Origin of the sequence: Collinsella sp. AM44-11 (assembly GCF_003467145.1) — a bacterium.
Lineage (GTDB): Bacteria > Actinomycetota > Coriobacteriia > Coriobacteriales > Coriobacteriaceae > Collinsella.
This window is the reverse complement of sequence record NZ_QSFE01000005.1, coordinates 114,210-159,286: the sequence shown is the minus strand read 5'-3', so window position 1 is coordinate 159,286 and position 45,077 is coordinate 114,210. Positions and strand designations below refer to the sequence as shown.

At 59.5% G+C, this 45,077-nt stretch carries 38 protein-coding genes and 1 riboswitch (1 of these 39 only partly in view); of the genes, 15 read left to right on the top strand and 23 right to left on the bottom strand.

What is annotated here, in order from left to right:
* Positions 1 to 568 precede the first annotated feature (568 nt).
* The 5 genes from ppk1 to DW943_RS05020 all read left to right on the top strand — a co-directional run bounded on the left by ppk1 (position 569) and on the right by DW943_RS05020 (position 6,733).
* Positions 569 to 2,977, top strand: coding sequence for a polyphosphate kinase 1 (ppk1, locus tag DW943_RS05040; RefSeq protein ID WP_117862342.1), 2,409 nt, complete (start codon positions 569 to 571; stop codon positions 2,975 to 2,977).
* 98 nt (positions 2,978 to 3,075) lie between these two features.
* Positions 3,076 to 4,404 carry a 23S rRNA (uracil(1939)-C(5))-methyltransferase RlmD gene (gene rlmD / locus DW943_RS05035; RefSeq protein WP_117862341.1) on the top strand — a complete coding sequence of 443 codons (1,329 nt, stop codon included), beginning with the start codon at positions 3,076 to 3,078 and terminating at the stop codon, positions 4,402 to 4,404.
* 106 nt (positions 4,405 to 4,510) lie between these two features.
* Complete coding sequence (locus DW943_RS05030) at positions 4,511 to 5,053, top strand: DJ-1 family glyoxalase III (RefSeq protein WP_055287259.1); 543 nt, start codon at positions 4,511 to 4,513, stop codon at positions 5,051 to 5,053.
* Complete coding sequence (locus tag DW943_RS05025; RefSeq protein ID WP_117862340.1) at positions 5,050 to 5,631, top strand: nucleoside triphosphate pyrophosphatase; 582 nt, start codon at positions 5,050 to 5,052, stop codon at positions 5,629 to 5,631. Before DW943_RS05030 ends, DW943_RS05025 begins: the two co-directional genes overlap by 4 nt.
* A gap of 100 nt (positions 5,632 to 5,731) precedes the next feature.
* Positions 5,732 to 6,733, top strand: a complete 1,002-nt coding sequence (locus DW943_RS05020; RefSeq protein ID WP_117862339.1) for a P1 family peptidase — start codon at positions 5,732 to 5,734, stop codon at positions 6,731 to 6,733.
* A 365-nt stretch (positions 6,734 to 7,098) separates the two neighbouring features.
* On the opposite strand, the gene DW943_RS05015 is transcribed toward DW943_RS05020, so the two are convergent.
* The gene (locus DW943_RS05015; RefSeq protein ID WP_117583931.1) at positions 7,099 to 8,130 is read right to left on the bottom strand and encodes a glycosyltransferase family 2 protein; all 1,032 of its coding nucleotides are present in this window, start codon (positions 8,128 to 8,130) and stop codon (positions 7,099 to 7,101) included.
* On the bottom strand, positions 8,123 to 9,325 hold the full coding sequence (gene glf / locus DW943_RS05010) for a UDP-galactopyranose mutase (protein ID WP_117862338.1): 1,203 nt from the start codon (positions 9,323 to 9,325) through the stop codon (positions 8,123 to 8,125). Before glf ends, DW943_RS05015 begins: the two co-directional genes overlap by 8 nt.
* Positions 9,326 to 9,556: 231 nt before the next feature.
* On the opposite strand from glf, the gene pta reads away from it, so the two are divergent.
* Entirely contained in the window at positions 9,557 to 10,537 is a 981-nt protein-coding gene (gene pta / locus DW943_RS05005; protein WP_089573084.1) for a phosphate acetyltransferase, read from the top strand.
* Positions 10,538 to 10,889: 352 nt separating this feature from the next.
* On the opposite strand, the gene DW943_RS05000 is transcribed toward pta, so the two are convergent.
* From DW943_RS05000 to rnd, 9 genes are all read right to left on the bottom strand, one after another.
* Positions 10,890 to 12,068, bottom strand: a complete 1,179-nt coding sequence (locus DW943_RS05000) for an acetate/propionate family kinase (protein ID WP_117862337.1) — start codon at positions 12,066 to 12,068, stop codon at positions 10,890 to 10,892.
* A 164-nt stretch (positions 12,069 to 12,232) separates the two neighbouring features.
* A complete protein-coding gene (locus tag DW943_RS04995) occupies positions 12,233 to 13,411 on the bottom strand; it encodes an acetate/propionate family kinase (protein ID WP_117583927.1) in 1,179 nt (392 codons plus the stop codon).
* A gap of 120 nt (positions 13,412 to 13,531) precedes the next feature.
* Positions 13,532 to 14,692 carry an MFS transporter gene (locus DW943_RS04990; RefSeq protein ID WP_117862336.1) on the bottom strand — a complete coding sequence of 387 codons (1,161 nt, stop codon included), beginning with the start codon at positions 14,690 to 14,692 and terminating at the stop codon, positions 13,532 to 13,534.
* Positions 14,693 to 14,811: 119 nt separating this feature from the next.
* On the bottom strand, positions 14,812 to 15,702 hold the full coding sequence (locus tag DW943_RS04985) for a LysR family transcriptional regulator (protein ID WP_117862335.1): 891 nt from the start codon (positions 15,700 to 15,702) through the stop codon (positions 14,812 to 14,814).
* A 41-nt stretch (positions 15,703 to 15,743) separates the two neighbouring features.
* Entirely contained in the window at positions 15,744 to 16,079 is a 336-nt protein-coding gene (locus DW943_RS04980) for a histidine triad nucleotide-binding protein (protein ID WP_117862334.1), read from the bottom strand.
* A gap of 49 nt (positions 16,080 to 16,128) precedes the next feature.
* A complete protein-coding gene (xseB, locus tag DW943_RS04975) occupies positions 16,129 to 16,395 on the bottom strand; it encodes an exodeoxyribonuclease VII small subunit (protein ID WP_006234311.1) in 267 nt (88 codons plus the stop codon).
* Positions 16,396 to 16,437: 42 nt separating this feature from the next.
* The gene (gene xseA / locus DW943_RS04970; protein WP_370448070.1) at positions 16,438 to 17,889 is read right to left on the bottom strand and encodes an exodeoxyribonuclease VII large subunit; all 1,452 of its coding nucleotides are present in this window, start codon (positions 17,887 to 17,889) and stop codon (positions 16,438 to 16,440) included.
* Positions 17,890 to 18,004: 115 nt separating this feature from the next.
* Positions 18,005 to 18,709, bottom strand: a complete 705-nt coding sequence (locus tag DW943_RS04965; protein ID WP_117862333.1) for a zinc metallopeptidase — start codon at positions 18,707 to 18,709, stop codon at positions 18,005 to 18,007.
* A 64-nt stretch (positions 18,710 to 18,773) separates the two neighbouring features.
* Positions 18,774 to 19,907, bottom strand: coding sequence for a ribonuclease D (rnd, locus tag DW943_RS04960; RefSeq protein ID WP_006234315.1), 1,134 nt, complete (start codon positions 19,905 to 19,907; stop codon positions 18,774 to 18,776).
* A gap of 98 nt (positions 19,908 to 20,005) precedes the next feature.
* On the opposite strand from rnd, the gene DW943_RS04955 reads away from it, so the two are divergent.
* From DW943_RS04955 to DW943_RS04935, 5 genes are all read left to right on the top strand, one after another.
* Positions 20,006 to 20,923: a diacylglycerol kinase family protein gene (locus DW943_RS04955; RefSeq protein WP_117779285.1), complete on the top strand. Its 918-nt coding sequence runs from the start codon at positions 20,006 to 20,008 to the stop codon at positions 20,921 to 20,923.
* Positions 20,924 to 21,333: 410 nt separating this feature from the next.
* Entirely contained in the window at positions 21,334 to 23,136 is a 1,803-nt protein-coding gene (locus DW943_RS04950; RefSeq protein ID WP_158566093.1) for a C69 family dipeptidase, read from the top strand.
* Positions 23,137 to 23,544: 408 nt separating this feature from the next.
* Positions 23,545 to 24,117 (top strand): hypothetical protein, encoded by a 573-nt coding sequence (locus tag DW943_RS04945; RefSeq protein ID WP_117862331.1) that lies wholly within the window; start codon positions 23,545 to 23,547, stop codon positions 24,115 to 24,117.
* 106 nt (positions 24,118 to 24,223) lie between these two features.
* On the top strand, positions 24,224 to 25,975 hold the full coding sequence (locus tag DW943_RS04940) for an ABC transporter ATP-binding protein (protein WP_117862330.1): 1,752 nt from the start codon (positions 24,224 to 24,226) through the stop codon (positions 25,973 to 25,975).
* Complete coding sequence (locus DW943_RS04935; protein ID WP_117862329.1) at positions 25,968 to 26,714, top strand: energy-coupling factor transporter transmembrane protein EcfT; 747 nt, start codon at positions 25,968 to 25,970, stop codon at positions 26,712 to 26,714. The genes DW943_RS04940 and DW943_RS04935 overlap by 8 nt, the downstream gene beginning before the upstream one ends.
* A gap of 125 nt (positions 26,715 to 26,839) precedes the next feature.
* Here the strand turns inward: DW943_RS04935 and DW943_RS04930 are convergent, their stop codons facing one another.
* Both DW943_RS04930 and DW943_RS04925 read right to left on the bottom strand, forming a co-directional pair.
* Positions 26,840 to 27,586 (bottom strand): aspartate/glutamate racemase family protein, encoded by a 747-nt coding sequence (locus tag DW943_RS04930; RefSeq protein WP_055287235.1) that lies wholly within the window; start codon positions 27,584 to 27,586, stop codon positions 26,840 to 26,842.
* An 84-nt stretch (positions 27,587 to 27,670) separates the two neighbouring features.
* On the bottom strand, positions 27,671 to 28,927 hold the full coding sequence (locus tag DW943_RS04925; protein WP_099431498.1) for an ATP-grasp domain-containing protein: 1,257 nt from the start codon (positions 28,925 to 28,927) through the stop codon (positions 27,671 to 27,673).
* A gap of 393 nt (positions 28,928 to 29,320) precedes the next feature.
* On the opposite strand from DW943_RS04925, the gene DW943_RS04920 reads away from it, so the two are divergent.
* Positions 29,321 to 30,454 carry a glucosaminidase domain-containing protein gene (locus DW943_RS04920; RefSeq protein ID WP_117862328.1) on the top strand — a complete coding sequence of 378 codons (1,134 nt, stop codon included), beginning with the start codon at positions 29,321 to 29,323 and terminating at the stop codon, positions 30,452 to 30,454.
* Between the two features lie 37 nt (positions 30,455 to 30,491).
* Here DW943_RS04920 and DW943_RS04915 read toward each other — a convergent pair whose 3' ends face one another.
* The 5 genes from DW943_RS04915 to DW943_RS04895 form a co-directional block, all read right to left on the bottom strand.
* On the bottom strand, positions 30,492 to 31,871 hold the full coding sequence (locus DW943_RS04915; protein ID WP_158566091.1) for a protein kinase: 1,380 nt from the start codon (positions 31,869 to 31,871) through the stop codon (positions 30,492 to 30,494).
* A 98-nt stretch (positions 31,872 to 31,969) separates the two neighbouring features.
* On the bottom strand, positions 31,970 to 32,392 hold the full coding sequence (locus tag DW943_RS04910) for an XRE family transcriptional regulator (RefSeq protein WP_117635411.1): 423 nt from the start codon (positions 32,390 to 32,392) through the stop codon (positions 31,970 to 31,972).
* Positions 32,393 to 32,425: 33 nt separating this feature from the next.
* Positions 32,426 to 32,869, bottom strand: coding sequence for an FxLYD domain-containing protein (locus DW943_RS04905; protein WP_117862326.1), 444 nt, complete (start codon positions 32,867 to 32,869; stop codon positions 32,426 to 32,428).
* 163 nt (positions 32,870 to 33,032) lie between these two features.
* Complete coding sequence (locus DW943_RS04900) at positions 33,033 to 33,356, bottom strand: hypothetical protein (protein ID WP_147348624.1); 324 nt, start codon at positions 33,354 to 33,356, stop codon at positions 33,033 to 33,035.
* Between the two features lie 2 nt (positions 33,357 to 33,358).
* A complete protein-coding gene (locus DW943_RS04895; RefSeq protein ID WP_117862324.1) occupies positions 33,359 to 34,546 on the bottom strand; it encodes an N-acetyldiaminopimelate deacetylase in 1,188 nt (395 codons plus the stop codon).
* A gap of 146 nt (positions 34,547 to 34,692) precedes the next feature.
* Positions 34,693 to 34,861: riboswitch (Lysine riboswitch) on the top strand.
* A 65-nt stretch (positions 34,862 to 34,926) separates the two neighbouring features.
* On the opposite strand from DW943_RS04895, the gene dapA reads away from it, so the two are divergent.
* The 3 genes from dapA to dapD are packed head-to-tail and all read left to right on the top strand — an operon-like array spanning position 34,927 to position 38,728.
* Entirely contained in the window at positions 34,927 to 37,236 is a 2,310-nt protein-coding gene (dapA, locus tag DW943_RS10655; RefSeq protein WP_117862323.1) for a 4-hydroxy-tetrahydrodipicolinate synthase, read from the top strand.
* Positions 37,229 to 37,969, top strand: coding sequence for a 4-hydroxy-tetrahydrodipicolinate reductase (gene dapB, locus DW943_RS04885; protein WP_199408777.1), 741 nt, complete (start codon positions 37,229 to 37,231; stop codon positions 37,967 to 37,969). Before dapA ends, dapB begins: the two co-directional genes overlap by 8 nt.
* Positions 37,970 to 38,008: 39 nt before the next feature.
* The gene (dapD, locus tag DW943_RS04880) at positions 38,009 to 38,728 is read left to right on the top strand and encodes a 2,3,4,5-tetrahydropyridine-2,6-dicarboxylate N-acetyltransferase (RefSeq protein WP_089573046.1); all 720 of its coding nucleotides are present in this window, start codon (positions 38,009 to 38,011) and stop codon (positions 38,726 to 38,728) included.
* A gap of 290 nt (positions 38,729 to 39,018) precedes the next feature.
* Here dapD and DW943_RS04875 read toward each other — a convergent pair whose 3' ends face one another.
* The 5 genes from DW943_RS04875 to DW943_RS04855 all read right to left on the bottom strand — a co-directional run.
* Positions 39,019 to 40,023 carry a nucleoid-associated protein gene (locus DW943_RS04875; protein WP_117862322.1) on the bottom strand — a complete coding sequence of 335 codons (1,005 nt, stop codon included), beginning with the start codon at positions 40,021 to 40,023 and terminating at the stop codon, positions 39,019 to 39,021.
* A gap of 111 nt (positions 40,024 to 40,134) precedes the next feature.
* A complete protein-coding gene (locus DW943_RS04870; RefSeq protein WP_117862321.1) occupies positions 40,135 to 41,295 on the bottom strand; it encodes an Mbeg1-like protein in 1,161 nt (386 codons plus the stop codon).
* 126 nt (positions 41,296 to 41,421) lie between these two features.
* Positions 41,422 to 42,372, bottom strand: a complete 951-nt coding sequence (locus DW943_RS04865; RefSeq protein ID WP_006234343.1) for an L-lactate dehydrogenase — start codon at positions 42,370 to 42,372, stop codon at positions 41,422 to 41,424.
* Between the two features lie 201 nt (positions 42,373 to 42,573).
* Positions 42,574 to 43,737 (bottom strand): pyridoxal phosphate-dependent aminotransferase, encoded by a 1,164-nt coding sequence (locus DW943_RS04860; RefSeq protein WP_117862320.1) that lies wholly within the window; start codon positions 43,735 to 43,737, stop codon positions 42,574 to 42,576.
* A 117-nt stretch (positions 43,738 to 43,854) separates the two neighbouring features.
* Positions 43,855 to 45,077, bottom strand: partial view of an NAD(+) synthase gene (locus DW943_RS04855; RefSeq protein WP_117862319.1) — the 3' portion only. It continues 766 nt past the right edge of the window; 1,223 of the gene's 1,989 nt are visible here — the last part of the coding sequence; the start codon falls outside the window, past its right edge; its stop codon occupies positions 43,855 to 43,857.

Below are 45,077 nucleotides of genomic sequence, written 5' to 3'. Positions count from 1 at the left end.
TGCAGACCTTTCGTCATGGCCTCCTACCTTTCTTTCGGGCCTTTCGGCCGAATCTCTCAGCACCCTTCCGTAACGGGTGCTGCTTGCTGACAGCTCTAGTTATATCCAAATTCCAACCGCAATTCCACCTCGCCCCCGAACGGTCAACAAAGTTCGATGAACGGTATATCGAATATGATTCCCCCATAATGCACTTCGGCGTTCTAAAGTAGCTTTTCTAAGGTAAACGCTCTTTTTTCTCAAAAATCATTCGCAATTACAACTCCAATCTTTCGATTAAGAATTGCATATCTACAACGGTTTTATGTATATAAATGACGCTTGTTCGTGTTTCTGCCTGTATTCGATGATATTCAGCTATCTATCATTCTTATTCACACATACTCAGCAGTTGAGTGAGGATCTAGACCGTTTTTCGCAACGCGACGGGCGTCAGCTCTATGGCTTGACAGCGTAAGAAGTAGGTTAAGATACCGTTCGCACAATACGTCCGTGCCACAAGTCGACTAAATTGAGACAATAGTGAATAGTGTTAGGCAACCGTCCCCTGCGGGGACTGAACGGACAGATGCATATGCCGAGCAAAATCGAAAAAAAGCAAGCCGCCGCAAAGCTGCGCAAACCGCCGCGCGACTTCTCGTACACGCAGAACCGAGAGCTCAGCTGGCTGCGCTTTGATAACCGTGTGCTTGACGAAGCCTTCGACGAGACCGTTCCGCTGTTCGAGCGTCTAAAGTTCGTGTCGATTTTCGAGTCTAACCTCGACGAGTTTCTCATGGTACGCGTGGGCGGCCTGTCCGATCTGGCGGAGCTCAAAAAACAGCCTGTCGACAACAAGAGCAATATGACCGCCTCCGAACAGGTCGATGCTGTCATGACCGAAATGCCCGGGCTCCTTACCCGATGGGAGTCCATCTTTAAGAGCATCGAGGGCAAGCTCGACATCCTAGGCGTTCACCGCGCCTGCATCGATTCGCTTACGCCCGAGGAGCGCACCTTTGTAACCCGTTACTTCCAGGCCTACGTGTCGCCGGTCATCTCGCCGTTGGTCATTGACCCGCGCCATCCCTTCCCCAACCTGCGCAACGGCGCACTCTATCTGGCCTGCGGCCTGGACGGCGTCACCGACGAGGAAAGTCTGCTGGGCCTAATCGAGATTCCCGCCTCGATGAACCGCGTGGTCGAGATCCCCTCGCCCACCGGCACCTACTCCTACATCTTGCTCGAGGACGTCATCCTCGCCTGCCTGGACAGCTGCTTTGGCTCCTACAAGCCACTCGACCGCGCGCTCATCCGCGTCACCCGCAACGCCGACATCGATCCGGACGGCGAGGGCGTCGAAGAGGAAGAGGACTACCGCCAGCACATGAAGCGCATCCTCAAGAAGCGCCTGCGTCTGCAGCCGGTAGTGCTCGCGGTCTCGGGGTCGCTCGAGAAGGCGACGCTCAAGACCATCCGCAAGGCGCTCGAGCTTTCGCGCCGCTCTGTCTTTACCTGCGATATCCCGCTCGACCTGGGCTACGTCTTTGGCATTGAGAGTAAGATTCCCGAGCACCTGCGCAACGAGCTGCTCTTTACGCCGTTTAAGCCGCAGCCCAACCCCACCATCGATATGACCCGCTCCATCCGCGAGCAGGTACTTCAGCACGACAAGCTGCTCTTTTATCCCTATGAGGCCATGAACCCCTTCCTGGATCTGGTGCACGAGGCCGCCTACGACCCCGAGTGCATCTCACTGCGCATCACGCTCTACCGCGTGGCCAAGCAGAGCCGCCTGTGCGAGTCACTGATCGATGCCGCCGAGAACGGCAAAGAGGTCACGGTGCTCATGGAGCTCCGCGCGCGCTTTGACGAGCAGAACAACATCGAGTGGGCCGAGCGCCTGGAAGAGGCCGGCTGCACCGTCATCTACGGCTCCGAGGGCTTTAAGTGCCACTCCAAGATCTGCCAGCTCACCTATCGCGAGGGCATGGCGCTAACGCGCCTGACGCTGCTGGGCACCGGCAACTTTAACGAGAAGACGGCCAAACTCTACAGCGACTTTATGCTCATGACCGCTCACCCCGGCATCGGCGAGGACGCCAACCTGTTCTTCCGCAACCTGTCGCTGGGCAACCTGCGCGGCGATTACCGCTTCCTGGGTGTGGCGCCCGTCGGACTGAAACCGCTCATCATGCGCGGGCTTGACCGCGAGATCCAGCGCGCCCTCGCCGGCGAGCCCGCCCGCGTGTTCTTTAAACTCAACTCGCTCACCGACCGCGAGGTCATCGACAAGATCGCCGAGGCATCGTGCGCAGGAGTCCGCGTGGACATGATCATCCGCGGCATCTCGTGCCTCAAGCCGGGCGTTCCTGGCAAGACCGAGAACGTGCATGTCCGTTCTATCGTCGGACGCTTTTTGGAGCATGCGCGCGTTTACGCCTTTGGCGTGGACTCGGACATGATCTATCTGAGCTCGGCCGACATGATGACGCGCAACACCGAGCACCGCGTGGAGATCGCCTTCCCCGTGCTCGACCCCACCTGCCGCGCCCTGGTGCACGAGTACATGGGCATGCAGCTGCGCGACAACGTGAAGGCCCGCAGCCTCACGAGCGACGGCACCTGGGTCCCCGTGGAGCGCGCAGAGGGTGAGAAACCCTTCAACTCGCAGGAAGCCCTGCTGGAGCGTGCCTACCGCAACGCCGAGGCCGCGCCCGAGCCCGTCATTGAGGCAAAGCCCGCCCCTGCTCCTAAGCCGCAGCCGGCCACACCCGAGGTTCAGAAGGTCCAGGCGACCGTCATTGAGCCCGAGCCCGCACCTGCACCTCAGCCCGAGCCGCAGGCAGCTAAGCCCGCACCCGAGACGAGCACCCGTCGCGATAAGCCCGCCGGCAAGACCAAGGCCATTGAGCGCCATCGCCCCGGTCGTGTGCGCATGGGCCTGGGCCTGATCGGCCTGGGTCTTAAGACGCTCATTACCGGCAAGACGAAATAGTCGTTTGTAGAAGCAGTTTGTAGAAGCGCCCCGCATTTGAGGAAAGCCTCGGATGCGGGGCGCTTTTCCCTGCTACCATGGTGCGAGCAACAACACGAATGACAGGCAGGGATATGAAGCTCACTATAGAATCGATGACCTACGGCGCCGACGGGCTGGCGCACGCCGACAACGGCAAGGCCGTCTTTGTGCAGGGCGCCGTGGCAGGCGACACCGTCGAGGCCGAGGTCGTACAGGACGGCAAGTCGTTCATGCGCGCCCGCACGACCGAGATTCTGGAGCCGAGCCCCGATCGCATTCAGCCCCCCTGCCCCTACGTGGGCATCTGCGGCGGCTGCTCGTGGGGCAATCTCTCACGCACGGCACAGCTCGCCGCCAAGGAGCAAAACCTGCGCTCCACGCTCGAGCGCATCGGCAAGTTCAGCCCTGAGCAAGTCGACGAGCTGGTGCAGCCCATCTGCCACACCAAGGACGACTGGGGCTACCGCAATAAAATCGAGCTCGAACCGACCGTCGTCAACGGTCGCGTGCGCCTTGGCATGCACGGTGTCGACCCCAGCAAAATCGTGACCGTCGATGCGTGCCCGCTGTTCGATAAACGTTTTCCCAAGGCGCTCAAATCGGTCGTCGGCGCACTCAACTATCTAAGCGGCAGCCATGACTTGGGACTCGAACGCGTGGGCATTCGTGCATCGCGCCGTACCAAGGCACTCGAGGTCGCACTCTGGACGCCAACAGGCTCTTTTCCGCGCTCGCAGGTCTCCCGCGTGCTGGCGGACGCCGCTCATCCCACGAGCATAGTGCGCGTTATGAGCAAGGGTGAAAAGAAGGCCCGCCGCGTCTCCAAGGTTGAGATGCTCGCCGGAGAGGGCTCATGGACCGAGAATATCGCCGAGGGTCAGATGCGCTTGTCTGCCCCGTCTTTTTTCCAGGTCAACACCAAGGGTGCCGAGATTTTGATCGAGCTTGTCATGGAAGCGCTCGACCCGCAAGAAGACGAGCTTGCCGTGGACCTGTACTGCGGCGCCGGAACCTTTACCCTGCCGCTCGCCCGCCGCTGCGACTTCGTCGCCGCCGTCGAGGCCTACGGCCCAGCCGTGCGCGACCTGCGCCGTAACCTGGAGATCAACAAGCTTGATAACGTCGACGTCATTGGCGGAGACGCGGTGCGCGAGTTCCCCGACCAGGATGCCGACGTCTTGGTGGTCGACCCGCCGCGCGCAGGCCTCGCCCCCGAGGCGATCGACCTTATCGCCAGCACGAGTGCTCGCGATGTCGCCTACGTGAGCTGCGACCCGGCCACCCTGGCGCGCGATCTCAAACGCTTTGTCGAAGAAGGCACCTTCTCCCCCGTCAAGATCACGCCAGTCGACCTGTTCCCACAAACCTTCCACTGCGAGACCGTCGTCCACCTTAGGCGCAACTAGCCACTTAATCATTGCTCAGAAAAATCATTGGGAAATCGAGCGTGGCAAGCGGAGGTCTTCGGGGTATAAGACGGCTAATTGTATGCCGCCTATGAAAGGAACCCTCATGCCCAGCGTTGCCGTTCTCGCCGCCGATGGCTTTGAAACTATTGAATGCTTGACCATGGTCGATGTCATGCGTCGCGGCGGTGTGCGTGCCACGCTCGTCTCGATTATGCCCACACGTGAGGTCGTAAGCTCGCTGCAGATCCCCGTGACCTGCGATGCGCTCTTTGATGAGATCAACTTTGACGAGTACGACTGCGTCGTGCTGCCCGGCGGCTTGCCCGGTGCCACCAACCTGCGTGCCGATCAGCGCGTCTGCGACGTGGTCTGCGAGTTCGCCGCGACCAAGCACGTTGCCGCCATCTGCGCCGCCCCGTTTATCCTGGGCGAGCTCGACCTACTCGAGGGGCGCCACGCCACGTGCTTCCCTGGCTTTGAGAAAAGCTTCCCCGAAGGCGCCTATACCGGCGAGAAGGTTACGCAAGACGGCAACATCATCACCGCCAGCGGCATGGCCCAGTCGCTCCCCTTTGCGCTTGAGCTGCTGCGCACGCTCGCCGGCGACAAGGCCGTCGAGAAGGTCGCCGAGGGCATTCAGCTATGATTTTGGCTTCGCAATCACCGCGCCGCATCGAGTTGATGCGCGAGGCAGGCTATGACATTCGCGTGATTCCCGCAGATATCGACGAAACGCCTTTTGATGGCGAGGCCCCGCTTACGCTCGTTGAACGCTTAGCACGCGCCAAAGCCGCCTCCGTTGCCGCCGAGCATGCCGAGCCCAACGAACTGACCGTCGCGGCCGATACTATTGTCACCTTCGATGGTAAGATTCTGGGCAAGCCGGCAACCGAGGACGAGGCGCGCACCATGCTCCGCGAGCTTTCGGGCCGCACGCACCAGGTCGCAACCGGCGTCTGCATCGTTAAGGCAGGCGACACGGCCGCTCCGCATGCCGCCGAGAGCCTGTCGTTTGTCGATGTGACCGACGTGACGTTCTATGAGCTTACCGAAGAGCAGATCGAGCGCTATGTTGCCTCCGGCGAACCCATGGACAAGGCCGGGGCCTACGGCATCCAAGGCACAGGCGGCCGCATGCTTGTGCACGATATTTCGGGTGACTTCTACAACGTGGTGGGCTTGCCCATCGCTCGCGTCGCACGCGCGATTCAAAAACTCTCGTAATTGCATCTGGCGCTGGTTATCCCCCAGCGCCTACAATTTTGCCGTACCGTACGGATCCCGACCGGGCATAAGGCCCGGCGGAAAACCGATAGGAGAAAACATGGACACACTGCTCGAAGCCATCGATGTTTGCAATGTCGATGGCTTTTGCTTTGGCAACTATACGGACGAGGAGGCTGGCACCGGCTGCACCGTAATCGTGGCGCCCGAGGGTGCCACCGGCGGCGTTGACGTTCGCGGCGGTGCTCCAGCATCGCGCGAAACCGACCTGCTGCGACCCGAGAACACCGTCGACAAGGTTCACGCCGTCTGCCTTTCGGGCGGATCGGCCTTTGGCCTCGAGGCTGCAAGCGGCGTCGCTCGCGAACTCGAGAGCCGCAGCATTGGTCTATCCGTCGGCCCCACGCAGGTGCCCATCGTGTGCTCCAGCTGTATCTTCGACCTTGCCTTTGGCGACCCCACCGTACGCCCCGACATAGAGGCCGGCATCGCCGCCGTGCGCGAGGCACTCGACAACACCCCCACCACGCTCGAGCAAGGCAATGTGGGCGCCGGCACCGGTGCCACCGTAGGTAAGCTCATGGGCCCTGCCACCTGCATGAAGGCCGGCCTTGGCGCTGCCGCCGTGGCGCTCGGTCCCGTTAAGGTAGGCGCCGTGGTTTCCGTCAACGCCTGCGGCAACGTTGTCGACCCCCTCACCGGCGAGTGGGTCGCCGGCATGCGCGCCTCAGCCGATAGCGACCAAATCGTCGATATGGAACTCGCAGCCTTTGCCGCCGCCGGATCCATGCAGATGCCGCTCGACCGCACCAACACCACCATCAGCTGCATCGTCACCAACATGGAGCTCACTAAGGCCCAGGCCACCAAGGTCTCCCAAATGGCCGCAGACGCCTACGCACACGCCATCCGTCCCACGCACACCACCAACGACGGCGACACCATCTACACCCTCGCCAGCGGCAAACTGGGCGCCCAGGCAAGCGCCGCCGTTCCCCTAGACCTGCTGGGCATGCTCGCCGTAAGGGCTTTGCAAACCGCCATCGTAAACGGAGCCAAAACCGCTAAAACCTCCCACGGCATCCCCGGCGCCGCAAAGTAATCTCACTCGACCGTCGGCCGGAGGCGGGCGGGCATTACGTTTGCTGCTCTACAGTCCTATGCAAGACGAAGGCCACATTAAGTGGCCTTCTTTGCATGCGGAACTCGCGACAAACGTAATGCCCGCCCGCCTCCGGCCGACTACCAACCAAAATCTTTTCAGCCCAGGCCCCTGTGTACCGCGCGTCCAATATCTTCAAATTCAGCTGTCTGACATAAAGCGAGGCATAGCAGAGGACCCCTGGTCCTTAACTTGATACGAGTTCCGCACGCAAAGGAGGCGCCAGTGGCGCCTCCGTCTTGCGCAGGACTGTTCGAAGTAGCAAGTTAAGGACCAGGGGCCCCCGTTACCCGAGCGTTTCTGCCCTAGTTGAATTTGAAGATCTTTGAGGCAAGACGGTATAGGCCGAGTGTGGTTTTGTCTCCGGCACGACCGCGGAGGTTAGTGAAGAAGCCGACCACACCGTAACGTGCACGACGATACATACGCTCGTCATAGGCCTTCAAATCATTCCACAGCGTCTTCAGACGCTCATCGGCACAATCCTCGTCGGAAAGCTTGGTGAGCACCGAGCAGATCGCCATCATCATGGTGAAGTAGCCCATCATGTACGAACGCAGACGCGACGACTCGACATCGCTGTACAGGTGGTACGACTCCATCATGATACGCGTAACACGGAACTGCTGGTCCAGACGCTTGACCATCGTGGCCTCGTTGACACTCTGGCCCTCGCGACCGATAAAGTAGCGATAGAGGTCGATGTCGGCGTAGTACATGGTCTTGCAACGCGGCAGCGGCACGTAGGCGTAGATGTTGTCCACATAGAACGTGTGCGGCGGCATGGGCAGGTTGGACTCGCGCAGCACATCCGTGCGATAGCACAGGCTGTGCATGAGCAGATTCTGGTCCAAACGGAAATGGCCGATCTGGTCCCAGGTAAAGATCTTTTTTCGAGGCAGGGCAAACTTGTAACCAATGGCCGTATGCGTACCCTCGTAAACCTTCTCGTACACGTAGTTCGAGATAAACAGGTCAACGCGCTGGTCGCGCTCTTCAAAGCCGCGCAGAATCGACAGCATGGTCGAAAGGGCAGCGCCGTCAAGCCAGTCGTCCGAGTCGACAACCTTGTAGTAGGTGCCCTGCGCCTCGCGCAGACCCGAAAGGACGGCAATACCGTGGCCGCCATTCTCCTGGTGCACCGCGCGGATGATTCCAGGATAACGGGCCTCCCACTCGTCGGCCTTGGCGGCCGTCTCATCCTTGGAGCCGTCGTCCACCACGATAATCTCGATATCGGTGGCATAATTGCTCCCCTCCAAGATGGAGGTGATGCAATGGTCCATGTCCTTAGCGGCGTTATACGAGGGAATACCGAATGTTATGACTTTATGCATGGCAGGCGATAATCTCATCCGAAAGATCGAGGGCGGAATTGGTCACGGCATCCATATCGTAGTAACGATACTCGGCCAGACGACCCACCGGGTGGAAGTTTGTCAGGTTCTGGACGCGCTCAAGATAGCGCTCATAGAGCTCACGGTTCTCGGGCTCAAGAATGGCGTAATACGGCGTCTCGCCCGAGCCGGGCGTATAGGCCTTGGAGTACTCCTTCATGATGGTGGTCTTGCCGGGCAGGACCTGACCAGTCATGTTCTTGAACTCGGTAATGCGCGTGTAGTCCTCGCTCGTGGTGTAGTTGACGGTGCCCACGGGCTGGAACTGATCCATATCGAGCGTCTCGAACTTCATGTCGAGCGTACGGTACGGAAGAGCGCCCAGGTCGAGGTTGAACAGCTCATCGAGCGGACCGGTATAAACGATCTCGCCGCCGTAGACCTTGCCACCGATCTTGACGGTGGTCTCGTCGATCTCAAAGAGATCGCGGGCGTCCACGTCGCAGAACACGTCGATCAGGTCGTGGTCGAGCATATGCTCGAACAACGCCGTGTAGCCGTCCTGCGGCATACCCTGGAAGGGAGCCTGCGGGAAGTAGCGGTCATCGTCGCCCACAAAGACGGGAACGCGGCCGGTGATCGACGGGTCGATCTGGTCGGGCGTCTGACCCCACTGCTTCATGGTGTAATGCAAAAAGACGTTCTCGTAGACGTAATCGGCGACCTCGGCCAAGTCGGGGTCGTTCTTCTTACGCAGCTCCATAATGGGCACCTTGACATCCTTGCCAAAGGTCTCCACGAGCTTCTGATACAGCTCCTCGCCGCGCTCATCACCAAAGGCGAGCTTGAGACTCGCATGGTTGAAGGGCACGGGCATAAGGGCACCGTTGATGTTGGCGAGCACCTTGTGCTGATAATCCGTCCACTTGGTAAAGCGCGACAGGAAATTATGCACACGCTCGTTAAAGGTGTGATAGATATGCGGACCGTACTCGTGGATCAGGATTCCGGCCTCGTCAGTGCAGTCATAGGCATTGCCCGCAATGTGGCTACGGCGCTCCAAAACGGCAACACGATAGCCGATAGTCTCGGCAAGACGGCGGGCGCAAACGGCACCGGCATATCCAGCACCGACGACAATCATGTCGTACGCGCCGGCGTTAAAGCCTTCAGGCAGGCCTGAGGTAATCTGCATCGATACTCCTTGTCAAAAGCCACGGGCTCGTTAGCTGGGCTTTTCTCGAACATTCTTCGAGACATATTTATCAGAGCGATTATAGCGCTAATGCGTCCTATAATGAGCTTGCCACACAAGGAAAGCTCAAGCACCGCGGCGTACATAATTGAAAGGTAAACCCGCTAGCAGCGGGTTTATTCGTGAACAGCCGGGCGCCTGGAGCTTAGCGAAACGCTTGCAAGGAGTAACATGAGCGATTTCCTAAACCGTATGAAGTCTGCCGCCAAGGCCGACCTTAAGACCATCGTCCTGCCCGAGGGCGAGGATCCGCGCACCATCGTCGCGGCCAACAAGATCATCGAGGAAGGCCTGGCCAACATCGTCATCCTGGGCGATCCCAACGAGATCAACGTTCCCGGCGCCACCGTCATCGACCCGCGCAATGCCGAGAAGCACGAGGAGTACGCACAGAAGTTTGCCGAGCTCCGCGCCAAGAAGGGCGTTACCATCGAGCAGGCTCGCGCCCAGGTGATGGACGCCACCTACTTTGGCACCATGATGGTCAAGATGGGCGACGCCGACGGCCTGGTCTCCGGCGCCTGCCACTCCACCGCCGACACCCTGCGCCCCGCGCTTCAGATCCTCAAGACCGCCCCGGGCACCAAGCTGGTCTCGGCCTTCTTCGTGATGTGCACCGACACCCCGCAGTTCGGCACCGACGGCACGCTGATCTTCGCCGACTGCGGCCTCAACATCAACCCGTCCTCCGACGAGCTCTCCGAGATCGCCATCGCCTCCGCTCACTCCTGGTCCACCTTCATGGGCAACGTTGAGCCGCACGTGGCCATGCTCTCCTACTCCACCATGGGCTCCGCCGGCGGCGAGGTCGCCAAGAAGGTCCAGGAGGCCGTGAAGTTCTGCAAGGAGAAGGCTCCCGAGCTCGCCATCGACGGCGACCTGCAGCTCGATGCCGCTATCGTCCCCACCGTCGCCCAGCTCAAGGCTCCCGGCTCCTCCGTTGCCGGCAAGGCCAACGTGCTCGTGTTCCCCGACCTCGAGGCCGGCAACATCGGCTACAAGCTGGTCCAGCGCTTCGCTGGCGCCGACGCTTACGGCCCCATCCTGCAGGGCATCGCCAAGCCGGTTAACGACCTTTCGCGCGGCTGCTCTGCCGACGACATCGTGGGTGTCGTAGCCATCACCGCCGTCCAGGCTCAGATGGCTGAGTAGCGGACGCACTCGCCCGAAGGCCGTACGGGCTAACCCCTGAAAACGTCCTCGACCAATGAAACGCCCCCGTTCTGCTCCTTCGGAGCTACGAACGGGGGCGTTTCTGGTCTGCGGAATGTTTTCAGGGGTTAGCCCGTACGGCCTTCTACTGCTACGAAGCATTCAGAGCATCTGGAGTGGACGGCGGCTTGGCTACGAGCTGGGGCTGAGGATCTGAATGGATGGGTGTCATTGCTGGGAGCGCAGGCGTTACTGGTGATGATCACTTTGGGACTGGAATTTCCGCCTGCTAGCAAAAAGGCCTCCTGAGCTGCTGCTCAGGAGGCCTTTCGTTCAATCGCAAGCGAACGCACTAGTTATTCGCGGTCAGACGCTCGACGTCGTGGGCGATCATGTATTCCTCGTCGGTGGGGATGACCATGACCGTGACGGCGGAACCGGCGGCGCTGATGACCTGCGGGCCGTTACCCACGGCCTCGCGGTTCTTGTTGTTGTCGATGCGCACGCCCAGCCACTCGAAGCAATCGCAGAAGGCCTTGCGGATCGACCAGTCGTTCTCGCCGATGCCGGCGGTAAAGGTGATGGTGTCCACGCCCGCCATGGAAGCGATCATGGAGCCAGCCTGCTGCATGGCCTTGTAGGCAAACATGTCGAAGGCAAGCAGACAGCGCTCGTCGCCCTCGGAGGCGCGCGTACGGATGTCACGGGCGTCGTTGGAGATGCCCGAGATGGCAAGCAGACCAGACTGCTTGTTCATCATGTCATCGACTTCCTGGTAGCTGTAGCCGCCCTCGCGCTGCAGGTAGCACACGGTAGCCGGGTCAATGGAACCACAACGGGTGCCCATCATCAGGCCGTCGAGCGGCGTGAGGCCCATCGTGGTATCGCGGCATACACCGTCCTCAATGGCGGCGAGCGAAGCGCCGTTGCCCAGATGACACGAAAGCAGACGGTGGCAGCGCGAACCCAGGATCTCCTTGGCCATCATCCACTCATAGCGGTGGCTCGTACCGTGGGCGCCGTACTTGCGCACGTGATACTTGTCACACACGTCCTTAGGCAGGGCGTAGGTGTAGGCGACCTCGGGCATAGTCATGTGGAACGAGGTGTCGAAGACGGCCACGTTGGGCAGCTCCGGATACTTCTCGCGACAATACTCGATTGCCGCTGCCTCGCCGTAGTTGTGCAGCGGGGCAAGCGGTGCCACCTCGAGAATCTTAGCCATGACCTCATCGTCGACGACCGCGGAATCGTCAAAGTACCAGCCACCCTGAACGATACGATGCCCAATGCCATCGATCGTAAAGTCGGTCTTCTCGAGCTCCTCGAGCACACGTGCGATAGCCGAACGGTGGTCCGGGAAGGGGACCTCCTCGGTTTGCTTGGCGCCACCGTTCTCGGAGTGGCCAAAGATGCCCATGTCCGAACCGATACGTTCGCAGTTGCCCTTGGCGAAAACCTCGCGGGTATCGGTATCCAAAAGCTGATATTTAAGGCTTGAGCTACCGGCGTTGACAACAAGTACGTTCATGAGACTCCTTTGCAGTGCGATACGGTCGGCGCAGACCCCTTAAGGCGGCCGCATGTTAATAAGAAGTTATCACAACTTAATAAATAACTATCAGGCATATCGCCCAACGAGCACAAAAGAGGGGCCGAACGGCGCTCGGTCGTCCAGCCCCTCCCCTTTTGCAATTACTTGCCGTTGACGATGCGCTCGACGTCGGAAGCGATCATGAACTCCTCGTCCGTGGGGATAACGAAAATCTTAACCTTGGAATCCTTGGCAGACAGGCACCAAGCGCCGTCACCACGCAGGGCGTTGCGGGCATGATCCATCTTGACGCCCATAAAGGCCAGACGGTCGGCAACGCCGGCGCGGACGGCCGGAGCGTGCTCGCCGATGCCGGCGGTAAAGACCAGGGTGTCCATACCGCACATAGAAGTGGCCATCTCGGCAGCCTTGGCGGCAATCTTGTAGACAAACATGTCGAAGGCGAGCTGAGCCTCGGGGTCGCCAGCGGCAGCGAGCTCCTCGACGTTGCGGCAGTCGTTGGTCTTGCCGCCGGTCACAGCCAAAAGGCCGGACTTCTTGTTCATCATCTCGTCGACCTCGTCGAAGGTGTAGCCGCCCTCGCGCTGCAGGTAGCACACGGTAGCCGGGTCGATGGAGCCGCAGCGGGTGCCCATCATGACGCCGTCGAGCGGCGTCAAGCCCATGGTGGTGTCCATGCACTTGCCGTCCTCGATGGCGCACAGGGAAGCGCCGGAGCCGATATGGCACACGACGACCTTGCGGGCCCCGCCGTTGGTCATCTCGGCGACCTTCTTGGAGATGTAGCGGTAGCTGGTGCCGTGGGCGCCGTACTTACGGATGTGCAGCTTGTCGCAAACATCCTTGGGCAGAGCGTAAGTCTTGGCGACCTCGGGCATGTTGAAGTGGAAAGCGGTGTCATAGACCGTGACGTTGGGCAGGTCGGGATACTGCTCCAGGCAGTACTCGATAACGTTGGCCTCGGGGTTATTGTGCAGCGGGGCGAGCGGAGCGACCTCGCGGATCTTGGCGAGGACGTCCTCGTCGACGAGGGAGGAATCACCGAAGTACCAACCGCCCTGAACGATACGGTGGCCGATACCCTCGATCTTGACGCCGTTGGCCTCAAGGTCCTTCAGGACGACCTCGATGGCGACCTTGTGGTCGGGAAACTCGATGTTCTCGGTCACCTTCTTGGAGCCGTTGGCAGCGTGGGTGAAGGTGCCGCCGGTAAAGCAGACGCGCTCGCAGGAGCCCTTTGCGGACACCTTATGGGACTTGGTATCGATGACCTGATACTTAAGGGTCGAAGATCCTGCGTTGACGACCAGAACGTTCATGTGTCTCCCTACTAACAGGCGGTGTGGCGCCGCCAGGTTACATACGCTTCAATAATAAACCCAAACGCCCTCGCGCTCGGGTTTATTGCGTTGATATATAAGTTATCGGTGTCTAAATACTCATGTCCTTTGGCTTGTAAGACGAAAGAGCGCGGGGATATACACCAAAGAAGAGATTCCGAGTGCGACAAGCAATATGACTCGAATGCCCGCGATGCTGCTCAACACAGCATTGAACAGATAGAAAAGGATGGCGCCCACCGCCACCATCTGGCTTTGAACCGAAATCAGTGAACAGCGCATCGAAGAATCGGCTGCTTTTTGAAAAATTGAGTATTTAATTGGAGCAAATAACGAGTACGCAACCGTCTGCAGCACATAGAACACGGGCAGCAAATTAGCCGGAGTAAGGGGAATCAAAAACAAAGCTGTCAGGAAAAGGCGCACGATGCCGCAAATACGCGCAAAGCGGCCCTTGTCGACATGAGCAATCGCACAGGGCACAATAAGTCCCATGGAGGCCGAGGCAAGGAGCTGGACCGCAATGGTCACACCCGAAGCGACGGCATTCATTCCGCAACCCGCAAGCAGCAGTGAGAAAAAGTCTTCCAGGGCGACAAAAGCAAATGCCTGAGAACAGTCCATGATGAACGCTGAACGAAGAATGCCATTACCCGCAATAGCGGCACCGATCATCTTCGGGCTAATCCCACGCTCAGGTGTCGCCGCAGTGCCCCCTCTTCGCATCTCAGGAATGCGGACAACGACAACCAACGTCAACACCATTGCGATGATATCTGCCGAAAGACCAATGAGATATGCACCGACAGACGAAATAAAACCGCCCACGCAAGCGGAGATGGCATAAGAGGCATAGAAAACAAATCGCTCAACGACATTAAGTCTTACAAGCTGGTCCTGAGAGACGCTGTCAATGTAAATCGCTTCTATGGATCCGCTCACACATGCAACGGCAAAACCCTTGAGAGCGAACGCACCGATTAAAAGCAGAGGAGATCGGACGAGAAGCAGGGCGACGTAGTACCCAAGCATTCCCACAATGCCAACGAGGCCGCTCACTTTTCGTCCAAACCTGTCAGCAATATAACCAGTAGGAACCTCAAGAATGAACTTGCTCACTTGGTATGCAATCATCATGCTAGAAATCGCCACCATCGAGAATCCGACGAACTCAAGGTAGACAGTTAGAAAATACAAGATGGTGCTGAAGTTCGACAGAAAAACGAACGTCATATAAAGCAAAACCGTACGGTTTTTCATGCTCCGCCCTCCAAGAGTCAGCAATCTAAATCGGAATCTTGGAAAAGCATGAGGGCAAAGCTGTCAGCTATGTGTTACAAGGCGTCAATAATCACTTGACGTCTCGAAGCCAATTAATTTCACGAAGCAAGATGACGCAATAGGTGCAGAAAAACCGTCTGGTGTCGATCAGTCCAGGAATTTTGCCGATAGCAAAAGTAGATAGGCAAGGTTACATCACGCGAACCTTCAATGGAGCACTCACTCACTTCCGATCCATCTGATGCGAGAGAAGAGCCAGAAAAACCCAATATCAATCCCCCGGCTTGAAGAAACTCAGCCTGCGCTCTGTTTCCGTATTCGACGTCGCGGAAGCGGAAATTAACCAGCTGAGCTTCGGGGCATTGATTGATTGCATTGAGACAGGGCGACAAATTAATGGGAACAGCTAACCTGCCGCCCAGTAACTCGCGAATGGTCATGGCGCCCACAGATTGATGACCCGCTGGGCACGAAAGAACCTTGAGCTCTTTTTCACCCAAATATTTTGAAGAAAGGACGCTGTCCCGTGGTTCCTCGAATGAGATAGCCGCGTCCGAAATTCCAAGTATAAGTGATTCAAAGCATGTTGCCGTTGGCTGATGCCACACATCAAGATGAATCTGAGGGTGCGAGCGTTCAAACGAGTCATACCATTTTTCGGCAAAAAGGCGCCCCCGTCCATGAAGGCAGGGGGCGTAAAGACGAAAGTGGCCATCGGGCGAAACGCCGTCGCCCCTCGATTGAGCGTACTTTTTGAGATCGTCGACTTGTGCCAAGATCACGCGTGCACGACGTGCAAATTCTCTGCCCGCCGGAGACAAAACAGCCTCCCCCGCCGATCGGTCGAGCAAAACAATCTGATACTCAGATTCCAACTTTTTGATTGCCGACGAAACGGCCTGCGGACTCACATGAACGGCGCGAGCTGCTTTGCGCACGCCGCCATAGTTCGCTACCGCTTGAAGGTATTCGAGTTGAGAAAGCTGCATAGATTACTCCAAAGGCAGCCAAGTCGACGGGCTACGCGTCCTCAGATGAGGTTCTCGCCCAGGCTCTTGCCGCCGAGGACGTGCATGTGGAAGTGCATGACGGTCTGGCCGGCGTTAACGCCCTTGTTGGAGATGACGCGGAAACCGTCCTCCAGACCCTTGGCCTTGGCGACCTCCTGGATGGCGTGGGCCATGGCGCCCATGGTCTCGGCAGGCACGCTGTCGGCGATGTCGCTGTAGTGCTTCTTAGGGATCACGAGCGTGTGGACCGGCGCCTGCGGGTTGAGGTCGTCGAAGGCGATGACCTGGTCGTCCTCATAGACAACGGTCGAGGGGATCTCGTGGTTGGCAATTTTACAGAAGATGCAATCGCACATAGCTGGTTCCTTTCTTACAGACCAAGGTAATTATATTTGGTCGAGATGCTTAGAACGAAAGGTTATCATCGGTGTTGGCGGCCTCGCCGTCGGCGAGCACGTCGTTGCCGTCGACGTCCTTAAGGAGCACCGAGACCTTCTGCTCGGCATCGGACAGGCGGGTGCGCAGGCTTTTGAGGAGCTCGACGCCGCGGGTGTAGCTCTCGAGCGACTCCTCGAGCTCCATATCGCCCGACTCCAGGCTGCGGATGATGAGCTCCAGCTCCTGCGAGGCCTGCTTGTACGTAAGCTGCTCTACCGGGGTCTTCTCTGCCATATCTGTTTCCTTTCCTAAGGGTCTATCACTGCGAAACGCGGTCTACTCGACCGTATCGACCGTTGCTGCCACGTTGCCGTCTGCCATGCGCACGCGAATGGCGTCGCCAGGCTTAAAGGTCTTGGCACTCGTAGCCACACCATCATCGCTGTACGCGATGGAATAGCCGCGAGCAAGCACTTTGAGCGGCGACAGGGCATCGAGCGACGCTGCCGCACGGCTCAGGTCGGACGCTGGCTTGCTGAGCATCGTGCGCCCTTGATGCTCTAGGCGGGAACTCGCAAGCGTGAGCGCATGGCGCTTACCATCGAGCCCCGAGGTGCTTGTAATCAGACGCTCGGGCAAGCGCTCAAAGTTGGAGCGGAATGTCCCGACCGAGCGTACTATGGCGCCCGACAGGCGATCGGCAGTCAGCGCAAGCTCCGATTCGCGACGGTCGACCATAAATGTGGGGTCGTTGAGGCACGGGCGACACGCAGCCGCATCGAGCGCATCGCCCAAGCGAGCCGTATAGGTATCCCAGGCACGGCGACCGCGCTGATCGAGCATCTCCAGGTCGACCTGGGCCGACCCAATCATCGATGCCATCGCGGCACCCAGACGCTGATGGCGCGCCTCGAGCACATCGGCCAACTCCGTCATAGCCGGCGCCACCGATTCTGCCGCCGCCGTGGGCGTGGAGGCGCGACGGTCGCTCACCATATCGCAGATCGAGGTATCGGGCTCATGACCAATGCCGGTCACCACGGGCACAGGACAAGCCGCCACCGCGCGGGCAAGTTCCTCGTCATTAAAGGTCATGAGGTCCTCAAAGGAGCCACCGCCGCGCACCAGCAAAATACAGTCGGGCGCCGGCGTAATGGAAGCGGCGCGGCGCAAGCCCTCAATGAGCTCGGCCGGCGCACCCTCGCCTTGAACCTTGGCGCCCACACAGACGAGCTCGACAAGCGGGTTGCGACGACGCAATGTGCGCTTGACGTCGTCGATTACGGCACCCGAAAGCGAGGTGACGACCGCCACGCGGGAGCAGAACACCGGGATGCGGCGCTTGCGCGCTTCGTCCATCAGGCCCTCGCGGCGTAGCTTTTCGGCCAGTTGCGCCACTTGTTGACGCAGCAGACCCTCCCCCGCCAGCGAGAACGAGCGGGCAACGAAGCTCATGCGACCCGTAGGCTTGTAGAGATTGAAGCTGCCCTTAAAGCTTACCTGCATGCCGTCGCGCAAGTCGAAGGTGCGCTTAAGGTAGGCGCCCTTCCAGATGATGCAGTCGACGGCGGCCGAGTCGTCTTTAATCTGGAAGTAGCAGTGGCCGCTTCGGGCGTTGGGACCACGGAAACCCGTGACCTCGCCCAGGACACTCAGCTGCGGAATGGCATCGAGCGCACCGGCGGCGATCTCTACCGCCTGGCTCACGCTGAGCTCCTTACGCTCCTGCTCGTCCGAACCGTCGAACTCGGCGGAAACGGCATTGCCGGTTAGATTCCAGCCTGCCACGCAGCCTCCTTTCGTCATCGTGCACAAGGGCTCCGGCCCTGCGCAAATTCAAGTCCAACACATAGTACAGCGCCGCGAGGACACGAATCCCCGCGGCGCCTGCCTGTCCCATTTGTTATCGGTTGGAGTTTCTGTTGTAGCGAGCCATAAGATAGAGCAGCTGAATAATCGAGGTGAGCGCAGCGGCAATATAGGTAAGCGCGGCGGCCGTCAGCACCTTCTTGGCACCGTTGACCTGCTTGGAACTCATGCCCGACTGCTCGATATACGCCACGGCGCGGCGGCTGGCGTCAATCTCGACCGGCAGCGTAACGAGCTGGAACAGCACGCTAAACGAGAAGAAGATCAGCGCGAGGGTCGTGAGTCCCGCGATGTTCATAAACAGGCCCAAGAGCAACACGATGGTCCAGGTGTTCTGGGTAAAGTTGACGACCGGCACGAGGGCGGTACGTACCTTCATCATGGCATAGCCGCTTTGACGCTGGGCGGCATGGCCCGCCTCGTGGCAGGCGACGGCAACGCTTGCGACCGAACCGCCCGAACGATTGGCATCCGACAGATACAGGTTGTTGTCCTGCGGGTTGTAATGGTCGGTGAGCTCGCCAGCGACACCCTTGATACCCACGGCACTACAACCGTTGGCATCGAGCATGCGGCGAGCGACCGTGGCACCCGTATCGCCGTCCGAGCGAACCTTGGACCAGGTTTTGTACGTCGAGTTGATATAGTTCTGTGCGGCAAGGCCAAGCACCGTGCAGACAAGAACAACCAGCAGGTACAGCGGGTCGATGCCAAAGCCGTATCCATAGTAATAGGGCATGCGAATTCCTCCGAATCGAGTTACACGTTGGAGGCATTCTACCCACTCAAGCGGCTAGGCTTCCTTATAGCAATTCAATTTTGCCATCTTTGACCGTCAGCCCCATATTGCCCGAGAGCAGATCGTCCAGGCGCGAACCAACAAGCTCAAAACGCCAGCCTTCACGCAGGGGGCTCTGCTCGGGATGCTCAATATAGTCGGCCAGGTCATCGCGCGAGGCAATGACCGAGGTCGCCACGCCCGAGCGCTCGGCAACCAGGCGGATGAGCGCATACATCAGGTCCGTCACGCTCTCCAGCTCCGGCGAGATCTGACGGTGTCCGCGCACCATGAGCGGCAGGCGATCGTGCGGGCAGCTCGCGCCGCGCTTGATGGCCATGAGCGCACCGTCCACGTCGCGCTCCCCCAGCTGGTCGGTACCGCGAATGCTACGGAACTCCTCAACGCGGACGGGATTGCGCTTAACGAGCGCAAGCAGCGTGTCGTCGGACATGACCCACTTGCGCGGGATGTTACGGCGCTCGGCGCGGTCCTCGCGCCAGGCGGCGAGCTCGCGCGCGATACCCAGCTGGTGACGGCTGCACGAATTGATGCGCTTGACCTTGCGGAACGCCTCGTGGCGATCGGCGCGATAGTGCGACTCGTCAGCCAGCGGGCGCAACTCGTCGAGTACCCAGTCCACGCGGCCCAGCTCGCGCAGACGGCTCATCATCTCGGTATAGGCAACGATCAGGTACTTGACGTCATCGATCGCGTACTCAATCTGCTTATCGGTCAGCGGGCGACGCGACCAGTCGGTCAGCGACTCAGTCTTGGGCAATGAGACGCCGCAAAACGTCTGCACGAGCGCGCCGTAGGAAATCTGCTGGCGCTCGCCTAAAAAGGCGGCGGCCACCTGCGTGTCAAAAATCGGACGCGGCAACACGCCTACGGTATGAAGCATAACTTCCATGTCCTGCGAGCAAGCATGGAACACCTTGGTCACGCTCTCGTCGGCCATGAGTTCGGCCAAGGGAGACAGGTCGTCGATCACCAGCGGATCAACCGCGACGCTCTCGGCAGGAGTGGCAATCTGGACCAGGCACAGGCGCGGATGGAACGTGCGCTCGCGCAAAAACTCGGTATCGACGGCAATCGCGTCAAACTCACGGGCGCGCTGGCAAAAGTCGAGTAGAGCCTGATGTGTGGAAATGTACATATCAACCCATCGAATAAGGTTAGGCCCGAAAAACACGGGTAGGATATCGGCATTGCCTTACAACTATACTCGGTTAGTCACAGAACGGGAACGTAAGTATGCGCTGCCTTATCATCCACAACCCGGCATCGGGCCCCAGCTCAGATGAAATCTACGCATTCACGCACGCCCTCGCGCAGGGCGGCGACGAGGTCGTGATGCGTTTTATCGGCGATGGCATGGAACCCGAAGACGCCGTGGCAGACGTGCGCGAGTTTGATCGCGTGGTGATTTCGGGCGGCGACGGCACCGTCTCCAACGTACTCGACCAAATGCGCGGATGCGGCGTCCCCACGCTCGTCTTCCCCTCCGGCACAGCCTGCCTGTTCTTTAACAACATCGGTAATGCCCCCGAGGCAGCGGCACTTGCCAAGGCCTGCCGTGCCGGTCGCACGGTCAAAGTGGACATGGGCGAGCTCTTTTGGCTCGACGAGAACGGCAACGAAAGGCGCCACGGCTTTATCATCATCGCCGGCTCGGGCTTCGACGCCGAGATCATGATGAAGGCCGCCCCTACCAAAAACGACATCGGCGAGATCGCCTACTTCCTCTCCGCGCTCGCCACGCCCAACCCCACGGTGGCGCACTTTACCATCGAGCATGACGGCATTGTCGAGGAGCTCGATGGCATCTGCTGCATGGCCGGCAACACCTCGGTCATCCAAAACGACATCAACCTGTTCCCCAACTGCCGCATGAACGACGGCATGGTCGACATTGCGGTCATCGAACCCGTGCGCACCGTGCAGCTGCTGCCTACCGTGATCACCGCTGCGCTTGACCCCGCCGGCAAGGTACTCGGGCGCCCACAGTTCAAGATCATCCAGACCAAGGAAGCCAAGATCACCTGCACCCCGTCACTGGGCATGCAGTTCGATGGCGAGATTATCTCCAGCAATTCGGGCGTCTTTGGAGCCCGCGCGCTTCCGCAATGCCTCGACCTCATCGTCGACGAATTCTCCCCGCTCGGAAAATAGGAGGACCCTATGAACGACAATCCCCTGATCGGCTTTATTGTCATCGTCTTGGCCATGCTCGTCGGTTACGCCATCAACGTGATTCACCGCCGAAAGAAGTAAATCCACATTGGTATGATATTCATCCAGTTATCGACTCTCCCGCTGTTTATGCAAATCCTAAACAGCGGGAGAGTTTTCTTTTTGACCGCCGTCTAATGCTTTATTCAGCTACAGTAAATGCAGGGTGCCTTTATTTAACTAAAGCCATAAAATGAGTATTATTATCCGTTCATCGTATATTTCTTCACGCTCATCGAGCAAAGGCTGTTGTCGAGTGAATACTCTTTACACTTCCTTTAGGCTAGTAGATGTATTTATTAGCTGAAACTCCGTACGGTTTCGCGGGGTTTCAACAGTTGGGAGGGATTATGAGGTTTACTCATCCTGTCAACACGCTCAAGAAGCTCGGCTGCGGCCTTGCGTTTGGAGCAGCGGCTATCATGGCCATGCCGACTTCGGCACTCGCCTGCACCCAGATCTACATGGGCAGCAAGCTCACGGCAGACGGCAACACGTACTACGGCCGTTCCGAGGACTTCGGTCCGCGCTACATCAAGCACTTTGGCATTGAGCCCGCACACAAGGACGGCAACGAGTACACCTCGGTCGAGTCCGGTTTTGAGTACAAGTCCAAGGGCGCAACCTACCGCTACACCTTCGTTCGCGACAACCCCTCGCAGTGGGAAGATCGCTACGACGCATATTCCGAGGCAGGCATCAACGAGAAGGGCGTCTCCTGCTCTGCCACGTTGAGCACCTCCTATAACGAGAAGGCCGAAGAGGCCGACCCCATCACCGAGGAGACTGGCATTGGCGAATACAACTACGCCAGCGTCATTCTGGGCGAGAGTGCCACGGCCCGCGAGGGTGTCGAGCTCCTCGGCAGCCTGATTGACGAGCAGGGCGTCTGCTCCAACGACCAGATCATCATTGCCGACAACAACGAGACCTGGTTGTTTGCAGCGCTTTCCGGCCATCAGTGGATCGCCATGAGGCTCACTGACGATATCGCCTCGCTCAACCCCAACATCGGCAACCTCACCTATGACGTCGACCTCGACGACACCGAGAACTGCCTCCACTCCGAGGGCATCGAGTCTATGCCTAAGGAGAAGGGCTTTGCCGAGTACACCGACGGCAAGTTCGACGTCGCCAAGACCTACGGCGAGGAGATTGGCGAGGCCGGCATGCACCAGTGGTCGCGCTATATCCAGGGCCGCGATTACTTCATGGCTCCGCTTGCTGAGGGCACCGACTACGAGATCGTCAAGGACGAGCGCGAAGACGCGCGCGCGACGACCGGCGCCCTGGTCCACGAAATGCAGCCGCTGTTCTTTACGCCCGGCAAGTCCGACTGGAACACCTTTGAGATGATTCGTTCCTTCGCCGCTCGCGGCGAGAATGTCGCCGGCCTCAACGCCAACACCGACGGCGCGTATGCCATCGGCTCCAACCGCAACACCGAAATCCACACCTTCCAGATCCGTCACGGCATGGACCCCGAGATCGCGACCATCCAGTGGGAGATGCTCTCCAACGCCGAGTTCTCCGTCGCTATCCCCCTCTATTCCGCACTGCTCACCGAGGTCAGCCCCTACTTCAGCGATCAGGATGTCTCCTTCGATCACTGCGAAGAGGAAGACGTCGTGAACAACGAGGAGCCCAAGAACTCCATCAACTACGTCCTCATGGACATCAACACGCTCGCCTATGAGAACCGCGACCACTGCGCCACCGGCGTCCGCGCCTATCTCGACGCCCTGCAGAAGGAGCTCATCGAGCAGAACCTGACCGTCGACGAGGCCATGCAGGCCGAAGAAGGCACCGAAGCCCGCACCGCCCTGGCCAACAAGGCCGGCAAGGCTGCAACCAAGAACACCTATGTTAAGTGCAAGGCCATGCTCGAGGAGATGCGCGACTACCTCCAGGAGGGCGATTTCTCCGAGGAGTTCGTCCCGAGTGACTACGATGCTGACAACGACTGCCTGGTCGAGTCCATCACCTACGCCGACGAGGCCCTTTCCGATGAGGACGTGGCCGAGCCCGAGGCCGAAGAGAAAGAGGTCACCGAGGAGAAGTCCGAGGGCAACAACATGGCCGCCATGGCCGTTGGCGCCGTCGTCATCATCGGTGTCTGCGCCTACGTGATCTATCGTCGCAAGAAGGCCTAAGGCCCTCATGTCTTAGCTGAGCGGACAAGGCAGCAATGGCAGCCTCGCCCGCTTAGCCCGCTCTTTTGACCGACGGGAAACCCGCCTGAAATCTTTTTAAAAAAGATTTCCCCGCACACACTTCGCTGTGCTATAGTGCAGCGCAACAGCAACTAGGTGCGACCGCGCCACGGCATCACGAAAGGAGCCACCAACATGAAGAACACGATGAAATCTCTCAACAACTGGTGGTGGCGTGATGCGAATACGATCGGTCGACAGTGAGTCCCTCACGCCTGTTTTTGCGCTCTAGGTGATTGGAAGGCCTCCGGTTTCGACCGGGGGCCTTTTTCTATCTCGAGCCCGATCGCATTCGCATCACGCGCCTCCGCTTTTCTCTTGCAATCCCCTTCCGAAAGGATTTTCACCATGTCTCAGAACACCACCGCCACCCAGCCCCGCACCGTCCATACCGCCGATCGCGGCAAACTCGATGTCCGCGCCCTCGTCCTGCTCGCCATCCTGCTCGCCGCCGGCTTCATCCTCAACTTCACCGTCGGCAAGGCAATCTCGGGCATCTCGGGCGGCATGATCAGCCCCGAGTTCATCATCTCGGCCTTCTGCCTCACCATCCTGGTCGTTCGCCCCAACATCGGCCAGGCGCTCGTCATTGGCCTCATCTCGGCTGCCGTGATCCAGATCACCACCACTTCGCCGTTCGTCGATTTTGCCGCCGAGGGCATCGCCGCCATGCTCATGGCCGGCATCGTCAACGCCGCCGGCAAGAACGGTCAGGTCAAGCCTGCCGTCGCCATCGTCGCGACCTTCGTGACCACCTTTGTCTCCGGCGCCATCTTCATGGTCATCAAGATGGCCATGCTCGGCGTGGTCGGCGAGCTCGCCGCCGCCATATTGCCCGTCGTCGCCATGACCGCCGTCTTTAACGCCATTCTGGTCGGCGCCCTCTACCTGCCCATCCAGAAGGCCCTGAAGCTCAACTAACCCACAGTGCCCCATCGGTAAAGACTGTCCCAAACAACTAGCTCTTGGGGACGTTCTTAAACGAATAGTCATTAAAGAACGTCCCCAATGACTATGAAAGGTATCCATGGAAACGATCATCAACGTCGACGATGTCTCGTTCTCCTATGGCACGCAGACCGAGCAGGCGCTCAGCCACATCTCGCTCAGCGTGAACAAGGGAGATTTCATCGGCATCATCGGGCCCTCGGGCGCCGGCAAGTCCACGCTTGCCGCCTGCCTGTCGGGCGCCGTGCCCCACCACTACACCGGCACGTTCTTTGGGTCCGTCATGGTTGACGGCCACGACACCTGCGAGGTCTCGTTGACCGACGTGTCGCAAATCGTCGGCAGTGTGCTGCAGGATATCGACACGCAGATGGTCGCCTCGGTCGTCGAGGACGAGATGCTCTTTGGCCTCGAGAACTTTGGCGTCCCCCATGACCAGATCGAGCAGCGCGTGAGCGAAACGCTCGAGACCGTCGGCATCAGCGACCTGCGCGACCGCGAGATTGCCACCCTCTCGGGCGGACAGAAGCAAAAGGTAGCCATCGCCGCCATTCTCGCTATGCGTCCGCGCGTCTTGGTTCTCGACGAGCCCACCGCGGCACTCGACCCTGCCAGCTCCACGCTGGTCTTCGAGACGCTGCGTGAGGCAAACCGCGCACTTGGAATCACCATCGTCGTCGTTGAGCAAAAGGTCGCCCTGCTCTCGGAGTACTGCAACCGCGTGCTCGTGCTCAACCATGGCGAAATCGCGCTGCAGGGCGAACCACACGAGGTCTTCGCGCATACCGACGAGCTCCGTGCCATCGGCGTCGACTGCCCTCGCGTCACGCGTATCTTCAATAGCCTCGAGGCCGATGGCCTGGTAAGCGGTACCCCTTGCTTGGATGTCGATGAGGCCGAGCGCCTGATTTCGGGCATCGTCGACCCCGCACGCGCGGCCAGCGAAGCCCAGGCGCCCGCCGGCTCCCCGCATGCACCGTCGTTGCGCCCTCATGCCAAGGACGCCGAACCCGTACTCACCTTCGACCATGTTGAGTTTGCCTATCCCAATGGCGGCGCCGCCGTACACGACCTCAACCTGACGCTCTATCCCGGCGAGCTCGTGGGCATCGTCGGCCAAAACGGTGCCGGCAAGACCACGCTCACCAAGCTGCTCACAGGCCTGCTCAAGCCCGCCTCGGGCAGCGTGCGCGTCACGGGACTGGATACCGCGGCCGTTCCCACGAGCCGCATCGCCCGCGAAGTCGCAACCCTCTTCCAAAACCCCGACCGCCAGATCTGCAAGGATACCGTACTCGACGAGGTCGCTTTTGGCCTGGAGCTTGCCGGCATCGACCGTGCCGAGGCTCTGCGTCGTGCTCAACTTGTTATCGACCGCTTTGGCCTGCCTGCCGATGAGGCACCTTTCTCGCTTTCGCGCGGCCAGCGACAAATGGTGGCGCTTGCCTCCGTCGTAGTGGTTGAGCCCAAGATCGTCGTGCTCGACGAGCCCACGAGCGGCCTTGATTACCGCGAGTGCATGACCGTCATGGAAACAGTGCGCACCATGGCCGAGCGCGGTTGCGCCGTGATTATGGTCTGCCACGATATGGAAGTCGTTTCCGACTTTGCCGAGCGTATCGTAGTAATGGCCGACGGCCGCATCCTCGGCCGCGGCCGCACGCACGAGCTATTCTCGAACATCGATCTCATGCGGCGTGCCTACGTGGAGCCTCCCCAGGTTATTGAACTCTCGCGCCGTCTGGCATCTTCCGTCTCGCCCGCTTTTGCGCAGGTGAGCGAGGTCACCGATGTCGTTCGAATTACCAAGGAGATGGTCCGCCGTGGTTAACGTCATCGACTACATGCCGGGCGATACGCTACTGCATCGCCTGAACCCCGTCGTCAAACTGGGCCTCGCCGCCGCCATCATCGTCGGCATCTTCTTGTCCGACACCTACGTGGCGCTGCTGGGCTTTTTGGCACTCACCCTTGCGCTGGGTGCCTATGCCGGTGTCGTCGACCGTCTGTTCTCGCTGCTCAAGTTGCTGATTCCGCTCGCGCTTATCATGCTGGTGCTCCAGCTGGCCTTTATGCGCGATGGCAACGTTGTGTGGGGCTTTATCACCGACACGGGCCTCATCACAGGATCGAAGGCCTGTCTGCGCCTGCTGGGCGTGGCGTTACCGCTCATCCTCATGCTCATAGTGACCAAGCTCAACGACCTTGCCAACGCCTGCGTCGAGGTGCTGCACGTGCCGTATCGCTATGCCTTCACCTTTACCACGGCGCTACGCTTTGTGCCGGTGTTTGGTCAGGAGATGAACGCCATCATGGAAGCGCAGACCGCACGCGGCGTCGAGTACGACACCAAGAACCCCATCAAGAAGCTTAAGCTCATGCTGCCACTGTGCGTGCCACTGCTCATCTCGAGCGTGGGCAAGACCGATGCCACAGCCTTGGCGGCAGAACAGCGCGGCTTCTATCTGCGTACACGCGCCAGCTCGTACAAGCGCTACCCCATCAAGGGCCTGGACATCGCCGTGCTCATCGTCAGCATCGCCCTCATCGCCATCGGCTTCCTGTTCTAGTTCGCCACCGGCAGCAACCGCCCAACGCAAAAGGCCTCGGCTCGCACCAAACGAGCCGAGGCCTTTACTGTTTCATCAGATAAAACCTACCAAAATTAACCTGTCCCTTTTTGACAGGTCGGAAGCTAGAGGCGGTAGGGGGCGCCGCTGCGGATGATGGATTCGCGCACCAGGACATCCATGGCATCGAGGGTGATCTCGGGCATCTCTCGATACTTCTGCAGCACCGATAGCTCGGTGCAGGCCAGAATGACACGGTCGCAGCCGCTACGGGCGAACTCCCACATCACGCGGTCGAACTTATCCATATCGGGCTCACGTCCGGCTTTCACATCATCGTAGATAAGCGACATCACATCGTTCTGGCGTTTCTCGCTGGGATAGACGACCTCAACACCCGCAGCCTCGCATTCGCGGCCGTAGACGCCCGCGCCCACGGTTCCGTCGGTGCCCATGATGCCAATCTTGTGCACCGGCTCGGCCGGCATACTCAGGTTGGGGTCGAACTCGCACTCCCCCATCACCGCACCCGCAAGGGCATAGCGCACCGACTCACGCGGCATGTGGATAATCGGCACCTTCGTAAACGACTGGATCTGGTCGTAGAAGTAGTGTGACGTGTTGCAGGGAATGGCAATGTGCGCACAGCCCAACGACTCGAGTGCCTGGGCACACTCTTTCATGGTCGCCAGCAGCTTGGCGTGCTCGCCGGTCTTAATGGCCAGGGTGCGGTCGGGCATGGTCGACTTGGAAAGCACCACCATGTCGATATGTTCCTGATCGCAGGCAGCAGCCGTATGACGCACTACCTGGTCGTAGTAATACGACGTGGCCTCGGCGCCCATGCCGCCGATAACTCCCAGCTTTTCCATCGCCGCCTCCTTGGTGACGCTTGCGCAATTGCGCGTATCATACCCGCGCCCGCCCGATGTAAACCGGACGGGCGCCGCACTCATCTACTTGTAATACGTCTTGAACAGCTTAAAGTGGCGCAGCTTGGTGTGCCACATGCGCAGCCAGCGGTTAAAGACAAAGTCGCCCTTCATAAACGAAGGGTCGGCGCCCTTGCCTTCCTTGTCCAGGCGATGCACCTTAGCGCGCAGCTCGGGATCCTTGACGTACTTGTCGACGACGCCCATGGGGACGACCATCCACAGCGCCTCGTCCTGCGCCGTCACAAACTCCGGCTCAAACGGGCGGTTGAACACATACTCGTCCACCACATACTTGGCAACGTTAAAGCCGCTGTTGGTGACGTAGTAGTTGCTGCGACCTTGGCGCGTGTTGAAATCGAAGAACTTAAACGAGCCGTCGCGCTCGTCGTACTTAACGTCAAAGTTGGAATAGCCCACAAAGTGAAGGTCCTCGAGCAACTTGCGCACGCCGCCCATGAGCTCGTCATTGGGCTCGGTGATGATACAGGCGTGGTTGCCGACACCGTGAGGCTGATGTTCCTCGAGCAGCACGTGACCCAGGCACATCATGCGCACCTTGCCGTTACGGTCGGAATAACTGGTGAGCACGCGCATGTACTCGTCGTTGCCGGGCACGCGATCCTGCAAGATCAGGTCGTCGGTGTAGCCGCTGGCATACGAGTCGCGAATGACCTGTTCCAGCTCGGCACGGTCGGCAATCTCATAAGCCTTTTTCTGGCCCTCGAACTCGTGCTGCCACCACATGATACCGTCAGAAGGCTTCAGAATCATCGGGTAGGGAAAATCGATCTGGTCGAGCACTTCGGCAGGCGCCTCGCCTTGGGCGTTCAGCATCGCCATGGTGAAGGTAAAGGTATGCGGATAGGGCACGCCATGCTTCTCGCACAGCTCGTAGAAGATCTCCTTCTTCTGACACTGCTCAAGCATGCTATAGGGAGCGTAAGGCGCGACGATATTATCCGCCAACTCATGGGCATCCTTGGCCTGAGCCACGAGGGCAACATAGTTATCGCCACAGCCCACAAGGACAATCGTCTTATCGGCATGCGCTTGGGCAATGCCGTTGACGGTCCTGAGCATCACGGGCATGGTATCGATATCCACGTTGGGCGTGTAGTCGATAATCTGGCTGCGGTACGCGGGACCCGTCTGGTACTTGCCAAAGACCAGACTCTTGACCTGGTACTCCTCGTAGAAGGCGCGCGCCACCGAATAGGCGTTGATGTCGCCACCGAGCAGCACGGGAATGAACTCGCGCTCTGTAAACTGCAATGCCATGGAAACTTCCTATCATGAACTGCCCACACAACGGGCGGTCTTTGCGCAACTGATTTATTCTAGCGTGCCAAGCCGCCGGCGCCCAAAGCTCCACCGTATCTATGGCAATCAGCGCAATTATCCAGCATGAAATCCGCCCTCGCCGTGATGGGACCCTGTAGTTGCAAAACCCCACATGAGGCGACTTTTGATAAACAAAAACCCTCTCGACAGGGTTCCGTAACGTTAAAGTTGAACTCTATGGTTTCTCAACAATTCATCATAACTGCAGGTCAAAGCCAAAGCCTCAAGTTCAACTTGACCCTTTGGAACCTTTAAGGTTCAAGTTGAGGTCGAAAGCAGTAGTAGAATACCGTTCGAACCATAACCTACGATTGATTGCAGAGGGACTGGATGCAGCATTCGAATCATCGCACCGCAGCGCTCATTGCGTCGAAGCCGGCTCGTATCATCACGAGTGCCGCGCTCGCCGTTGCGCTGACGGCCACGCCGATGCTCTCCCCCGTTGCGGCGTATGCCGCCTCGCAGGCAACGCAGGACCAGCTTTCCGCAGCCCAGCAGAAGATCGAAGCCGCCACGAGCGCCTACAACGACGCCCGCACCAAACTCGATGACCTGCAAAAGCAGATTGACTCCAATGAGGCAAGCATCGAGGAAATCGAGGCCAAGCTTCCCGAGCAGCAGGCCAAAGCAAGCTCCGCCATGCGCGATCTGTACAAGTATCAGAAGGGCACCAACCCCATCGTGAGCTTCCTGGTCAACGCGCAGAGCCTGGGTGAGTTCATCACGACCTGCAAATACACCAACCAGATCACGAGCTCGAGCGTCGACGAGATCGAACAGCTCAATAACATGCAAACCGAACTCGAGCAGAACAAGGCTGAGCTCCAGCAGGCCAAGTCTCAGCTTGAGGCAGAGCAGAAAAACGCCGAGGATACGTTGGCTCAGGCCCAGCAGCTCCGCAGCGAGGCGCAGGCAAAAGCCGAGCAGGAAAATGCCGCCGAGCTTGCCAAGCTTGAGGCCGATAAGGCCGCTGCCGCCGAGAAGATCTCGGGCGAGGGCGTAAGCGGCAGCAATTCCAGCAGCCAGGCCACCAACACCAACACCACCATCGACACCACGGTGAAACACGCCAATACCGGTAGCTCCGATTACGATTCGTTCATTAATGAGTGGACGAGCCGCATCGACAATTATCTCGCCGGCTCCCCCATGGCAGGCCAGGGCTATAACTTTGCCGTCGCCGCTTGGAATACCGGTGTCGACCCCCGTTGGTCCCCCGCCATCGCCTGCATCGAGAGCACCAAGGGTGCTTATTGCGCCAATTCTTACAACGCCTGGGGCTGGAGTGCCCGTGGCGGCGGTTGGCGCAGCTTTGGCAGCTGGAGCGAGGGCATCTCCGCTCACGTTGCCTATCTGGGTGCCAACTACGGCTCCACCCTTACCCCGGCAGCGGCCAAAAAGTACTGCCCGCCCACGTGGCAGGACTGGTACAACAAAGTCGCCGCTCAGATGAACCGCATCTAAGCGCAACTGCAAAGGGCCCCAATGGGGCCCTTTTCTTTTAGGTAGCGGAGGTATCGACGACGCCGGTCGCATTGGCAATCGCGACTATGACGATCATGCATAGGAGCAGCACACCCAATGCCTTGAGCCAGAGTTTCGCGAGTTTCATGCCGCGATAGCTGTCGAGCAGTGCGAATCGCCGACGAAGACGGCGCTTATCGAGCAGCGCAAAATGCATAAGCGCCATAAGGCCATCGACAAAGAAAAAATACTCGATTATGAGAAGCCACGTCGGGTAGCTTTGGTTTGCTCCCGTGGGGTGAAAGACGGCAAAGTGACTTCCGGCAAAGAACACAAGCAGCGAGAAACAGACAAGCGTATTCCAAATGCGGCCCAGAGACTCCGGAACGCGAGAGAGCAGGCCGCATGCAGCGGAGGCGGCAGGCCTAGGAAGTCCTGTGGGGTTCTGGAGCCCTTGGAGCGTCAACACCGTTTCCGATGCCGGAGTACGGACAGGTGCAGGCACAGGAGGCCGCACGGGGCGACTCAGGTCGTATGCCGCGCGCGTCGCCCGTCCCAATGCCTCCGCACTCGCAAAACGCTTGGCCGGGTCGAGCGCCATCGACATGCAGATGACATCGGCCAGAGGGGCAGGAATGCCGCGCATCTCGCATTGCTCGCGCATGTCGAGCCCCGATTTCGGATCGGCCCCCGTCAAGCAGAAGAACAACAGGGCGCCAAGTGCGTAGACGTCGCTGCGCACACTCGTCTGCCCAAACCCATACTGCTCGGGCGGTGCATAGGGTCGCGTGCCAAACTTGACGGTGTCGGCATCGGCGCCATCGCGCCATACGCGCGCGATCCCCAAGTCGATAATCACCAGCGATGAAAACGTCAGGCCCTCATCGAGCGTACGGCTCGCACCCGTCACGATGATATTCGACGGCTTGAGGTCGCGATGAATCACCGGCGCCGACGTCTCCCCCGCCATTGCAAAACCGGCGTGGAGCTCGCCCACGGCATCGCATAGGACAGGATACAATTCACGCGCATAATCGGGGGTGGCTCCCAGACGGTCCACCAGCGCCCCGAGCGTCTCCCCTTCGATGTATTCCACAACCACGTTGAGCTCGTCGCCCACACGACGACAATCGACGATTCTGGGCAGATGCTCAAAACGCCTGCCTACCCGCTGAGCGGCAAACAGACGCTCGTATGCCCCGCCGATTTGAGCCGAAGTATCGATACGTTTACGGACAAAGGGGCCGAGCGAACCACCGTCGGTTCCTTCAAAGTACACGAGCTCGGTTGTTTCAACGGACGAGCGCTTAAGTACACGCTCCACGCGATAGCTGTCGTCGCGATCGAGCGACGCCAGATGCTCGGCAAGCGCTGCGGTCAGCTCGTCATCGGAATATGTTGGGGTCTGAGTATCCATAGCCTCCATCATAGCGCAGGGCGCAGACACCCCATGGCATCTGCGCCCCGCTCGTTTGCATCGTTGTTCGGCAGCTCCGCCGGCTCAGATATCAGCCGCTAACTCACCGTCTCCTCGCCAAAGCGATACAGCTCCTCGTTGACCTTTTGGAGGCTGCACCCGCGATCGATGCAAAAGATGATAATCGCATCACGGCGATCCTTGCAGTTGAGGACGCTCACCCCGGCAGCCGTCAGCGCACGGTTGGTCTCTTTGAGCGTCAGCGCCATCGCAAAGGCAATCTGCAGCACCTTATTGCGACTCGGGTGACGCGCACCGGTAAAGATCTGATAGCCAAAGGTCTCATTGAGATCGGCCATACGAACCACGCGAGAGCGCTCCAAGCCCTTTTCCTGCAGCAGCTGCTTCAGGTAGTCCGAAAGCGACGGGGCGGCAAAGTCGTGCTCCCTGATATAGCCATCGATGTTCGGTGCATCGAGAAGCTCATTGAGCAACTCCTCAGTCAGCTTTTTATCGGGCATACGACTTCACCCCCCCCCAGTGCATACAACATGCTAGAAACCGCTTACGTCCGAACGCTCCCAGCTAGCAACCTGGTCGGGAGACACCGTACCCAGCGCCTCGAACTTCCAGGAACCGCCCGCCTTCAGATGATTGGTGTTTGCAAGAGCCGTTCCAACCTGGTTGCCATCGGCATCATACAGAACATACTCAATCTGAATGTAGCTCTTTTCCTTGTCCGTGTTATTGGTCAGCGTGCCCGTGATCTTATAGGCAAACTGATTGGAGGTGTCTTCAGCCTCGTCAGCAATGGTATACGGTTCTTGCGGTTCTTTTTGCTCCTCAGCCTGCTGTGTCGCCTCGGCAGGTTTTGCCGAATCGCTCGCAGACGAATCGGTTGAGTTGCCGCCCATAGAGCCCACGGCACCGACGATAACCAGCACCACGATGATGCCTAGGACAATCTTGCCGATCGGCTTCTTTCCCTCTTTTGCCATTATTCATCCTTCCTACGATCCGGCTACCGTGCCGGCACACAGCACATCGTAGGAAGGATTGAACTTGAATTCATTAGCTGAGAGCTAAGGTTGCGGTAAACGGCCAATGCAGTTGTCCAAGCGCCGAGCAAACGCACTTTGCGCGACCGTCTGCCAGTGGTGATCAACCCACCGTGACGGATTCCCCGGTAAAGGCACTGATCATCAACAGGACAAAGAAAACAAGGTAGCTGACACTCAGCAGGTACGCAATGATTAGAAAGATGACCCAGCCGACATTGGTTTTACCGTCGGCACGGCGTCGTTCGCGATTGCGGCAGAGCCAAATCGTCACGCCGATGGCAGTGATAAACAGTACGAGTGCCGCCGCAGCCAGCCCAGCAAGCGCAAGCATCACGCCAATGCTCACAGCAATAACCGGGAGCAGCAGCAAGCCGCACCCACACCCACCAGGACTATACACGGCAGACTGTCGGCGTCGCTCCATCGTCACTCCAAGCCAAGCAATCGTTTGTAGACATCGAGGCCCTTGAGTAGGATTTCCTCGTCAAAGAGCATGGTATCAGTGTGAAGGGCGCTCGTGGCATAGGCGGGGCAGCCATCAGAATCGATCGGATTATCTTGTCCCTCCGGCACGCCCGTACCCAGGAGGAAGAACACGCCTGGCAGATGGCGCTGATAGAAAGCGAAGTCCTCGGCAATCAGCAAAGGCTCATCCACGAGTTGCAGCTCGGACAAGACAGGCGCAATGTGGGCGAACAGCTCGGGGTCGTTATCGACCGGCGGATAGCCCTCGGCAAAATCGAGGTCATATGTGCAGCCCGTTGCGACGCAGGCATCGTCCAGCACGCGGCGCACGCCCTCGCGCGCGCGGTCGAACATGTCATCCGTAAACACACGTAGGCTGCCGGCAACATGGGCCTCCCCCGCCACCGCATTGCAGACGGTGCCGGCCTGCAGCAGGCCGAACTTACCAATGCAGGGCTCGTCGACACCCAACTCGTCCATGAGCTCGCGCTCGGAAACCAAGAACTTGGCAGCCGCCAGCGCCGCATCGTGCGACTCCTCGACCGGAACGCCATAGGTCTTAGCGATATGGATGCTCGTGCCATGGATATGAATGTGTGTCTCACTCGAACGCGCCAGCAACGGACCGGAGCAGCTCGCCAACGTGCCGGCGGGCAGATCGGGCCACACGTGGAAGCCGAAGATGCGATCCACCCCGTAGCGCTCGAACACGCCGCTCTCGCACACCGTCTTGGCACCACCAGTCGTCTCCTCGGCCGGCTGAAACACAAAGAGCACATTGCGCTTAATGGCGCCCGGCTGCTCACGGATCGTACGGTCGACAAAGGTTGCCGCCGAAAGCGCCATGGCCATGTGTCCATCGTGCCCGCAAGCATGCATCTTGCCGGGATGGGTCGAAGCGAACGCTGCCCCCGTTGCCTCGGCAATGGGCAGCGCATCCATATCGGCGCGAATCGCCGTGGCATGCGCGGCGCCAACGCCAGCGTCGAAGAAAGCGCAGACGCAGCCGGGGCACGGATGGGTCACCTCGCAGGTGAGCGGTGCCAACACGCCCTCGATATAGGCGATCGTCTGCGGAAGATCGAAGTCGAGCTCCGGAATGCGGTGCAGGTCGCGACGATAACGACGGAGTTCTTGGAGCTCGGTCATAAAGGTTCCTTTCATAGGTGCGCGCCAGTTGTCATCTTATTGTGCCGCAAGATTGCCGCACCCTTATTTCCAGCATATCCCTGTATTTTTTAAACGTTATATACGAATACTCTTGTTTGGTAAAGTGCAACGTGGTAGGGTCGTTACCACTTGATAGAGGCGCGGGCACGAAGAGCCGCGGGCGAGCCGGCAGGCTTTGACCCCGCGGGGAGGCGAAACCCGCCGAACTGGGTTTTTCGGGCACGAACAACCTGGTGGGCCTGCGGGAAACACCCGCAGGACTGTCTGCAGCAATGCGGGAGCGCTATCCGGACATTGGGTCCACGCTATGCGGATTCGATGCGCAGATGGCGCCGTCTGGATAGCGAGGTTTACGGGACATGGCATTGACCCCCAACGAGGCATATGCGGCCAAACAGCCGTTTGTGGACAAGGTAACGCTCGAGCATATCGTCGAGCAGTTCCCCACGCCGTTTCATCTATACGACGAGGCGGGCATCCGCCGCAACATGCAAGAAGTGCGCGACGCCTTTGCATGGAACCCGGGCTTTAAGGAATACTTTGCCGTCAAGGCCAACCCCAACCCGGCGCTCATCTCCATTCTCAACGAATACGGCTGCGGCTGCGATTGCTCGAGCTATACCGAGCTCATGATCGCCCGCTCGCTGGGCATCACGGGACACGACATCATGTTCTCGTCCAACGACACGCCGGCAGCGGACTTTGAGCTCGCCGAGAAGTTGGGCGCCATCGTCAACTTTGACGACATCAGCCACATCGAGTTCTTTGAGCGCGTCGCAGGCCCCATCCCCAAGACGGTCAGCTGCCGCTTTAATCCGGGCGGCCTGTTCCAGCTCTCCAACGGCATCATGGATAACCCCGGCGACTCCAAATACGGCATGACCACCGAGCAGCTCTTCGAGGCCTTTCGCACGCTCAAGGCCAAGGGCGCCGAAAACTTTGGCATCCACGCATTCCTTGCCAGCAACACCGTCACCAACGACTACTACCCCAAGCTCGCGCGCATCCTCTTTGAGCTTGCCGTGCGCCTGGAGCGCGAGACCGGCGCACACGTCGCCTTTATCAATCTGTCCGGCGGCGTCGGCATCCCCTACCTGCCCGAGCAGCAGGCCAACGATATCCATGCCATCGGCGAAGGAGTGCATGCGGCCTACGACGAGATTCTGGTTCCCGCCGGCATGGGCGATGTGGCAATCTGCACCGAGATGGGCCGCTTTATGATGGGCCCCTACGGCTGCCTGGTCACCAAGGCCATCCACGAGAAGCAAATCTACAAGGACTATATCGGTGTCGACGCAAGCGCCGTCGATCTGATCCGCCCTGCCATGTATGGCGCCTACCACCACATTACGGTGATGGGCCAGCCGGGTGGCTCCGACAAGACCGCGGCGCCTGTCACAAACACGTACGACATTACGGGCAATCTGTGCGAGAACAACGACAAGTTCGCCATCGACCGCGAGCTACCGCGGGTCGACATGGGTGATGTGCTCGTGATCCACGATACCGGCGCGCATGGTTACTCCATGGGTTACAACTACAACGGCCGTCTGCGCTCCGCCGAGGTGCTGCTGCGCCCCGACGGCTCGGCCGACCTTATCCGCCGCGCCGAGCGCCCGGGCGATTATTTTGCCACGCTCGACGTGTTGCCGAGCGGCCGAGAGCTGCTGGCCAAGTCGCGCGCCGAAAGCGCTCGTCGTCGCGCTCAGGACGAGCGCCTGGCCGTCGCCGTCCAATGGAACAAACGCATCCAGATCGCGGAAGCGAAGGAGAAGAACATGGATATCCGCAACCTCGAGGGCTCGATCGTCGCCCTTGTTACGCCGTTTAAAAAGGACGGCAGCGTCGACTTTGACGCACTCGAGCGCCTTATCGATTTCCACCTGCAAAATGGCACCGACGCCATCCTCACCCTGGGCACCACCGGCGAGAGCGCCACGATGACCGATGACGAGGACAACTCCGTCGTCGCCGCCGTGGTCAAGCAGGTTGCAGGCCGCGTCCCCGTCATCGCCGGCTCGGGCTCCAACTCCACGCAGACCATGCTCACCAAGTCGCTCACCTACCAGGGCCTGGGTGCCGATGGCCTGCTGCTCATTACCCCCTACTACAACAAGTCTAACGAAGAGGGCATCTACCAGCACTTTAAGACCGTGGCCGACGCCGTGGACATCCCGTGCATTCTGTACAACATCCCCGGCCGCTGCGGCTGCGGTATCAGCGAGCACAACGTAGAGCGCTTGGCCGCGCACCCCAACATCATGGGTATTAAGGAAGCCTCGGGCAACGTCGCTTACGCGGCCAAGATCGCCCACCTGCTGTCCGATGACTTCCGCATGTACTCGGGCGAGGATGCACTCACCGTGCCGCTCATGAGCCTAGGCGCTTCGGGTACCATCAGCGTGTGGGCCGACGTACAGCCGCAGCTCGTGCACGACATGTGCCGCGCTTATCTGGACGGCGACGTAGCGCGCGCCCGCGATATCCAGATTGCCGGCCAGCCGCTCATCAACGCCCTCTTTAGCGAGGTCAACCCCATCCCCGTTAAAGAAGCGCTCGCCCAGATGGGTATGATCGAGGCAAACTACCGCATGCCGCTGTGCCCCATGGCCGACGATACGCGTGCCGCACTTACCGATGCTCTGAAGGGAGCTGGTCTGCTTGATTAAGACCGTCATTATGGGAACGGGTCGCATGGGCTCGCTCATCCGCACCACTGCCGAGGGCATTGTCAACGCCGCTGGAGAGCCCGTTTTTGACATCGTCGCCCAGATCGGCTTCGACTTGTCCGAGCTCGAGAGCGCACCGACGGCCGATGTAATCATCGACTTCTCGAACGTCGTGACCTTCGACGCCGTCGTCGCCTATGTCGAGCGTACAGGCGCCGCATTGGTCTCGGGCACCACGGGCTACACACCCGAGCAGATGGATCGCCTGCGCGAGCTGGGTCAAAACGCCCGCGTCATGCACTCCGGAAATTACTCCATCGGTATCGCAGCTCTGCGTCATCTGGTAGCACAGGCCACACGCGAGCTGCCCGGCTTTGACTGCGAAATCGTCGAGACGCACCATAACCAAAAGGTCGACGCCCCCAGCGGCACTGCAAAGCTGCTGCTCGACGCCGTGGTCGAGGCCGAGCCTGAGGCTGGCTATCATCCTGTCTACGGTCGCGAGGGCATGTGCGGCGCGCGTGACCCCAAGGAGATCGGTATGCACTCGCTGCGCGGCGGCACCGTCGCCGGCGTGCACGAGGTAAGCTTCTTTGGCCAGGACGAGGAAGTCACGCTTAGCCATCGCGCCACAAGCCGCCAGATTTTTGTCAACGGCGCTCTGGCCGCCGCTCAAAAGCTCGTCGTCCGCGACCCCGGCTTCTACACCTTCGACCAGGTCATGTTCGCCTAACCAGTTACCTACCGTACCCACGCAAAGGAGAAACAGCATATGAGTAACGCAGCCGAGATGGATGCCCAGGAGATTATCAATTACATCGCCACCGCGCCCAAAAAGACGCCCGTCAAGCTGTATGTGCGCGAGAAGCCCGGCATGAAGGTCCAGTGGGGCAATGCGCACGTCTACGGCGGCCGTCGTGGCAAGACCGTCTTTGGCGACTGGGAAGAGCTCAAGGCCATCCTCGATGCCAATGCCGACTCCATCGACTACTACGATGTGGAGAACGACTGCCGCAACTCTGCCGTGCCCATGCTCGACCTTAAGGGCATCAATGCCCGCATCGAGCCGGGCGCAATCATCCGCGACCGCGTCGAGATCGGCGACCGCGCCGTCATCATGATGGGCGCCATCATCAACATCGGCTCCGTCATTGGCGAAGGTTCCATGATCGACATGGGCGCCGTGCTGGGCGGCCGCGCCACCGTGGGTAAGAACTGCCACATCGGCGCCGGCACCGTGCTGGCAGGCGTTGTGGAGCCCGCCAGCGCCACGCCCGTCATCATCGAGGACGATGTCATGATCGGCGCCAACGCCGTGGTCTTGGAGGGCGTGCACGTAGGCAAGGGCGCTGTCGTTGCCGCCGGCGCCGTGTGCGTCGAGGATGTCCCCGCCGGTGCCGTCGTGGCCGGCGTCCCCGCCCGCGTTATCAAGATGCGCGACGAGAAGACCGACAGCAAGACCGGTCTCGAGGAAGGTCTGCGCCAGCTGTAGGGTTACGCGGTTTTACCAAACCGCGTAACGGCTCGACGCTGCACCTTTGGTTCCGTCGTTCTAACGAACGACGGAACGGTCGACGCTACAAGCGCCCCTAAGCGGCAATCTGACGTTCAATCGTCGGTCGCGTACCAAATACGCTTCCCTCCTCTTTCACGTCACCTTGCTCGCTTAGGGGCGCTTTCGCTGACTTATGCTCAGTCTGCAACTCAATTGAGCTCCAAGCAAAAAGGCCGAAGACCCAAAGGGCTTCGGCCTTTGCTTTCCCGCTGTAGGCGTAACGCAACTTATCGATTCTCGATGCTGCCGATGTTTTTGAGCTCGATGGAGATGAGGCCGTTGGGCTCATTGACGAATTCGATATACTCGGAGTTCGAACCCATCTCGGCCGGAAAGCTGATCTCGATGCCCGTATCGGTACGAATCTTGTGATTGCGAACGGCCGCGCGCTCGACCTGCTTGCGCTCCACGGGAACGCGCTCAGGTACCTTCTCCTCGGTCAGTGCCGCGCGCACGCTTTCCTTGATGACCGGCTCGTCCTCAAAGACCTCATCGACGATATCCCAAGGCGGCAGCTCCTCGTCGTCCTCAACCTTCTCGGCCACAGCAGCCTTAACCTTGGCGAGCGCTACGGCCGTATTGGCACCGTGCTCCTCGGCAACTTCCTCGACCACGCGCGTGACGGTATCGATGACCTCCTTGCCCGATACGCCCGTGTCGCACTGCAGCAGACCATCGGGAATGAGCATGCGGTCCTCGCCGGCAATCTTGCGCTTCTTGTCCACGTAGCCGATCTCCATGGTGCTCGCGCGCACGATGGCGTAGCTCGGCACCTTCTGCGAGGGGTTCGGCAGGATGGCGTAGTGGCGCGCGATGTCGTTGCGCACCTCCCCCTCTTCGCGACCGACCTCGTGCATAAAGGCCCGCTTGGAACCCAGGAGCATGACGGCAAACCAGCGGGCATCCTCATCGTCGTCAAAATCAGCCACGAGCACGTCGGTGGACTCGGCTTTCTCGGCCTTGGTGAGCTCGGAAGAGATGAACTCCGCAATCTGCTGCGACAGGTCCACGAACTCGCGCTCGCCAAAGAAATAGCCCTTGAGCTCGCCGCCAAACGCAGAGTTCTCGGCAAACGTGGCACGCTTGTTATCAGCCGAGGTACGAGCGCGCCGCAGGTGCGTGGTCACGAAGTTGCGCACGGTACGGCTCTCGATATCGAGCTCGCGCTGGCTCATAACGTTGACGGCAGAGTCAAAGTCCAGGATATGCAGGATTGCATGGTTGATTTTCATATACGGCATTCCGTTCTAGTTCGATTTCGGCACGAATCAGTATAGCGGTCGAGCCTACCCCAGGCGCATCGAAGATTAGTGCATCGGGGACAGGCTGCTTTGCACCAATGGTTAGCGCAGGAGCTCGGACTGCCAAGCCTCGAGCTGTTCTGCCAGGCTCTTACCACTAGAAGGCACGCTGAACTCTGGACGCTTGGGCAGCAGCGCACACTTAAGAATCGCAACGATAGTCTGCGAGACAAAGCGTCGCGTATCCTTGTCAAAGCCCTGCGCAGCCTGGAGCATCACGGGCAGGCTCTCGCGCAGATTCCCAGCGATATCCGCAAACCGCTCAGCACCCGTAGCCTCAAACACGGAGAACAACGCATCTACAAAACGCTCGCGCTCGCTAGGCGACACTGCAAGTAGCATCTCGCGAATGGAGCCATCAACGTATCGAGCACCGGCGGACAGGCGCTCACAGTACACGAAGTCGCGACCATCAACCACCCAGCTAAAGGGATTGTGCTGCAGCAGGCTGAACTCGGTGCTCTCAACGATGGCATAGTCCTCCTGCGTCTCGAACATCATGCCAAAGATCGACGACCGAGGTAGCGTCTTATCGATTCGACCGGAAAGATCGGCAAAGGCGGTGCCGTTCAGAAACTCCTCGACGAAGCCCGGACCATCATGGGAATACGCCCGTTCGATTCGCTCACGGGCGACATCGGAGCACATCGCCGCACCGTACACCGCAAGGTTTCCACCCTTGGAATGACCTCCGCACAAAAGCGGCCCGTCAATCGCATCCGCTGCCTCGTCCACATAGCGCGCTGCAGATTCCTGGGCCGGCACAGGACACCGGAACGCCATGTTAAAGTCCTCTTTCCAGCCCACAATCGTGCTGTCGGTCCCCCGGAAGGAAAGATAACTAAACCCCGCCGGAAACCGGAACGCCATGGCTGCAAACTGCTCTGTCGCCACCACATCGCTCACGGCACGATAGCCGCATACGTGCACGCCACGGTAGCGAGGGCTTGCTGCCACGGCCTCCAACAAGGCCCTGCTCCCCTCTGGGTCCCACAAGTCGCCAATCATGTCCCGGTAGCACTCGGCACGCAGCAGCTCGCGTACGTCTAGGCCCTGCCAGTTCGTCAGCTCCGCCATATCACCCGGCAAACGCAAATAGGACAACCACGCAAAGACCAAGCTATCCACCGCGCAGAACGGCCGCTCCTCAAACGGATCAAACGCTGTCTGGGCATAGGTCAAAAAATTAGGCGAATCCGACATGGCCCTCCCATCAACTATGGTGCATTGGGATGGTGCAAAGTTACCTGACCCCCTTGCACCAAAAAGGCGCCCGGACCGTGTGGCCCGGACGCCTTCATTGTAGCTTTTCGCTCTAACGAGCTTGATTTAGCAGGAGAAGTCGACGCTGTCGATGATGTCCTTGAGGGCCTTGGCGGAGGCGGTGAGCTCATGCTGCTCGTCATCGTTCAGCGGCACGGGGACGCGGCAGACAACGCCGTCGCGGCCAACGACGGTCGGCATGGAGATGGCAAGATCGGACAGGCCGTACTCGCCCACCATGAGCGAGGAAACGGGCAGAACGGTCTGCTCGTCACGCATGACGGCAGTGCAGATGCGCTTGACGGCCATGGCGACGCCGTAGTAGGTGGCGTGCTTCTTCTCGATGATGGTGTAGGCGGAGTTCTTGACGTCCTCGGCGATGCGCTTCTCGGCAGCCTCATGCTCCAGATGACCGTGAAGCTCGCAGAAGGTGTTCAGCGGAACGCCGGCAACCTGGGCGCTGGACCAAGCGACGAACTCGGAGTCGCCGTGCTCGCCCATGACATAGGCCTGGACATCGCGCGGGTCGACCTCAACGTGGGCACCAAGCATCTGCTGCAGACGACCGGTGTCGAGCACGGTACCGGAGCCGATGACATGGCCCTCGGGCAGGCCGGACATCTTGATGGCGGCATAGGTCAGAACATCGACCGGGTTGGAGACGATGAGCAGAATGCCGTCGAAGCCAGACTTCTTAATCTCGGGGATAATGGACTTAAAGATGTTGACGTTCTTGTTGACCAGGTCCAAGCGGGTCTCACCGGGCTTCTGGGCAGCGCCAGCGGTGACGACGATCATGGCGGCGTCGGCGACATCGGAATAATCGCCGGCGTAGATCTTCATCGGCTCGGCAAACGTCATGCCGTGCGCGATATCCAGAGCCTCACCCTCGGCGCGGTTCTTGTCCACGTCGATGAGGACCATCTCGGAGAACAGACCGCTCTGCATCAGCGCGAACGCCGAAGACGAACCGACGAAACCGCAGCCGACAATAGCGACCTTCTTCTCGTTAACCATTAGAAACTCCCATCTCTCTCCACAAGCAAGCCGCCCGGGAACGACCCGAGCGGCTTGCCGTAATCCCAATACATCCAATCGGGACTTTGATTATGCTCCTATTCGCAGCCAAAAATCGACCGTTTACCGAAATTGTTTGCAGGATTCGTAAAATAACTGCACGAAATCGGTTTCGAGCTATTGACGAGGCGAAATAGCTTTCTAATACAGGCCCGCCTCGCGAATGGCCTCGACAGCCAAAGCAATCTGATCGGGCGGCAGGACCAGCGCCATGCGCACGTGTCCCTCGCCCGAAGGACCAAAGCTCGCGCCCGGCGTCACCACAACGCCGGCCTTCTCCATGAGCTCCTCGCAAAACGCCATGGAATCGGTGCGACCACCGGGAAGCTTGGCCCACACAAACATAGAGCCATGCGCGTTGGGACGCTCCCAACCCAAGTTCTCAAGACCGTCGCACAGGGCATCACGGCGCTCCTGGTACTTCAGGCGCTGCGCCTCGACCTCATCGCGCGGACCGTTCAGGCAGGCGATAGCAGCCTTCTGGATCGGGAAGAACATGCCAAAGTCGATCTGGCCGCGCAGTTTGGCAAAGGCAGAGACCACATCCTCGCGGCCGACCAAAAAGCCGATGCGGGCACCAGTGACGTTAAACGACTTGGAAAGCGAGAAGAACTCCACGCCCACCTCAAGCGCACCGGGATACTGCAAGAAGCTACCGCCGGGCTCGCCGTCAAACACGATGTCGGAGTACGCGTTGTCATGGACGATGAGCAGGTCGTGCTCACGGGCGAAAGCGATGATCTCTTCGTAGACCTCGGGCGTGCCCACCGAGCCGACCGGGTTGGCGGGCAGCGATACGATCATATACTTGGCGCGATCGGCCACCTCGGGATCGATGTCTGCCACATAGGGCAGGTAATTATGCTCGGCAACCAGCGGATAGTACTCGAGCTTGGCATCGGCGATCTTGGCACCCGCCTCAAAGACCGGGTAGCACGGATCGGGAACCAGAATGGTGTCACCCGGATCGAGCAGAGCCAGGCCCAAATGGCCAACGCCCTCCTGCGTGCCGTTGCACGACTGCACCATGGACGGTGTAATGCCCGAAACGCCAAAGCGACGCTCATAGTAATCGCATACGGCCTGCTTGAGTTCGGGCAGGTCGCGCAAGGCGTACTTCCACATCTCGGGATCCTGGGCCGCTTGTGTGAGCGCCTCGACCACGTGGCCGTACGGCTTAAAGTCGGGCGTGCCCACGCTCATGTTGTAAATGGTCTTGCCCTGAGCCTTCAGCGCGAGCAGCTTGTTGTTGAGCGAGGCGAAGACCTCCGCGCCAAAGCGGTCGAGACGCTGCGATGCCTGCATGGTGCCACCTTCCGATATAAAAAAGCGGCGCTCCGACAAGAGCGCCGCGCGATACGGGCCATCAGATTGCAAAAGTGTAACGCTTGCAAACCCCGTATTGGTTCAATTTAGCCAACCTTAGTCAATTGGATTGAGCGCGTCGATCTGCGCAAGCCACAGATGCGAGCTGGCGTCACTCGGCATACGCCAATCGCCGCGCGGGCTGAGCGTCACCGAGCCCACCTTGGGACCATCGGGCAGGCAGCTGCGCTTAAACTGCTGGGCAAAGAAGCGACGATAGAACGTACGCAGCCACGTGTGGACGGTCTTGGCGTCGTAGGCGCCCTCGAAGCTCTTGAGCGCCATGCGGTAGATCTTGCCGGGCTCAAAGCCAAAACGCAGCAGGTAGTAGAGGAAGTAGTCGTGGAGCTCGTACGGGCCCACCAAATCCTCAGTCTTCTGCGCAATCTCGCCGTCGCCCGTGGGCGGCAGAAGCTCGGGAGATACCGGCGTATCGAGGATATCGAGCAAGACCTCGGCAATACGCCCGCCAAAGACATCAGCCGCATAGCGCACCAGATGGCGCACAAGCGTCTTGGGCACGCTCGCGTTGACGGCGTACATGCTCATGTGGTCGCCGTTATAGGTAGCCCAGCCGAGCGCCAGCTCCGACAGATCGCCCGTACCGATGACAAAACCGCCAGCCTGGTTGGCCAGATCCATCAGAATCTGCGTGCGCTCGCGGGCCTGGCTGTTCTCGTAGGTCACGTCCTGCACGGCCGGATCGTGCTCAATGTCCTTGAAGTGCTGCTCCACGGCCGCGTGAATCGAAACCTCGCGGAAGTTCACGCCCAGGTCGCGGGCAAGTGACTCGGCATTCGACTTGGTACGATGCGTCGTGCCAAAGCCGGGCATGGACACGGCCGTGATACCGGTGCGCGGCAGCCCCAGCGCATCAAAGGCGCGCACGGTCACAAGCAGTGCCAACGTGGAGTCCAGGCCGCCCGAAAGACCGATGACAGCCGCCTTGGTACCCGTATGGGCAAGGCGGGTCTTGAGGCCCGCAGTCTGCAGATTGAGAATAGTCTCGCAACGCTCGGCCAGATCACCGTGGTCGGCCGGCACAAAAGGCGCGCGAGGGAAAACGCGGTCGATATCGCAGGCATCGCGCAGAACAGGCTCTTTGGCCAGCACGCCCTCAAAAGAGAATTCAACGGTCGTGGCCTCCGGCGCATCGTCCGCGCGCGTCCACGTCGTCGAGCGACGGCGCTCGGCAACCAGGCGGTCGAGGTCGACATCGGCGATGGCCATGTCGCAGGTAAGCAGCTTGGTCGCGGCGAGCTTGGAGCCGTTTTCGTAGA

What these genes read in the sequence shown, in the direction of transcription:
- DW943_RS04965 (WP_117862333.1), bottom strand. Translation starts at nt 18,709, where the DNA reads ATGCCCTATTACTATGGATACGGCTTTGGCATCGACCCGCTGTACCTG.
- rnd (WP_006234315.1), bottom strand. Translation starts at nt 19,907, where the DNA reads ATGTACATTTCCACACATCAGGCTCTACTCGACTTTTGCCAGCGCGCC.
- DW943_RS04980 (WP_117862334.1), bottom strand. Translation starts at nt 16,079, where the DNA reads ATGTGCGATTGCATCTTCTGTAAAATTGCCAACCACGAGATCCCCTCG.
- DW943_RS04910 (WP_117635411.1), bottom strand. Translation starts at nt 32,392, where the DNA reads ATGCCCGATAAAAAGCTGACTGAGGAGTTGCTCAATGAGCTTCTCGAT.
- rlmD (WP_117862341.1), top strand. Translation starts at nt 3,076, where the DNA reads ATGACAGGCAGGGATATGAAGCTCACTATAGAATCGATGACCTACGGC.
- DW943_RS04905 (WP_117862326.1), bottom strand. Translation starts at nt 32,869, where the DNA reads ATGGCAAAAGAGGGAAAGAAGCCGATCGGCAAGATTGTCCTAGGCATC.
- pta (WP_089573084.1), top strand. Translation starts at nt 9,557, where the DNA reads ATGAGCGATTTCCTAAACCGTATGAAGTCTGCCGCCAAGGCCGACCTT.
- DW943_RS05000 (WP_117862337.1), bottom strand. Translation starts at nt 12,068, where the DNA reads ATGAACGTACTTGTTGTCAACGCCGGTAGCTCAAGCCTTAAATATCAG.
- DW943_RS05015 (WP_117583931.1), bottom strand. Translation starts at nt 8,130, where the DNA reads ATGCATAAAGTCATAACATTCGGTATTCCCTCGTATAACGCCGCTAAG.
- DW943_RS04950 (WP_158566093.1), top strand. Translation starts at nt 21,334, where the DNA reads ATGAGGTTTACTCATCCTGTCAACACGCTCAAGAAGCTCGGCTGCGGC.
- dapD (WP_089573046.1), top strand. Translation starts at nt 38,009, where the DNA reads ATGAGTAACGCAGCCGAGATGGATGCCCAGGAGATTATCAATTACATC.
- DW943_RS04920 (WP_117862328.1), top strand. Translation starts at nt 29,321, where the DNA reads ATGCAGCATTCGAATCATCGCACCGCAGCGCTCATTGCGTCGAAGCCG.
- DW943_RS04930 (WP_055287235.1), bottom strand. Translation starts at nt 27,586, where the DNA reads ATGGAAAAGCTGGGAGTTATCGGCGGCATGGGCGCCGAGGCCACGTCG.
- DW943_RS04870 (WP_117862321.1), bottom strand. Translation starts at nt 41,295, where the DNA reads ATGTCGGATTCGCCTAATTTTTTGACCTATGCCCAGACAGCGTTTGAT.
- ppk1 (WP_117862342.1), top strand. Translation starts at nt 569, where the DNA reads ATGCATATGCCGAGCAAAATCGAAAAAAAGCAAGCCGCCGCAAAGCTG.
- DW943_RS04865 (WP_006234343.1), bottom strand. Translation starts at nt 42,372, where the DNA reads ATGGTTAACGAGAAGAAGGTCGCTATTGTCGGCTGCGGTTTCGTCGGT.
- DW943_RS04925 (WP_099431498.1), bottom strand. Translation starts at nt 28,927, where the DNA reads ATGGCATTGCAGTTTACAGAGCGCGAGTTCATTCCCGTGCTGCTCGGT.
- DW943_RS04985 (WP_117862335.1), bottom strand. Translation starts at nt 15,702, where the DNA reads ATGCAGCTTTCTCAACTCGAATACCTTCAAGCGGTAGCGAACTATGGC.
- DW943_RS04940 (WP_117862330.1), top strand. Translation starts at nt 24,224, where the DNA reads ATGGAAACGATCATCAACGTCGACGATGTCTCGTTCTCCTATGGCACG.
- DW943_RS04995 (WP_117583927.1), bottom strand. Translation starts at nt 13,411, where the DNA reads ATGAACGTTCTGGTCGTCAACGCAGGATCTTCGACCCTTAAGTATCAG.
- DW943_RS04875 (WP_117862322.1), bottom strand. Translation starts at nt 40,023, where the DNA reads ATGAAAATCAACCATGCAATCCTGCATATCCTGGACTTTGACTCTGCC.
- glf (WP_117862338.1), bottom strand. Translation starts at nt 9,325, where the DNA reads ATGCAGATTACCTCAGGCCTGCCTGAAGGCTTTAACGCCGGCGCGTAC.
- xseB (WP_006234311.1), bottom strand. Translation starts at nt 16,395, where the DNA reads ATGGCAGAGAAGACCCCGGTAGAGCAGCTTACGTACAAGCAGGCCTCG.
- DW943_RS05020 (WP_117862339.1), top strand. Translation starts at nt 5,732, where the DNA reads ATGGACACACTGCTCGAAGCCATCGATGTTTGCAATGTCGATGGCTTT.
- DW943_RS04955 (WP_117779285.1), top strand. Translation starts at nt 20,006, where the DNA reads ATGCGCTGCCTTATCATCCACAACCCGGCATCGGGCCCCAGCTCAGAT.
- DW943_RS04860 (WP_117862320.1), bottom strand. Translation starts at nt 43,737, where the DNA reads ATGCAGGCATCGCAGCGTCTCGACCGCTTTGGCGCGGAGGTCTTCGCC.
- dapA (WP_117862323.1), top strand. Translation starts at nt 34,927, where the DNA reads ATGGCATTGACCCCCAACGAGGCATATGCGGCCAAACAGCCGTTTGTG.
- DW943_RS04945 (WP_117862331.1), top strand. Translation starts at nt 23,545, where the DNA reads ATGTCTCAGAACACCACCGCCACCCAGCCCCGCACCGTCCATACCGCC.
- DW943_RS05025 (WP_117862340.1), top strand. Translation starts at nt 5,050, where the DNA reads ATGATTTTGGCTTCGCAATCACCGCGCCGCATCGAGTTGATGCGCGAG.
- DW943_RS04900 (WP_147348624.1), bottom strand. Translation starts at nt 33,356, where the DNA reads ATGGAGCGACGCCGACAGTCTGCCGTGTATAGTCCTGGTGGGTGTGGG.
- DW943_RS04990 (WP_117862336.1), bottom strand. Translation starts at nt 14,692, where the DNA reads ATGAAAAACCGTACGGTTTTGCTTTATATGACGTTCGTTTTTCTGTCG.
- DW943_RS04915 (WP_158566091.1), bottom strand. Translation starts at nt 31,871, where the DNA reads ATGGATACTCAGACCCCAACATATTCCGATGACGAGCTGACCGCAGCG.
- DW943_RS05030 (WP_055287259.1), top strand. Translation starts at nt 4,511, where the DNA reads ATGCCCAGCGTTGCCGTTCTCGCCGCCGATGGCTTTGAAACTATTGAA.
- DW943_RS04895 (WP_117862324.1), bottom strand. Translation starts at nt 34,546, where the DNA reads ATGACCGAGCTCCAAGAACTCCGTCGTTATCGTCGCGACCTGCACCGC.